Annotated in this window: 56 protein-coding genes, 1 pseudogene and 1 riboswitch (1 of these 58 running past the window's edge); of the genes and pseudogenes, 36 read left to right on the top strand and 21 right to left on the bottom strand. The window is 40.0% G+C overall.

The window, feature by feature from the left end; all coding sequences use genetic code 11:
- From PCY08_RS06075 to PCY08_RS06000, 16 genes are all read left to right on the top strand, one after another.
- Nucleotides 1–331: the 3' portion of a hypothetical protein gene (locus PCY08_RS06075; RefSeq protein ID WP_301559766.1), read on the top strand. It extends 230 nt beyond the left edge of the window; the window shows 331 of its 561 coding nt (coding positions 231–561); its start codon lies beyond the left edge, outside the window; its stop codon occupies nucleotides 329–331.
- Between the two features lie 110 nt (nucleotides 332–441).
- Nucleotides 442–1,227 carry an enoyl-CoA hydratase gene (locus PCY08_RS06070; RefSeq protein WP_301559765.1) on the top strand — a complete coding sequence of 262 codons (786 nt, stop codon included), beginning with the start codon at nucleotides 442–444 and terminating at the stop codon, nucleotides 1,225–1,227.
- Nucleotides 1,228–1,318: 91 nt separating this feature from the next.
- On the top strand, nucleotides 1,319–1,753 hold the full coding sequence (locus PCY08_RS06065) for a MarR family winged helix-turn-helix transcriptional regulator (protein WP_000386343.1): 435 nt from the start codon (nucleotides 1,319–1,321) through the stop codon (nucleotides 1,751–1,753).
- Entirely contained in the window at nucleotides 1,753–2,727 is a 975-nt protein-coding gene (locus PCY08_RS06060; RefSeq protein WP_301559764.1) for a beta-ketoacyl-ACP synthase III, read from the top strand. Before PCY08_RS06065 ends, PCY08_RS06060 begins: the two co-directional genes overlap by 1 nt.
- A gap of 56 nt (nucleotides 2,728–2,783) precedes the next feature.
- Nucleotides 2,784–3,008, top strand: coding sequence for an acyl carrier protein (locus PCY08_RS06055; protein ID WP_000257840.1), 225 nt, complete (start codon nucleotides 2,784–2,786; stop codon nucleotides 3,006–3,008).
- Between the two features lie 116 nt (nucleotides 3,009–3,124).
- Nucleotides 3,125–4,099, top strand: coding sequence for an enoyl-[acyl-carrier-protein] reductase FabK (gene fabK, locus PCY08_RS06050; RefSeq protein WP_301559763.1), 975 nt, complete (start codon nucleotides 3,125–3,127; stop codon nucleotides 4,097–4,099).
- The gene (gene fabD / locus PCY08_RS06045; RefSeq protein ID WP_301559762.1) at nucleotides 4,092–5,012 is read left to right on the top strand and encodes an ACP S-malonyltransferase; all 921 of its coding nucleotides are present in this window, start codon (nucleotides 4,092–4,094) and stop codon (nucleotides 5,010–5,012) included. Before fabK ends, fabD begins: the two co-directional genes overlap by 8 nt.
- 32 nt (nucleotides 5,013–5,044) lie before the next feature.
- Nucleotides 5,045–5,779, top strand: a complete 735-nt coding sequence (gene fabG / locus PCY08_RS06040) for a 3-oxoacyl-[acyl-carrier-protein] reductase (RefSeq protein ID WP_301559761.1) — start codon at nucleotides 5,045–5,047, stop codon at nucleotides 5,777–5,779.
- 22 nt (nucleotides 5,780–5,801) lie between these two features.
- Entirely contained in the window at nucleotides 5,802–7,037 is a 1,236-nt protein-coding gene (fabF, locus tag PCY08_RS06035; RefSeq protein WP_045763683.1) for a beta-ketoacyl-ACP synthase II, read from the top strand.
- Nucleotides 7,038–7,039: 2 nt separating this feature from the next.
- Entirely contained in the window at nucleotides 7,040–7,501 is a 462-nt protein-coding gene (gene accB, locus PCY08_RS06030) for an acetyl-CoA carboxylase biotin carboxyl carrier protein (RefSeq protein ID WP_301559760.1), read from the top strand.
- Nucleotides 7,498–7,920, top strand: a complete 423-nt coding sequence (gene fabZ / locus PCY08_RS06025) for a 3-hydroxyacyl-ACP dehydratase FabZ (protein ID WP_006145014.1) — start codon at nucleotides 7,498–7,500, stop codon at nucleotides 7,918–7,920. Before accB ends, fabZ begins: the two co-directional genes overlap by 4 nt.
- A gap of 11 nt (nucleotides 7,921–7,931) precedes the next feature.
- Entirely contained in the window at nucleotides 7,932–9,299 is a 1,368-nt protein-coding gene (accC, locus tag PCY08_RS06020; protein ID WP_301559759.1) for an acetyl-CoA carboxylase biotin carboxylase subunit, read from the top strand.
- A gap of 185 nt (nucleotides 9,300–9,484) precedes the next feature.
- On the top strand, nucleotides 9,485–10,348 hold the full coding sequence (gene accD, locus PCY08_RS06015) for an acetyl-CoA carboxylase, carboxyltransferase subunit beta (RefSeq protein WP_301559758.1): 864 nt from the start codon (nucleotides 9,485–9,487) through the stop codon (nucleotides 10,346–10,348).
- Nucleotides 10,348–11,115, top strand: coding sequence for an acetyl-CoA carboxylase carboxyl transferase subunit alpha (locus PCY08_RS06010; RefSeq protein WP_223140612.1), 768 nt, complete (start codon nucleotides 10,348–10,350; stop codon nucleotides 11,113–11,115). The genes accD and PCY08_RS06010 overlap by 1 nt, the downstream gene beginning before the upstream one ends.
- Nucleotides 11,116–11,280: 165 nt before the next feature.
- A complete protein-coding gene (locus tag PCY08_RS06005) occupies nucleotides 11,281–11,463 on the top strand; it encodes a hypothetical protein (protein WP_301559757.1) in 183 nt (60 codons plus the stop codon).
- Nucleotides 11,464–11,481: 18 nt separating this feature from the next.
- Entirely contained in the window at nucleotides 11,482–12,207 is a 726-nt protein-coding gene (locus PCY08_RS06000; protein ID WP_301559756.1) for a CPBP family intramembrane glutamic endopeptidase, read from the top strand.
- A 54-nt stretch (nucleotides 12,208–12,261) separates the two neighbouring features.
- Here PCY08_RS06000 and nusB read toward each other — a convergent pair whose 3' ends face one another.
- The 9 genes from nusB to gatC form a co-directional block, all read right to left on the bottom strand.
- Nucleotides 12,262–12,684 carry a transcription antitermination factor NusB gene (nusB, locus tag PCY08_RS05995; protein ID WP_049503062.1) on the bottom strand — a complete coding sequence of 141 codons (423 nt, stop codon included), beginning with the start codon at nucleotides 12,682–12,684 and terminating at the stop codon, nucleotides 12,262–12,264.
- Nucleotides 12,677–13,066: an Asp23/Gls24 family envelope stress response protein gene (locus PCY08_RS05990; protein ID WP_049503061.1), complete on the bottom strand. Its 390-nt coding sequence runs from the start codon at nucleotides 13,064–13,066 to the stop codon at nucleotides 12,677–12,679. The genes nusB and PCY08_RS05990 overlap by 8 nt, the downstream gene beginning before the upstream one ends.
- Nucleotides 13,067–13,094: 28 nt before the next feature.
- Complete coding sequence (gene efp, locus PCY08_RS05985; RefSeq protein ID WP_000568646.1) at nucleotides 13,095–13,655, bottom strand: elongation factor P; 561 nt, start codon at nucleotides 13,653–13,655, stop codon at nucleotides 13,095–13,097.
- A gap of 80 nt (nucleotides 13,656–13,735) precedes the next feature.
- Nucleotides 13,736–14,863: an SPFH domain-containing protein gene (locus tag PCY08_RS05980; RefSeq protein WP_301559755.1), complete on the bottom strand. Its 1,128-nt coding sequence runs from the start codon at nucleotides 14,861–14,863 to the stop codon at nucleotides 13,736–13,738.
- 9 nt (nucleotides 14,864–14,872) lie between these two features.
- Nucleotides 14,873–15,829, bottom strand: a complete 957-nt coding sequence (locus PCY08_RS05975) for a zinc-ribbon domain-containing transport protein (RefSeq protein ID WP_301559754.1) — start codon at nucleotides 15,827–15,829, stop codon at nucleotides 14,873–14,875.
- Between the two features lie 50 nt (nucleotides 15,830–15,879).
- Nucleotides 15,880–16,272, bottom strand: coding sequence for a hypothetical protein (locus PCY08_RS05970; protein WP_045763692.1), 393 nt, complete (start codon nucleotides 16,270–16,272; stop codon nucleotides 15,880–15,882).
- A 52-nt stretch (nucleotides 16,273–16,324) separates the two neighbouring features.
- Nucleotides 16,325–17,770 carry an Asp-tRNA(Asn)/Glu-tRNA(Gln) amidotransferase subunit GatB gene (gene gatB / locus PCY08_RS05965; protein ID WP_301559753.1) on the bottom strand — a complete coding sequence of 482 codons (1,446 nt, stop codon included), beginning with the start codon at nucleotides 17,768–17,770 and terminating at the stop codon, nucleotides 16,325–16,327.
- Nucleotides 17,770–19,236, bottom strand: a complete 1,467-nt coding sequence (gene gatA, locus PCY08_RS05960; protein ID WP_223140616.1) for an Asp-tRNA(Asn)/Glu-tRNA(Gln) amidotransferase subunit GatA — start codon at nucleotides 19,234–19,236, stop codon at nucleotides 17,770–17,772. Before gatA ends, gatB begins: the two co-directional genes overlap by 1 nt.
- Nucleotides 19,236–19,538 (bottom strand): Asp-tRNA(Asn)/Glu-tRNA(Gln) amidotransferase subunit GatC, encoded by a 303-nt coding sequence (gatC, locus tag PCY08_RS05955; protein WP_000705411.1) that lies wholly within the window; start codon nucleotides 19,536–19,538, stop codon nucleotides 19,236–19,238. Before gatC ends, gatA begins: the two co-directional genes overlap by 1 nt.
- Before the next feature lie 212 nt (nucleotides 19,539–19,750).
- Between gatC and PCY08_RS05950 the strand changes: the two are divergent.
- From PCY08_RS05950 to PCY08_RS05940, 3 genes and pseudogenes are all read left to right on the top strand, one after another.
- Nucleotides 19,751–20,425 (top strand): annotated as a pseudogene (locus tag PCY08_RS05950) (TIGR02206 family membrane protein).
- 34 nt (nucleotides 20,426–20,459) lie between these two features.
- Complete coding sequence (locus PCY08_RS05945; protein WP_045763696.1) at nucleotides 20,460–21,152, top strand: TIGR02206 family membrane protein; 693 nt, start codon at nucleotides 20,460–20,462, stop codon at nucleotides 21,150–21,152.
- Between the two features lie 240 nt (nucleotides 21,153–21,392).
- Entirely contained in the window at nucleotides 21,393–22,937 is a 1,545-nt protein-coding gene (locus PCY08_RS05940) for a peptide chain release factor 3 (protein WP_045763697.1), read from the top strand.
- A 635-nt stretch (nucleotides 22,938–23,572) separates the two neighbouring features.
- Here the strand turns inward: PCY08_RS05940 and PCY08_RS05935 are convergent.
- The 9 genes from PCY08_RS05935 to trkA all read right to left on the bottom strand — a co-directional run bounded on the left by PCY08_RS05935 (nucleotide 23,573) and on the right by trkA (nucleotide 34,722).
- Nucleotides 23,573–24,901 carry a dipeptidase gene (locus tag PCY08_RS05935; protein WP_301559752.1) on the bottom strand — a complete coding sequence of 443 codons (1,329 nt, stop codon included), beginning with the start codon at nucleotides 24,899–24,901 and terminating at the stop codon, nucleotides 23,573–23,575.
- Nucleotides 24,902–24,919: 18 nt separating this feature from the next.
- Nucleotides 24,920–26,428: a YfcC family protein gene (locus tag PCY08_RS05930; protein WP_045763699.1), complete on the bottom strand. Its 1,509-nt coding sequence runs from the start codon at nucleotides 26,426–26,428 to the stop codon at nucleotides 24,920–24,922.
- Between the two features lie 93 nt (nucleotides 26,429–26,521).
- The gene (gene arcC, locus PCY08_RS05925; RefSeq protein ID WP_045763700.1) at nucleotides 26,522–27,469 is read right to left on the bottom strand and encodes a carbamate kinase; all 948 of its coding nucleotides are present in this window, start codon (nucleotides 27,467–27,469) and stop codon (nucleotides 26,522–26,524) included.
- Nucleotides 27,470–27,727: 258 nt separating this feature from the next.
- Nucleotides 27,728–28,741 carry an ornithine carbamoyltransferase gene (gene argF, locus PCY08_RS05920; protein WP_198921496.1) on the bottom strand — a complete coding sequence of 338 codons (1,014 nt, stop codon included), beginning with the start codon at nucleotides 28,739–28,741 and terminating at the stop codon, nucleotides 27,728–27,730.
- A 67-nt stretch (nucleotides 28,742–28,808) separates the two neighbouring features.
- Nucleotides 28,809–30,038 (bottom strand): arginine deiminase, encoded by a 1,230-nt coding sequence (gene arcA, locus PCY08_RS05915; RefSeq protein ID WP_301559751.1) that lies wholly within the window; start codon nucleotides 30,036–30,038, stop codon nucleotides 28,809–28,811.
- A gap of 354 nt (nucleotides 30,039–30,392) precedes the next feature.
- The gene (locus PCY08_RS05910; protein WP_301559750.1) at nucleotides 30,393–31,085 is read right to left on the bottom strand and encodes a CPBP family intramembrane glutamic endopeptidase; all 693 of its coding nucleotides are present in this window, start codon (nucleotides 31,083–31,085) and stop codon (nucleotides 30,393–30,395) included.
- Between the two features lie 61 nt (nucleotides 31,086–31,146).
- On the bottom strand, nucleotides 31,147–31,779 hold the full coding sequence (locus PCY08_RS05905; RefSeq protein ID WP_301559749.1) for a hypothetical protein: 633 nt from the start codon (nucleotides 31,777–31,779) through the stop codon (nucleotides 31,147–31,149).
- Between the two features lie 150 nt (nucleotides 31,780–31,929).
- Nucleotides 31,930–33,369 carry a TrkH family potassium uptake protein gene (locus PCY08_RS05900; RefSeq protein ID WP_301559748.1) on the bottom strand — a complete coding sequence of 480 codons (1,440 nt, stop codon included), beginning with the start codon at nucleotides 33,367–33,369 and terminating at the stop codon, nucleotides 31,930–31,932.
- Nucleotides 33,370–33,372: 3 nt separating this feature from the next.
- Nucleotides 33,373–34,722 carry a Trk system potassium transporter TrkA gene (gene trkA, locus PCY08_RS05895; RefSeq protein ID WP_045763705.1) on the bottom strand — a complete coding sequence of 450 codons (1,350 nt, stop codon included), beginning with the start codon at nucleotides 34,720–34,722 and terminating at the stop codon, nucleotides 33,373–33,375.
- Nucleotides 34,723–35,118: 396 nt separating this feature from the next.
- On the opposite strand from trkA, the gene PCY08_RS05890 reads away from it, so the two are divergent.
- The 13 genes from PCY08_RS05890 (at nucleotide 35,119) to PCY08_RS05830 (ending at nucleotide 45,653) form a co-directional block, all read left to right on the top strand.
- On the top strand, nucleotides 35,119–35,622 hold the full coding sequence (locus PCY08_RS05890; protein WP_301559747.1) for a tRNA (cytidine(34)-2'-O)-methyltransferase: 504 nt from the start codon (nucleotides 35,119–35,121) through the stop codon (nucleotides 35,620–35,622).
- A 48-nt stretch (nucleotides 35,623–35,670) separates the two neighbouring features.
- Nucleotides 35,671–35,889: riboswitch (FMN riboswitch) on the top strand.
- A 158-nt stretch (nucleotides 35,890–36,047) separates the two neighbouring features.
- Complete coding sequence (locus tag PCY08_RS05885) at nucleotides 36,048–36,611, top strand: ECF transporter S component (RefSeq protein WP_000185852.1); 564 nt, start codon at nucleotides 36,048–36,050, stop codon at nucleotides 36,609–36,611.
- Entirely contained in the window at nucleotides 36,601–37,251 is a 651-nt protein-coding gene (locus PCY08_RS05880) for a phosphatase PAP2 family protein (RefSeq protein WP_301559746.1), read from the top strand. The genes PCY08_RS05885 and PCY08_RS05880 overlap by 11 nt, the downstream gene beginning before the upstream one ends.
- A gap of 27 nt (nucleotides 37,252–37,278) precedes the next feature.
- Nucleotides 37,279–37,698 (top strand): ParB N-terminal domain-containing protein, encoded by a 420-nt coding sequence (locus tag PCY08_RS05875; protein ID WP_301559745.1) that lies wholly within the window; start codon nucleotides 37,279–37,281, stop codon nucleotides 37,696–37,698.
- Complete coding sequence (locus PCY08_RS05870) at nucleotides 37,673–38,155, top strand: GNAT family N-acetyltransferase (RefSeq protein ID WP_301559804.1); 483 nt, start codon at nucleotides 37,673–37,675, stop codon at nucleotides 38,153–38,155. Before PCY08_RS05875 ends, PCY08_RS05870 begins: the two co-directional genes overlap by 26 nt.
- Before the next feature lie 193 nt (nucleotides 38,156–38,348).
- Complete coding sequence (gene rplK / locus PCY08_RS05865) at nucleotides 38,349–38,774, top strand: 50S ribosomal protein L11 (protein ID WP_001085808.1); 426 nt, start codon at nucleotides 38,349–38,351, stop codon at nucleotides 38,772–38,774.
- Nucleotides 38,775–38,870: 96 nt separating this feature from the next.
- Nucleotides 38,871–39,560 carry a 50S ribosomal protein L1 gene (gene rplA, locus PCY08_RS05860; protein WP_001085672.1) on the top strand — a complete coding sequence of 230 codons (690 nt, stop codon included), beginning with the start codon at nucleotides 38,871–38,873 and terminating at the stop codon, nucleotides 39,558–39,560.
- Between the two features lie 204 nt (nucleotides 39,561–39,764).
- Nucleotides 39,765–41,465: an acetolactate synthase large subunit gene (locus PCY08_RS05855; protein WP_301559744.1), complete on the top strand. Its 1,701-nt coding sequence runs from the start codon at nucleotides 39,765–39,767 to the stop codon at nucleotides 41,463–41,465.
- On the top strand, nucleotides 41,458–41,934 hold the full coding sequence (gene ilvN / locus PCY08_RS05850) for an acetolactate synthase small subunit (RefSeq protein WP_301559743.1): 477 nt from the start codon (nucleotides 41,458–41,460) through the stop codon (nucleotides 41,932–41,934). The genes PCY08_RS05855 and ilvN overlap by 8 nt, the downstream gene beginning before the upstream one ends.
- 65 nt (nucleotides 41,935–41,999) lie before the next feature.
- A complete protein-coding gene (ilvC, locus tag PCY08_RS05845; RefSeq protein ID WP_045763621.1) occupies nucleotides 42,000–43,022 on the top strand; it encodes a ketol-acid reductoisomerase in 1,023 nt (340 codons plus the stop codon).
- A gap of 80 nt (nucleotides 43,023–43,102) precedes the next feature.
- The gene (gene ilvA, locus PCY08_RS05840) at nucleotides 43,103–44,353 is read left to right on the top strand and encodes a threonine ammonia-lyase IlvA (protein ID WP_045763620.1); all 1,251 of its coding nucleotides are present in this window, start codon (nucleotides 43,103–43,105) and stop codon (nucleotides 44,351–44,353) included.
- A gap of 82 nt (nucleotides 44,354–44,435) precedes the next feature.
- Nucleotides 44,436–45,332, top strand: coding sequence for an SPFH domain-containing protein (locus tag PCY08_RS05835; protein ID WP_000243418.1), 897 nt, complete (start codon nucleotides 44,436–44,438; stop codon nucleotides 45,330–45,332).
- A gap of 105 nt (nucleotides 45,333–45,437) precedes the next feature.
- Nucleotides 45,438–45,653, top strand: coding sequence for a hypothetical protein (locus PCY08_RS05830; protein ID WP_001140700.1), 216 nt, complete (start codon nucleotides 45,438–45,440; stop codon nucleotides 45,651–45,653).
- A gap of 466 nt (nucleotides 45,654–46,119) precedes the next feature.
- Here PCY08_RS05830 and PCY08_RS05825 read toward each other — a convergent pair whose 3' ends face one another.
- Together PCY08_RS05825 and PCY08_RS05820 are read right to left on the bottom strand one after the other, a co-directional pair.
- Nucleotides 46,120–46,860: an amino acid ABC transporter ATP-binding protein gene (locus PCY08_RS05825; protein WP_000081949.1), complete on the bottom strand. Its 741-nt coding sequence runs from the start codon at nucleotides 46,858–46,860 to the stop codon at nucleotides 46,120–46,122.
- The gene (locus tag PCY08_RS05820) at nucleotides 46,860–48,425 is read right to left on the bottom strand and encodes an ABC transporter substrate-binding protein/permease (RefSeq protein ID WP_301559742.1); all 1,566 of its coding nucleotides are present in this window, start codon (nucleotides 48,423–48,425) and stop codon (nucleotides 46,860–46,862) included. Before PCY08_RS05820 ends, PCY08_RS05825 begins: the two co-directional genes overlap by 1 nt.
- Nucleotides 48,426–48,554: 129 nt before the next feature.
- Here PCY08_RS05820 and PCY08_RS05815 point away from each other — a divergent pair, with 129 nt between their 5' ends.
- Together PCY08_RS05815 and PCY08_RS05810 are read left to right on the top strand one after the other, a co-directional pair.
- Nucleotides 48,555–50,450 (top strand): DUF2207 domain-containing protein, encoded by a 1,896-nt coding sequence (locus tag PCY08_RS05815; RefSeq protein ID WP_301559741.1) that lies wholly within the window; start codon nucleotides 48,555–48,557, stop codon nucleotides 50,448–50,450.
- A 61-nt stretch (nucleotides 50,451–50,511) separates the two neighbouring features.
- Entirely contained in the window at nucleotides 50,512–51,357 is an 846-nt protein-coding gene (locus PCY08_RS05810; RefSeq protein WP_075227580.1) for an undecaprenyl-diphosphate phosphatase, read from the top strand.
- Between the two features lie 34 nt (nucleotides 51,358–51,391).
- Here PCY08_RS05810 and dinB read toward each other — a convergent pair whose 3' ends face one another.
- A complete protein-coding gene (gene dinB, locus PCY08_RS05805; protein ID WP_301559740.1) occupies nucleotides 51,392–52,453 on the bottom strand; it encodes a DNA polymerase IV in 1,062 nt (353 codons plus the stop codon).
- 236 nt (nucleotides 52,454–52,689) lie between these two features.
- On the opposite strand from dinB, the gene pflB reads away from it, so the two are divergent.
- Together pflB and PCY08_RS05795 are read left to right on the top strand one after the other, a co-directional pair.
- Nucleotides 52,690–55,005: a formate C-acetyltransferase gene (gene pflB / locus PCY08_RS05800; protein ID WP_045763615.1), complete on the top strand. Its 2,316-nt coding sequence runs from the start codon at nucleotides 52,690–52,692 to the stop codon at nucleotides 55,003–55,005.
- Nucleotides 55,006–55,410: 405 nt separating this feature from the next.
- Nucleotides 55,411–57,504 (top strand): AAA family ATPase, encoded by a 2,094-nt coding sequence (locus tag PCY08_RS05795; protein ID WP_045763614.1) that lies wholly within the window; start codon nucleotides 55,411–55,413, stop codon nucleotides 57,502–57,504.
- Nucleotides 57,505–57,671: the final 167 nt, after the last annotated feature.

Genomic DNA, 57,671 nt, shown 5'->3' with positions numbered 1-57,671 from the left:
TATCGTCAATCCTGACTATGAAGCTAGAATCAAGTTTTATTGTCGAACAGATGAAAGTGGACAATTTAGAGGAATCACGAAACTCTTAGCTACAAGTCTGGTCAACAAGGACGGAGACAAGGAAGTTCCTTTTACAGGAAATCTTTTTGCCTACCTTGAAGATCCAAATCGTGTTTTTCACATGGTTTCAGGAGAATTCTACCACAAGGGATCCAACCAAGAACAGCTTTATCAGAGAGAAGGAGGACGAATGCTTGAAGTGATTTATGATTTCATGGATGATACAAGTACTGGTTTTCCTGTATTTTTAGAGACCAAACTAAGATTTTAAAATCGGCCGAGACACTTTCGGTCGATTTTTCTCTTGTCTAATAAGCTGGAAAAAGATATAATTTGAAAACAAAATAATTTAAACATCATTGTAAATTAAAAGGAGTGGTTATGGATCATATTCTCTATCAAGTTCAAGACGATTTAGCGATATTAACTTTAAATCGTCCTGAGGTGGCCAATGGTTTTCATATTCCTATGTGTCAAGAAATTCTAGAAGCATTGGAATTGGCTGAAAAAGATGATTCGATTTCGTTTATTCTTATTAATGCTGCCGGCAAAGTCTTCTCTGTTGGGGGCGATCTAGTAGAAATGAAACGTGCTGTCGATGAGGATGATATTGCCTCCCTTACCCAAATCGCGGAGTTGGTAAATACGATTTCTTATAAGATTAAACAAATCCCTAAACCAGTCATTATGGAGGTGGATGGAGCAGTTGCTGGGGCAGCGGCTAATATGGCTTTGGCAGTTGATTTCTGTATTGCTTCTGACAAAGCTAAATTCATCCAGGCCTTTGTAGGTGTGGGCTTGGCTCCAGATGCGGGAGGTTTATTCTTGCTTACACGATCACTTGGTGCGACTCGGGCAACGCAATTAGCTATGACGGGTGAAGCTTTCACAGCAGAAAAAGCACTGGAAGCTGGAGCAGTCTATCGTCTTTGTGCTAGTGATCAATTAGAAAAGACAAGAGAGCAACTATTGAAGAAGTTGAGACGAGGTTCTTCTAACTCCTATGCTGCTATTAAGAAGTTAGTCTGGGAGAGCGAGTTTAAGCAGTGGCACGAGTATGCACAGCTAGAATTGGAATTGCAAAAATCTCTATCTTATACGGAGGATTTCAAAGAAGGTGTTCGTGCACATTCTGAGAGAAGACGTCCAAAATTTATCGGAAAATAAAAAAATACTTGCACAATTCTTTGAAGTTTGATATACTTTTTTTGTCAAATGTTTTGATAGTTAAACTTTTTTGATAAGGGAGGGAAGAGAATTGGACTACCAACGGATCAATGACTATTTAACATCTATTTTTAATAACGTCCTGGTGATTGAGGAAGTGAGTTTGCGAGGTAGTCGTTTCAAGGACATCTCTATCAAGGAAATGCACACGATTGATGTGATTGGTAAGTTTCCAGATGTGACACCAAGTCAAGTGTCCAAAGAGTTGATGGTAACTCTAGGAACAGTGACAACTAGCTTGAACAACTTGGAACGAAAAGGTTACATCGAACGCTTACGTTCAGATCAGGATCGTCGTGTAGTACATCTTCATTTGACCAAGAAAGGTCGACTCGTACATCGTCTCCATAAACGTTTCCACAAGGCCATGGTCGAAAGAATTATCGAAGGCATGAGTCCAGAGGAAATGGACGTCATGAGTAAAGGTTTGACCAATCTTTATCAATTTTTGGAGGATTTGAAATAATGGCTTTTGCGAAAATAAGCCAGGTTGCTCATTATGTACCAGAGCAGATTGTCACAAATGAGGATTTAGCTCAGGTTATGGATACGAGTGATGAATGGATTTCAAGTCGAACTGGGATTAAGGAACGTCGCATTTCTAAGGCAGAATCAACAGGAGATTTGGCAACGGCAGTTGCAAAACAACTCCTAGAGAAGTCAGGGATTTCTGCTGAAGAGTTGGATTTTATCATTCTAGCTACGATGACACCTGACTCGATGATGCCTTCAACAGCCGCTCGTGTTCAGGCTAAAATCGGCGCTCATAAGGCTTTTGTCTATGACTTAACAGCTGCCTGTAGTGGCTTTATCTTTGCCCTATCAACTGCAGAGAAGTTTATCTCTTCAGGAGCTTATCGTAAGGGTCTAGTTATCGGTAGTGAAACCATGTCAAAAGCTTTAGACTGGTCGGATCGCTCAACTGCTGTCCTATTTGGAGATGGAGCTGGGGGCATCTTGTTAGAAGCAAGCGAAGAGCCACATTTCCTAGCGGAGAGTCTCAATAGCGATGGTTCGCGTAGTGAGTGTTTGACCTTTGGACAGACTGGTTTAACTTCACCATTTTCAAATCAAGAAAAGCCCGATGCTTTCTTGAGAATGGATGGCCGAGCAGTTTTTGATTTTGCGATTCGAGATGTTGCGAAGTCTATAAAAAATACCATAGAAGAGAGTCCTCTGTCGGCAGAAGAACTAGATTATCTCTTGCTTCATCAAGCTAATATCCGCATTCTAGATAAGATGGCTAGAAAGATCGGTGTAGATCGAGACAAGCTTCCTGCCAATATGACCAAGTATGGAAATACCAGTGCGGCAAGTATTCCGATCCTATTTTCAGAGTGTGTAGAGGAAGGGCTCATTCGTTTGGATGGTAGCCAAAAAATTCTCTTGTCAGGCTTCGGTGGAGGTTTGACATGGGGCACGCTTATTGTTACAATTTAGGTAATCATGTGGTGAACACATTGTTATAAAAACTATTTATTTTAAAGGAGTCTATCATGGCAGTATTTGAAAAAGTACAAGAAATTATCGTTGAAGAACTTGGGAAAGACGCATCAGAAGTAACACTTGAATCTACTTTTGATGATTTGGATGCAGATTCATTGGACTTGTTCCAAGTGATCTCAGAAATTGAAGATGCTTTTGATATCCAAATCGAAGCTGAAGATAACTTGAAAACAGTTGGCGACTTGGTTGCTTACGTTGAAGAGCAAACAAAATAATTAAAATAAAAGAAGAAGGAGTAGGGGGAACCCGCTCCCTCTTGTTTAGGTAATAGTTTGACTGTCAAATTATAATGTAGTCGAACTATTACGTAAGCAAGACGTATGGAGGCACTATGAAAACACGTATTACAGAATTATTGAATATTAAATATCCTATCTTCCAAGGTGGAATGGCTTGGGTTGCAGATGGTGACCTTGCTGGAGCTGTTTCAAAAGCAGGTGGTCTCGGTATCATTGGTGGAGGAAATGCTCCTAAAGAAGTGGTTAAGGCTAATATTGATAAGATTAAATCATTAACAGACAAACCTTTTGGTGTCAACATTATGCTTCTGTCTCCATTCGTTGAAGATATTGTCGACCTTGTGATTGAAGAAGGAGTTAAGGTAGTCACAACTGGCGCAGGAAACCCAAGTAAATACATGGAGCGATTCCATGAAGCGGGGATTACCGTTATTCCTGTAGTTCCTAGTGTTGCTTTGGCGAAACGCATGGAAAAAATCGGTGCAGACGCTATCATTGCAGAAGGTATGGAAGCAGGAGGACACATCGGTAAACTAACAACTATGACCCTGGTTCGTCAAGTTGCAGCTGCTGTTTCTATTCCTGTTATCGCTGCAGGAGGTATTGCAGACGGTGAGGGAGCTGCCGCTGGATTTATGCTTGGTGCAGAAGCCGTGCAAGTGGGAACTCGTTTTGTAGTTGCTAAAGAATCAAACGCCCATCCAAACTATAAAGCTAAAATTTTAAAAGCTCGTGATATTGATACAACGATTTCGGCACAACATTTTGGACACGCAGTTCGTGCCATTAAAAACAAATTGACTCGTGATTTCGAGCAAGCTGAAAAAGATGCCTTTAAACAAGAAAATCCAGATTTAGAAATCTTTGAACAAATGGGTGCAGGAGCCTTAGCTAAGGCTGTTGTCCATGGGGATGTGGATGGCGGTTCAGTGATGGCCGGCCAGATTGCAGGTTTGGTATCTAAAGAAGAAACTGTTGAAGAAATCTTAAAAGATATTTACTACGGTGCAGCTGAGAAAATTCAAAAAGAAGCCGCTCGATGGGCAGGAGTTACAAGAAATGACTAAAACAGCCTTTCTATTTGCAGGTCAAGGAGCCCAGTACCTTGGAATGGGACGTGAACTATACGACCAATATGCTATCGTCAAGGAAACAATTGACCAAGCTAGCCAAGTATTAGGCTATGACCTCCGTGACTTGATTGATAATGATGAAACAAAGCTACATCAGACTCGTTACACGCAGCCAGCTATTTTAGCTACATCAGTTGCTATTTACAGACTATTAAAGGAGAAAGGTTACCAGCCTGATATGGTGGCAGGTTTGTCTCTTGGAGAATATTCTGCCCTTGTAGCTAGTGGTGCCTTGGATTTTGAAGATGCAGTAGCTCTAGTTGCTAAACGTGGGTCTTATATGGAAGAAGCAGCACCAGCAGGATCAGGGAAAATGGTAGCTGTGCTTAATACACCAGTTGAAGTGATCGAAAAAGCTTGTCAAGAAGCTTCTCAACTTGGTGTTGTAACTCCAGCTAACTACAATACGCCGAGTCAAATTGTTATTGGTGGGGAGGTAGCTGCAGTAGATCGTGCAGTTGAACTTTTGCAAGAAGCGGGAGCAAAACGTTTGATTCCGCTCAATGTTTCTGGACCTTTCCATACAGCTTTATTGGAATCTGCAAGTCAAAAACTAGCTCAAGCCTTAGAAGATGTTGAGTTTTCTGACTTTGCTTGTCCACTTGTTGGAAATACAGAAGCGAAGGTCATGGAAACAGAACGAATTGCAGAACTCTTAACTCGTCAAGTTAAGGAACCCGTTCGTTTTTATGAGAGTATTGCAGTCATGCAAGAAGCGGGTGTCACTCGTTTTATCGAAGTTGGCCCTGGTAAAGTCTTGTCAGGATTTGTCAAAAAAATTGATAAAACAGCTCAACTTTCTAATGTGGAAGATCAAGCAAGCTTACAAGTACTCTTAGAAAATTAGACTAATGTGGTAGAAGTTCTGAAAGGAGAAAAATGAAACTAGAACAGAAAAATGTCTTTATTACAGGCTCAAGTCGAGGAATTGGTCTTGCCATTGCTCATAAATTTGCTAGCTTGGGAGCTAACGTTGTCTTGAATAGTCGTGGTGAAATCTCCGAGGAGCTTCTAAACGAGTTTAAACCATATGGGGTCAAGGTACTTGCTATTTCTGGTGATGTCTCAGACTTCACAGATGCAAAACGTATGGTAGACCAAGCCATTGAAGAGCTGGGTTCAGTTGATGTCCTCGTTAATAATGCTGGGATTACTCAAGATACTCTCATGCTTAAGATGACGGAAGAAGATTTTGAGAAGGTCTTGAAAGTCAATTTGACAGGGGCTTTCAATATGACACAATCAGTCTTAAAACCGATGATAAAAGCTCGCGAAGGAGCTATCATCAATATGTCTAGTGTTGTTGGTCTGATGGGAAATATTGGTCAAGCCAACTACGCTGCTTCCAAGGCTGGTTTGATTGGATTTACTAAATCAGTAGCACGTGAAGTTGCTAATCGCAATGTTCGCGTCAATGCCATTGCTCCAGGAATGATCGAATCAGATATGACTGCAGTTCTATCTGATAAGGTGAAAGAAGCCATGTTGGCACAAATTCCGATGAAACAATTTGGCCAAGTTGAGCAAGTCGCAGAGGTGACAGCCTTTCTTGCAAGTCAAGATTATCTAACGGGACAAGTCATCGCAATTGATGGTGGACTAACCATGCAATAAGAGTTAAAATAGAGGTATAAAAATGAAACTAAATCGAGTAGTAGTAACAGGTTATGGATTAACATCTCCGATTGGAAACACACCAGAGGAATTTTGGAACAGTCTAAAAAATGGAAAGATTGGAATCGGTGAAATCACTAAGTTTGATCACAGTGCTTTTGACGTTCATAATGCGGCAGAGATCCAGGATTTTCCGTTTGATAAATACTTTGTAAAAAAAGATACCAATCGTTTTGATGACTATTCTTTGTATGCCTTGTATGCAGCTCAAGAAGCAGTGAACAATGCTAATCTTGATGTAGAGACTCTTGATAGAGACCGCTTTGGTGTCATCGTTGCATCAGGTATCGGTGGGATTAAAGAAATCGAAGATCAAGTACTTCGACTTCATGATAAGGGACCAAAACGTGTAAAGCCATTGACACTTCCAAAAGCTTTGCCAAACATGGCGGCAGGGAATGTTGCTATGCGCTTTGGAGCAAATGGTATCTGTAAATCTATCAATACAGCTTGTGCTTCATCAAATGATGCTATCGGGGATGCCTTCCGTTCTATCAAATTTGGTTTCCAAGATATCATGCTGGTTGGTGGTTCAGAATCATCTATTACTCCATTTGCGATTGCTGGTTTCCAAGCCTTAACAGCTCTTTCAACAACAGAGGACCCAACTCGTGCTTCTATTCCATTTGATAAGGATCGTAATGGATTTGTCATGGGTGAAGGATCAGGTATGTTGGTTCTTGAAAGTTTAGAGCATGCTGAAAAACGTGGTGCAACTATCTTAGCTGAAGTTGTTGGTTACGGTAACACTTGTGATGCCTACCATATGACTTCACCACATCCAGAAGGACAAGGTGCTATTAAAGCTATCAAACTTGCCTTGGAGGAAGCTGAAATCACACCAGACCAAGTAGCCTATGTCAATGCTCATGGTACCTCAACTCCTGCTAATGAAAAGGGAGAAAGTGGAGCGATTGTAGCTGTTCTTGGTAAGGAAGTACCTGTATCTTCAACGAAGTCATTTACAGGACACTTGCTAGGTGCAGCTGGTGCAGTTGAAGCAATTGCAACAATTGAAGCCATCCGTAACAACTATGTTCCAATGACAGCTGGAACAACAGAATTATCAGACTACATTGAAGCAAATGTTATTTATGGACAAGGCTTGGAACGTGAAATTCCTTATGCTATCTCAAATACTTTTGGATTTGGTGGGCATAATGCAGTTCTTGCTTTCAAACGTTGGGAGAATAAGTAAAGATGAATTTAAATGAAATCAAAGACTTGATGGCGCAGTTTGACCAGTCGAGCTTGAGAGAATTTTCTTATAAAAATGGAACGGATGAGTTGGTCTTCAGTAAGAATGAAGCAAAACTTGTTGCAGAAGCAAGTCCAGCACCTGCACCTACAGTTGCACCACAAGCTCCAACTTCAACACCAGCTGCAGAAGCAGTTTCAGAATCAAGTGTTACTGAATCTGTAGCTGAAGGAGATCTAGTAGAGAGTCCACTTGTCGGAGTTGCTTACTTGGCTGCTGGACCAGACAAACCTAATTTTGTTTCAGTCGGTGATACTGTTAAAAAAGGTCAAACCTTGGTCATCATCGAAGCCATGAAAGTTATGAACGAAATTCCAGCACCTAAAGATGGTGTTGTAACAGAAATTCTAGTTGAAAATGAAGAAATGGTTGAGTTCGGGAAAGGCTTGGTACGTATCAAATGATTGATATTCAAGGAATTAAAGAAGCTTTGCCTCACCGCTATCCTATGCTCTTAGTGGATCGTGTTTTGGAAGTCAGTGAAGATACAATCGTTGCCATTAAAAATGTGACGATTAACGAACCTTTCTTCAATGGACACTTTCCAGCCTACCCTGTGATGCCAGGTGTCTTGATCATGGAAGCTTTGGCACAAACAGCAGGTGTTTTGGAATTATCAAAACCTGAAAACAAAGGGAAGCTGGTCTTCTACGCTGGTATGGACAAAGTTAAATTTAAAAAACAAGTTGTTCCTGGTGATCAGCTTGTCATGACAGCAACTTTTGTCAAACGTCGTGGCACAATCGCCGTAGTAGAAGCGAAGGCAGAAGTAGATGGTAAGCTTGCAGCAAGCGGTACTCTGACCTTTGCTATTGGAAACTAGGGAGGTTTTCCATGTTTCGTAAGATTTTAATTGCTAATCGTGGTGAAATTGCTGTTCGTATTATTCGTGCGGCACGAGAGTTAGGAATTGCAACAGTCGCTGTCTATTCGACTGCTGACAAGGAAGCTCTCCACACGCTTTTGGCTGATGAGGCTATCTGTATCGGCCCTGGGAAGGCTACAGAATCTTATCTGAACATCAATGCCATCCTATCAGCTGCGGTCTTGACTGAAGCTGAAGCTATTCACCCTGGATTTGGATTTTTAAGTGAAAATTCCAAATTTGCAACCATGTGTGAAGAAGTCGGTATCAAATTTATCGGACCATCAGCTCGTGTAATGGATATCATGGGTGATAAAATTAACGCCCGTGCTCAAATGATTAAGGCTAATGTGCCCGTCATTCCGGGTTCAGATGGAGAAGTTCATACTGCAGAAGAGGCCCTCACTATTGCCGAAAAAATTGGTTATCCAGTTATGCTGAAAGCTTCAGCTGGAGGTGGTGGTAAAGGGATTCGTAAGGTTGAAAAGGCAGAAGACCTTGTGTCAGCCTTTGAAACAGCCTCTAGTGAAGCCAAAGCCAACTTTGGTAATGGAGCGATGTACCTAGAGCGTGTGATCTATCCTGCTCGCCATATTGAAGTACAGATTCTTGCTGACCAGATGGGTCATGTTATTCACCTTGGTGAACGTGACTGTTCGCTGCAACGGAATAACCAAAAGGTTTTAGAAGAAAGTCCTTCGATTGCTATTGGAAAAACCCTTCGTAATGAAATTGGTGCAGCGGCAGTTCGTGCAGCAGAGTCTGTTGGTTACGAGAATGCTGGGACCATTGAATTCCTGCTAGATGAAGCAAGTGGTAAATTCTACTTTATGGAGATGAATACGCGTGTCCAAGTGGAACACCCGGTAACCGAATTTGTATCTGGTGTGGATATTGTCAAGGAACAAATCCGTATCGCAGCAGGTCAACCTTTGACCTTGAAGCAAGAAGATATTGTTCTAAAAGGACATGCTATTGAGTGCCGTATCAATGCGGAAAACCCAGCCTTTAATTTTGCACCAAGTCCAGGTAAGATTACCAATCTTTATCTACCGAGTGGTGGTGTCGGCTTGCGTGTTGACTCTGCAGTTTATCCAGGTTATACCATTCCGCCATACTATGATAGTATGATTGCTAAAATTATTGTTCATGGCGAAAATCGTTTTGATGCTCTCATGAAAATGCAACGAGCTCTTTATGAACTCGAAATTGAAGGGGTTGTCACCAATGCTGATTTCCAACTCGACTTGATTTCAGATCGTCGGGTGATAGCAGGGGACTACGATACTTCATTCTTGATGGAAACTTTCTTACCACACTATCAAGAAAAACAATAATGTAATACTCTTCGAAAATCTCTTCAAACTGCGTCAGCTTCGCCTTGGATTATATATGTGACTGACTTCGTCAGTCTTATCTACAACCTCAAAGCAGTGCTTTGAGCAACCTGCGGCTAGCTTCCTAGTTTGCTCTTTGATTTTCATTGAGTATAAAAATAGTATAAGACTGAAAAGGGGGATGTATGGCTCTATTTAGTAAAAAAGATAAATATATTCGAATCAATCCCAATCGTTCGACTGTAAATCAACCTCAGATCAAGCCAGAGGTTCCAGATGAGCTCTTCTCCCAATGTCCAGGTTGTAAATATACGATTTACCAAAAGGACTTGGGGAGTGAGCGTATATGCCCTCACTGTGGCTATACCTTCCGTATTTCAGCTCAAGAGCGTTTAGCTTTAACCATTGATATGGGTACATTTTTGGAAATGTTTAAAGGGATTGAGACCCAGGATCCTTTGAATTTTCCAGGCTATCGTAAAAAATTGACTTTGATGCGTGAAAAGACAGGTCTTGATGAGGCTGTTGTAACAGGAACAGCTTTGATTAAGGGAGAGAAGGTTGCCCTTGGCATCATGGATTCTAACTTTATTATGGCGTCAATGGGGACAGTTGTTGGTGAGAAAATCACTCGCTTGTTCGAATATGCGACCGCTGAAAAATTACCTGTCGTATTGTTTACAGCTTCTGGCGGAGCACGTATGCAGGAAGGAATCATGAGCTTGATGCAGATGGCCAAAATCTCTGCCGCAGTCAAACGTCATTCCAATGCAGGTCTCTTTTATCTGACAATCCTTACAGACCCGACGACTGGAGGAGTAACAGCTTCCTTCGCTATGGAAGGGGATATCATCTTGGCAGAACCCCAAAGTTTGGTAGGTTTTGCTGGACGCCGTGTGATTGAAAATACAGTAAGAGAAGATTTACCAGAAGATTTCCAGAAAGCAGAGTTTCTTCTAGAGCATGGCTTTGTAGATGCAATTATTAAACGGCGAGAATTGCCAGATACGATTGCTCGATTAGTAAGGTTACATAAGGGGGATTGTTGATGAATATTGCAAAAATCGTCAGAGAAGCACGTGAACAAACCCGCTTAACTGCCTTGGACTTCGCAACAGGAATTTTTGATGATTTTATTGAGCTGCATGGGGACCGCTCCTTCCGTGATGATGGTGCTATTATTGGTGGTATCGGTTGGTTGGGAGACCAAGCAGTGACTGTTGTTGGAATCCAAAAAGGTAAAAGTTTACAAGATAATCTTAACCGTAACTTTGGTCAACCTCATCCTGAAGGTTACCGAAAAGCCCTTCGTTTGATGAAGCAAGCAGAAAAGTTTGGTCGTCCAGTTGTAACCTTTATCAATACTGCGGGTGCCTATCCTGGTGTAGGAGCAGAAGAACGTGGTCAAGGTGAAGCCATTGCACGTAACCTCATGGAAATGAGCGATCTTAAGGTGCCAATTATTGCCATTATTATCGGTGAAGGGGGCTCTGGTGGAGCTCTAGCTCTAGCAGTAGCTGACCGTGTTTGGATGCTAGAAAACTCTATCTATGCAGTTCTCAGTCCCGAAGGCTTTGCTTCTATCTTGTGGAAAGATGGCACGCGTGCCATGGAAGCAGCTGAGTTGATGAAAATCACTTCACATGAACTTTTGGAGATGGAAGTCGTAGATAAGGTTATTTCAGAGAGAGGCCTCTCTGCCAAAGAGCTGCTAGCTCGTGTAAAAAATGAACTTCAAACAGAAATTGAACAATTAAAACAATTACCGTTGGAGAAACTTTTGGAAGAGCGTTATCAACGCTTTAGAAAATATTAAAAAGACAGCTAGAACTAAAAAAGGTTCTAGCTTTTTGGTTTCTCTCAAAAATTCATTTCAGGATTAAAAATTGACAGTTGAGGAAATGGGCAATAAAATAAGATAAAAAAGATGTATACTATAGATGTAAGCTTACAAAAATTTATTTTTAAGGAGGTACTTGAAATGACAGGTACAGATACATTTACAGTTCTTTCAATGGAGGACTTAGAACAAGCCTCAGGTGGTGTTATGGTTTGGTTGGCCGGTGATAGAGATTGGTCTTGGCCCTATGCGTATAGTATTGCAACAGATCAGAAAACTATACTTGCTGATATAACTAGACGTGCTTATGGAGTTGGCTTTTGATACATTAAAGGAGTGAGTATGAAAAAACTAGGGCATTTGGGAGTCTTCATCTTACTGGTATTTTTATCGATTTATCTACCAGAGTTAGGGATTATGCATCTGACTAAGTTTTTAGGATGGGGGATAGATGGTTATTCTATCTTTTTAACAGTTGAAGTAATAGCTCTTTTGCTATTATTTATCTACTGGCTCAAGAAGAAAGAGATGCTCTATATTTTTGAAAAAAAGGGTTCAAAGAAGTCAAGATTCTTTTACCTTGTAGTTGGTCTAGTGGCTACTTATTTTGATCGTCAATTGGTGGATGCTTTTCAGTTACAGTTTCATCACTTAATTGATAACAAGTATATCTTTCAAGACTTTCTTTCAGTCCTATACTCCAATGGGCAACCAACTTTTCTATCAACTGTTCTCAGTTTTAGTTTAACAGTAGTCGTCGGACCTATATTGGAGGAACTGATTCATAGAGGGTATTTTATGAATACCTTCTTTCCAAACTCCAAGTATTATCTGGATGTTATCTTATCAGCCCTTATCTTTGGAATCAGTCATTTGGTGTTTTCCCATCGCGATCCTATCAGTTTGATCATTTATAGTTTAGGCGGTCTCTTCTATGCCCTGGTCTATCGTTGGACAAAGAACTTAAAAATTACCATCCTATGCCATAGTTTTTTCAACTTTCTCACTTATGCCAAGCCCATCTGGATATTTGTTTATAATTATGTCTATTACCACTTTTTTAGATAGTGGAAGGCAAAGAAAAAAGTGTTTGATAATTGTCAAACACTTTTTCTATATTATTTAATCTTCTTCTGTCACAAATTGACTAAGGAGTCCATTGATGAAACGGGCTGACTTTTGATCTGAAAAGCTCTTAGCAAGTTCAATCGCTTCGTTAACAGCTACGAGTTGAGGAGTATCAAATGAAGTGATTTCAAAAACTCCTAGGCGTAGTAAATTCTTTTCTACCAAAGTCAGACGATCGATGGTCCAACCAGTTTTCAAATGTTGAGTGATTTGTTTGTCCAGATCATCCTTTTTAGCTTGGACACCAGAAACGAGCTCTACAAGGAAGTTAGGAAGTTGAACGTCTGTATCTTCGCGATCATGTGTGTAGGCGAAGCGACAAGCAGTTTCTAGATCTGAACCAAATTCAAGACTCATCAAGGCTTGGAAAGCACACTTACGTAGTTCACGTCTAGATTCTAATAATGGACTAGTCATTGAGGAAGTCCTCGTCGAATAAGTCTTTCAATTCTGGTTTTGGTGTTTTATCTGGAACGATACCTGCAACGTGAATGTTGACAGCAGAGATTTCAACATCAGCCATGTTACGGACAGCATCCTTAACAGCTTTCTGGATAGCCATAGCAACCTTAGGAACTTTGACACCGTACTCTAGGTAGAGATAGATATCAGCTGTGAGCTCATCGTTTGCTTCTTTTAGATATACGCCACGACCAAGAGAAAGTTTTGAAAGGGTGTCAGATACTGATTTGTTTGAAAAAGAGTGTACGCCTTCAACTTTCGCAGTTGCAATAGCAATGATTTTTTCAAGTACACGTGGGGCGATGACGATTTCGCCAAGTTGTTCTTCAATTCCCATAGAATGACCTCTTTCTAGTTTCTAGAGATTAGGCGCGAGAAACGTAAGTTCCTTCTGCAGTGTTGATAATCAATTTTTGACCTGCTTCGATGAAGTCTGGAACGTTTACAACAAGACCAGTTTCCATTGTTGCTGGTTTACCAGAACCGGTAACAGTAGCACCTTTAATAGATGGTTGTGTTTCAGCAACTGTCAATTCAACAGTAGTTGGTACAGTCACACCGATTACTTCAGTTCCGTAGAATTGGATTTTTACATCTGAGTTTTCAAGGATGTAAAGCAATTCGTTTTCAACATTCACAACAGGAATTTCGTATTGGTCGTACGTTTCTGTATTCATGAAGTAAGCTGTGTCGTCCATTTTGTACAAGTATTGAGCTGGAACTGTTTCGATGATCGCTTGCTCAAATTTTTCTTCTGGGCGGTAGCTTGTTTCAAAAGTTGAACCAGTACGGACATCACGCAATTTCATACGCATGATAGTGTTTCCTTTACCTGGTTTGTGGTGGCTAGCTTCCAAAACGCGGATCAATTTTCCTTCAGCTGTTTCAAAAGTCATACCAGCCTTTAGTTTACTTGCTTCAATCATGATTTTACCTCTTTAATAAATAGTTTACTCTTTATTGTACCATAAAATGCAATAATTCTCAAATATCAGATGAGCTTGAATTAGTTGACTGGTACGATATTTCCTTCTTCATCTTTGGTTACGAGAACATACTTACCGTCTACCTCGATGTAAAAGTTCTTGCTTGCAGTTTGCCCGTTATTTTGAACAGGGGCTTGAGTTTGGGCTTGTTGGTTGAGTTGACCACCAAGTGTTTGTCCTAGGTTCATTCCCATAATCATGTTCATACCATTGCCATTGCCTTCATTGTTAGCAGCAGCGATGAGAGCTTCATTACGAGCACGACGTTCTTCAATCTCAATCGTATTGTACTTCATAGCGACAAGCTCGCTATCAAGCTTACGGACAATATCTAAGCTTTCTTGATCATAGCTCAAATCTTCAAGCAGGATGTTGGTTGTTTCAATCCCATAAAGTCCAGCCCACACCTTGTTAACTTCTTGTTTAGCTAGCTCATTGAAAGTATCTTGATTGGCATTAAGGCTATAGATATCTACCTTGTTTTCATTGGTAAATTTAGCAATTGCAATGGCAATCTTTGGTGCGATATTTTGTCGGAGTGTTCCTTGAGCTACATTTTGTAATGTAAAGGCTTTATGGTCTTCAATTTGTTGACTGATGGAGCTAACATAGAATAGGACTGGATCAGCAACTTTGATATCAAACAAGCCATAGAAACGGATGTTGAGCAGTTGTTGATAACGTTCACTGAAATATTCTACAGCATTCTGTGTACCGAATTTATTTCCGGCAACGGGTTGCATACGAATAAAGATGATTTCTTGTTGGGTAATGACTTGACCGCCAAAAGAGAAGCGGTTTTTGAAGTTTTCCCAAGTACCCTTTATACCACCTTTTTCAAGGAGCCAGGCATTATCTCCTGAACGCCATTCGTGGCTACCAGCTTCTAAGACATCTCCAAGGAAGGTACCGTTGTTCACTAGAATAGCGACATAGCCTTGAGGCACAATGACGACACTACCATCTGTTAGTAGTCCAGTGTTTTGATTGCTTTGTCTAGATTTACCATCTGGATCTTTTGAAAGAAGTTGGCCTTTAATGGCCAAAGCATCGGCTGTTAGGTTATTTGGAAGTACGATAGCTTCTTTAAATTTGCTATCGTTGAAACTATTAAGCCCTGAAGATAGAGCGGCACGAATAAATCCCATAATTTCCTCCTAATTATAAAGTTCGTCTTCATCCACAACATCGTAGGTATCGAGTACCCATTGGTTTGGACTACGTGTGAGCTCAGCTCCGCAGTATTCACATTGGCTAATAGCTGAGATTTTCAATGGTGCACCACAGTTTGGACAGTGGTCGCTAACAGCTTCATCTTGAACACTGTTTTCGGTTTGGCTACCATGTTTGCGGATGAAGTTCATTTGATAGACTGTAAACAAGTCCTCTTGAGGATCACCTTCGATGACACGTTTGCTTTGGTCTTCAATGACATAGTCTCTGAGTGTAGATGACAAGATAACAACAAGGGTATCGTTACCATCAGGATTTTCATAGAAATCTTTGATGCGGATATTTTCAACATAGACTTTTTCTAAAACATTGGTTGTTTTTGCCCGAATATGATCTTCGAGTTGTGTACTATGTTGGGAATAGAGACTAGTACTTTCGAGAGAGCGAACCAAATTCCAATCCTTTTTAGTCCAGGCTGCCTGCAACTGAATATAGACTTCTTTAACCCATGAAGCGAAGGCATCAGCATCAAAGTTTGGATCGCCATATTTGATACGACTAACAGCTAGTGTGTTGTGTTCTACTCGACGATGGCTAGGTGGATTATATCCAGTTGAACTACCGTAAGACTTGCCAGAAGATGAATTCAGGTCGTTTAGATATTTGATGAACATGTAGAGTAAGAAACCTCCAACACCAAACATGATAAGCATGTTCATACCAGTACCTAAAGAACCACCTGAACTAGAGGAGCTACTTCCAGAGCGATAGCTACTTTTATAAGAGGAGCTGCGACTTGAGCTACTGCGGCTGCTACTTCTTGAACTGCTTCGGCTAGAGCTACCACTTCGCGAATGGCCAACGCCAGCATCAATTGAGTTAAATGGTGTGAAGAATAACAACAATAAACAAGTGGCGAGAAGAGTATATAACTTTTTCATATGTCTCCTAACTATGTGAGTATAAAAATAGTTTTTGCTAAATTTTATGTCTATAAAGAGTTTTGGAGTTTTATAGTTTTATTTTCAATAAACCACCCTATAATCCAACCAAATACGAGTATATAATTCTCGATAGCACCAATTGCATTAACAGGAGAATGATATTCAATAAAATTTAACAAATGATTTGTTCCTATTCCTATACCACCAATAATGAGGGCAAGAAGGGCAATTCGCAGGTAAAACCAATCGTACTTAATATTAACGGCAAGAATAATAATTAAGACAGCTAGATTCCAAATTCCAATTTCTCTTTGCCATCCTGCAGAAATACCGTAACCAGAATGCTCTCCCATATATGATGGAAGAAAGATTTGTAGAATAGAAGCACCCAACATGGCGACAATAACTAAAATAAATAGTACTCGTAAAAATTTGTTCATTTATTCTCCTTATTCTATTTTTTAGTAGAAAAGGCTATTAACAAAAGTATATTTACTCGTTCTCTTTCAACTTAGCCAATTCTTGGGCAAGTAGTTTAAGGGCTACTTGTGGGTTGGCTTGGCCTTTGGTTGCTTTCATAAGGAATCCTGTGAAGGCCTTGTCTGCGTTACGTTTGCCTGACTTGAAGTCGGCAACAGCAGCTTCGTTATCCGCAAAGACTTGATGAATAATTGGAATCAAAACATCAGGATCTGAGATTTGCACCAAACCAGCTTTTTCAACGTATTCACGCGCTCCGCCGCCATTTTTAGCTAGGTGAACAAAGACTTTCTTGGCAATCTTAGATGAAATCGTACCATCTTCGATGATAGCAATCATTTCAACCAAGTTTTCAGGTGTCAATTCGATTTGTTCCAGTGTCTTACCTTCGGCGTTCAAGAATTGAGCGACTTCACCTTGGAGCCAGTTAGAAACTTGTTTAGCATCGCCACCGAGGGCGACAGCTTTTTCAAAGAAATCAGAAGTGACTTTATTGGCAGTCAACTGACTAGCATCGTAGTCTGATAGACCAAGGTCAGATACGTAGCGAGCACGGCGTTCTTTTGGAAACTCTGGCAATTCAGTACGCATTTCCTCAATCCACTCATCTGAGATTTCAAAGAGTGGTAGGTCTGGCTCTGGGAAGTAGCGGTAGTCTGCAGCCCCTTCCTTGACACGCATGAGTATAGTTGCCTTGTTCGCTTCATCATAACGGCGTGTTTCTTGGCGGATTTGACCACCTGAACGAAGGATTTCAGCCTGACGTTGCACTTCGTATTCAAGACCTTTACGAACGTTTGAGAAGGAGTTGAGGTTCTTCAACTCAGTCTTGGTACCAAATTTCTCTTGACCATAAGGACGAAGCGAGATGTTAGCATCCACACGCATAGAACCTTCTTCCATCTTAACATCAGAGATACCAGCATATTGGATCACTTCCTTGAGGGCTGTTAGATAAGCGTAGGCTTCTTCTGGTGAGCGCATGTCGGCTTCAGATACAATCTCAATCAATGGCACGCCTTGACGATTAAGGTCGACATAAGAGAAACCATCTGTACCGTGGGTGTTCTTACCAGCGTCTTCCTCTAGGTGAGCACGCTCGATACCGATTTTCTTAGTTGTACCGTCTTCTAGCTCCACTTCAATCCAGCCGTTATAACCGATTGGCTCATCAAATTGAGAAATTTGATAGGCTTTAGGATTATCTGGATAGAAGTAGTTCTTACGGTCAAAGTGCATCTTCTTATGGATGTCCATGTTGAGGGCAAGAGCTGCCTTGATACCAGCGTCGACAACACCCTTATTGAGAACTGGCAGTACGCCAGGGAAAGACCAGTCAATCACATTTGTGTTGGCATTTTGGTCATTTCCGAAGTGGGCAGAAGTAGGTGAGAAGATTTTTGAATTGGTGTTGAGCTCTACGTGGACTTCAAGTCCAATGACTGTTTCAAAGTTCATTAGTTATCACCTCCAAAAATCACGGGTTGTTGTTTGTGGTAGTCTGTTGTTGCTTCAAAAGCAGCAGCAGCTTGGTAGATAGTCTCTTCTGAGTATTTAGGACCAATCAATTGGAGCCCGACAGGTAGACCTTGAGCAAATCCTGCAGGAATTGAAATTCCTGGTAGACCAGCCAAGTTGACTGGGATGGTCAAGAGGTCAGCCAAGTACATGGCAACTGGATCGTGGTTGAGTGAATCCAAATCAAAGGCCACGCTTGGAGCTGTTGGACCAAGGATGAGATCGTAATCTGCAAAGACTTTTTCAAAATCTTGGATGATGAGGGTACGAACTTGACCAGCCTTCTTGTAGTAGGCATCGTAATAACCTGATGAAAGGCTGAAAGTTCCAAGCATGATACGACGTTTCACTTCATCACCAAATCCTTGGCTGCGAGTATTAACGTAAATCTCGTCCAAGTTTTTAGCATCTTCAGCACGGAAACCATAGCGGATACCGTCAAAACGTTGCAAGTTTGAAGAAGCTTCAGATGAAGCGATGATGTAGTAAACTGCAACCCCGTATTTAGAGTGTGGAAGGCTGACTTCTTCTACAACTGCACCAAGTTTTTCAAAGTGCTTAGCGGCGTTGAGGATAGTTTCTTTAACTTCTGGGTCAATCCCTTCACCAAGGTATTCCTTAGGCAAAGCAATTTTCATGCCCTTGATGTCTTGTCCGATTTTTGAAGTAAAGTCGGCAATGCGGACAGGAGCAGAAGTAGAGTCTTTAGCATCTTGGCTGGCAATAGCATTGAGCAAGAGCGCATTTTCCTTAACAGTTGGAGCGAAAGGTCCAATCTGGTCTAATGAACTACCAAAGGCAATCAGACCAAAACGTGAAACTGTTCCGTAGGTTGGTTTGAGACCGACAATTCCGTTGAAGGCAGCCGGTTGGCGGATAGATCCACCTGTATCAGAACCAAGAGACAAACGGACTTGTCCTGAAGCTACAGAAGCTGCGGAACCACTAGATGATCCACCGGGAACCTTGCTGTGGTCCCAGGCATTTTTAGTTGCACCGTAGTAAGATGTTTCACCAGAACCACCCATGGCAAACTCGTCCATGTTGGTTTTCCCAACAACGATCATGCCCTTAGATTTTGCATTGGCAACAGCTGTCGCATCAAAGATTGGCTCGTAGTTATAAAGCATTTTTGAGGCTGCAGTTGTGAGGATGCCGTCTGTAGAGATATTATCCTTAACTGCTAGCGGAATTCCTGAAAGGACATTGTCAGCGTCAATTCCAGTTTCGTCAATAGCTTTAGCTTGAGCAAGAGCTTGATCTTCAGCGATAGTGACAAAGGCATTGATAGCTTCTTCACGCGCCTTGATATCGTCAAGTGTCGCTTGGGTAAGTTCTGTTGCTGAAATTTCCTTAGAGACAAGGAGATTGTGCAAGTCTTCAATGGTTTTATTGTTAAAAGTCATTAGGCATCTCCTCCATCGTCTAAGATAGCTGGTACCTTGATGTAGTAGTTATCTTTTTCAGGTACGTTTTTAAACAAGCGATCACGGTCTGTTCCTTCTTCAGCCACATCAGGGCGGAGTACGGTCTTGCGGTCGGCCATAGTCGTAGTTGGTGCGACACCAGTTGTGTCAACTTCGCCTAGCAACTCAACCATGTCAACAATTTTAGACAAGGTAGTCGCAAAGGCGGCAGTTTCTTCTTCTGAGAATTTTAATTTTGAAAGATTGGCAACGTGTGTTACCTCTTCTTGCGTAATTTTCATCTTGCATCCTTTCGTGAAATGATGATTATTTATCTGTTCTATTTTACCATATTTTCCTATAAATAAGGTAAGTCAAGTTGAAAAGAAGTAGAAATTGAAAAAAGGATTTTAATTCGATATAATGGTTGAAAATAGAAGCAAGAACAGCATTGGTTTTTAGTCGGCAAACAAGATGGAGACATTTACCGATTCGAATAAGTTAAGGAGAACATATGACAATTTGGGATTTACTTTTTACTAGTAAAAAAACAGTTTCTCCAGACTTGGGGACATGGTACATTTTGTTACCGACTTCTTTGCTAGTCATAGCTGCTCTATCAATTCGCTATGCCTCCTTTAAACCTTATCGAGATTTTTGGTATTGGGGTCAATTGATTCAATTACTGATTATCAACGCTTGGTATATTGCTGTGCGCCTGCCCCTGTCTGAGGCTCTCCCTTTTTACCATAGTCGCATGGCTATGTGGATGATTCTTTTTGCCCCTAATAAGACCTTTTTCAAACAATACTTTGCCTTGGTTGGAGTATTTGGTTCTATTATGGCTTTAGTTTATCCAGTTTTTTATCCGTTTCCTTTCCCTCATGTTTCCTCGGTCAACAATGTTTTCGGACACTGAGCCCTCTTGGCTAACTGCTTGATTTATCTTATTAGATATTATAAAGTTGAAAAAGGAGATGCTTGGAAAATATGTCAGATGACCTTTGGTGTCAATGCAATTATCTTTCTAGCCAACCTCTTGACAGGAGGGAATTATGGCTTTTTGAGTAATCCCCCTGTGATTGGGGATCATAGCGCCTTGGTTAATTATTTGATAGTAACCAGTCTGATGACAGGGATTCTCGTCCTCATCAATCAATTTGTTAAATACAAACATCAGAATAGTTAGCGAACAACTGAATTTATTGTTTTAAGGAGATTTTATGCATCATTTTATTACAAGAACCCAAACCACACCGCCTCCTATTCCCATTTTTTGGTACGGTGTCATGATAGGCCTTCTTGCACTGCCTATCTATGGATCTCTTACTTACTACAAAAATCCCAAATTTGTTCGATTATTTAAGTGGATTCAAATAGCGCAACTGCTAGCTCTTTACACTTGGTATATTGGTTTTGGCATTCCATTTTCAAATAGTCTGCCTCTTTACCATTGTCGTTTAGCCATGTTCGCAGTTATCTTCCTACCAGACAGATGGAAAACCAAGCAGTATTTTGCCCTTATGGGAGCTAGTGGAGCAGTATTTGCCTTGGGTTATCCGGTTTTTGATCCCTATGACTTTCCGCATATTACCAGTTTTTCATTCTTGATTGGACATTATGCTCTCCTGGTAAATTCACTTGTCTATCTCATGAACCACTACGATAAGACCCTGCTTAAAAAGTATCGAATCATCGTCTACACTTTTGTTCTTAATCTTTTTCTAGTTGGAGTCAATCAAGTGACAGGTGGAAACTATGGGCTTTTGAATACCACGCCTTTTATCCCAGATGCTCCTATTTGGATAAAATATCTGTTGGTTTCAATCATTCTATCTTCAGCCTTGGTGCTCTTTGATATCTTGTTTAAGAAACGCTGGCAAAAGAAAATGGCACTAGAATCAACTCTTTCATGATTTAGATTGTAAGCTAAAAGAAGATATAGAATTTGAGTCGACCAATCACAAAATATAAATTACAACATCCATTATTTAAAAGCAAGTCTATTATAGAGACCTGCTTTTTCTTGTGTAGGCGATTGAAAAACTCTCTAAAATCCGATATAATGGAGTGTTGAAAGGAATTTTAGGGTCCAATGTAACAAAGAGCGATTAGAAATTCAAATAATTCAAAAAAAGTAAAAAGAAAGAGAAGTTATGAGTATTCAAGAAGAAATCAAAAAACGTCGTACCTTTGCCATCATCTCCCACCCGGACGCTGGTAAAACGACTATCACTGAGCAATTGCTTTACTTTGGGGGAGAGATTCGTGAGGCAGGTACTGTAAAAGGGAAGAAGACAGGAAACTTTGCTAAGTCTGACTGGATGGATATCGAGAAACAACGTGGGATTTCGGTAACCTCATCTGTCATGCAGTTTGACTACGATGGCAAACGTGTCAATATCCTAGATACACCAGGGCACGAGGACTTCTCAGAAGATACTTACCGTACCTTGATGGCGGTGGATGCGGCTGTCATGGTTGTGGACTCTGCCAAGGGTATCGAGGCCCAGACCAAGAAATTGTTTGAGGTTGTCAAACATCGTGGTATTCCAGTCTTCACTTTTATGAACAAGCTTGACCGTGATGGCCGAGAGCCACTAGACCTCTTGCAAGAATTGGAAGAAGTCTTGGGCATTGCTAGCTATCCGATGAACTGGCCGATTGGGATGGGGAAAGCTTTTGAGGGACTCTATGACCTTTACAATAAACGCTTGGAACTTTACAAAGGGGATGAACGCTTTGCTAGTCTGGAAGATGGGGACAAGCTATTTGCTAGCAACCCATTCTACGAGCAAGTCAAGGATGATATCGAACTCTTGCAAGAAGCTGGAAATGAATTCTCAGAAGAAGCCATCCTTGCGGGTGAATTAACTCCAGTATTCTTCGGTTCAGCTCTTACTAACTTTGGAGTACAGACCTTCCTTGAAACCTTCCTCAAGTTTGCTCCAGAACCACACGGTCACAAGAAAACAGATGGCGAAATTGTGGATCCTTACGACAAGGATTTCTCAGGATTTGTCTTTAAAATCCAAGCCAACATGGACCCTCGTCACCGTGACCGTATTGCCTTTGTCCGTATTGTCTCTGGTGAATTTGAGCGTGGTATGAGTGTTAATCTTCCTCGTACTGGTAAGAGTGCTAAACTATCAAATGTTACTCAGTTTATGGCGGAGAGTCGTGAGAATGTCACTAATGCCGTAGCAGGGGATATTATCGGAGTTTACGATACTGGTACTTATCAGGTGGGAGATACTTTGACAGTTGGGAAAAACAAATTTGAATTTGAACCACTGCCAACCTTTACCCCTGAAATCTTCATGAAAGTTTCTGCTAAGAACGTTATGAAGCAAAAATCCTTCCACAAGGGAATTGAGCAATTGGTTCAAGAAGGAGCTATTCAGCTTTATACCAGCTACCAAACAGGTGAATATATGTTGGGTGCCGTTGGTCAATTGCAGTTTGAAGTCTTCAAACACCGTATGGAAAATGAGTACAATGCAGAAGTCGTTATGAGCCCAATGGGTAAAAAGACCGTTCGCTGGATTAAACCAGAGGATTTGGATGAGCGTATGTCTTCAAGTCGAAACATCTTGGCTAAAGACCGCTTTGACCAACCTGTCTTCCTCTTTGAAAACGACTTTGCCCTCCGCTGGTTTGCGGACAAGTATCCGGATGTAGAGTTAGAAGAGAAGATGTAACTCAGTACCAACAATTGGAACTAAAGTTCCTAATTGTTGGACGCTAGTCGCTATTTTGCGGTCTAGCTAACTGCCTTACTAACTGCGTTTGGCAAATAAAATCGATTTACAAACTCCGTGTCGTAGTTCAGTAAATTTATGTAGTTGTATAACAATCTAAGTAACTAACGCCAAGTTTCTATAGAACTTGGCTAGGCGCTCCACTAGTAAAGTTTTACGAATTTTATCGATTCGTAAAACTTTACGTCGTGATGGGTAGAAAGTGGCCTGACTGCCTCACTAACTCATCGACGAAAAATAATCGTTTTCTCCTCTTTGTGTCGTAATGCTCTGTGTCGTAATCTAATAAACGGCAACCGCTATGGCGGTTTACCTAAACGCTTCATTAGGAAAAGTCCACGAACGGTATCGATTCGTGGGCTTTTCCGTCGTAACAGTTAGAAAGTAGTCTAGCTGCCTGCTATTGCCATACTAACTGCGTGTTGTAGCGGAAAATGAGTACCTTAGTTGGTCCCATACCTCAAATCTATTGAAAAAAGCCAAGAAAAATATCTTCTTGGCTTTTCTTGTAGGCTGGTGTTAACAAAATTCCTAAAACTCCGCCCTGGTGAGGGACGGAGTTTAGGAGGTCTTTTTTAGGTCGCTAATCGGTAAACAGCTTCAGCATAGATATCCATAGCATGATAGAGATCATCTAGGATTGCATATTCATTTGCTTGGTGTTCCGTTTGCTCTCTTCCTGGGAAGAGGGCACCAAAAGCGACACAGTTTGGCATCGTACGTGCAAAGGTTGCACCGCCAGATGATAGAGCGGGACTATTGTCACCAGTTTTTTCTTCATAAACCTGCATGAGTGTAGTGACGAGCATACTATCTCTTGCCACGTAAAGTGGTGCTAGGTAGTCAAATTCTTGGTAGCTAAGTTGGTAAGATTTTGCACACTCTATCAACTGATTGACAAGTTCATCCTTGTCAGTAAGGACTGGGATTCGGATATCAATTCGAATCTCAGAACTTTCGGGAGTAATGGTTAAGGCGGCCACATTAAAGGATAAATGTCCAGAAGGCTGGTCACTGATATCACCAAAGATTCTTTTTCCTTGACCATCTTGACCAACTTCTTTGGTAAGAAATGTCAGTGCAGGATGAGATTGAATGGAATCAAGGATGGTGGCTAATCGAATGACTGCATTAATCCCTTGACTGGCATCCTTGGCATGCTTGGATACACCTAGAACGGTAATGCTCTGGTCATTTTGTTGATAATCGTAGCCGGCAGCTATCAGACCTGTCTGGAGCTGATCCATAAGTGGTCCTTGATAAGTTGCCTTATCAGGAACGACATTGAAGGCACCACCAACATCCAAGGCGAGTTGTTCTGATCCAGGACCATGAAGTTTGACCTGAAGGAGTCCTTTTTCTGCATAGGTTAATGGAAATGAGGAATCTGGAGCAAATCCCATACTGGCTTGTTCTTCAATAGCATTATATCTTGCCATACAACGCCAAAGGGTTTCCTCATCGGTACCAAATATGAAACGAACCCGTTTTTTAAATTGAATTCCTTGGTCAAGTATTCCTTTGACTGCGTAAAGGGCTGCAAGAGAAGGCCCTTTATCATCCTGCGCACCCCGACCATAAACCCGCCCATCTCTGATACTTGCTTCAAATGGAGGAGTTTCCCAGTCTTTCAAATCGCCTGCAGGAACTACATCTAGGTGGCAGAGGATGGCAAGGAGATCACCTTCACCAACTTCTGCATACCCATAATATCCTTGAGGATCCAGATAGGTTTTAAAACCAAGATCTTGACACAAGTCCAGCATTTTTTTCAGGACATCTTGGATGGCTTGACCAAAAGGAGTACCATTTTCACCTTCCTTGAGAACAGATGGATAGGAGATGATGGTTTTCAAACTTTGAAGAAAATCCTCTTTGATTGATTCTGTAATATAGGATTTCATCCGTATCTCCCTTTGTTTCTATAAGAATGGCACTAAGGTACCTAAGATAAGAAGTAGAATACTTGCAACGACAATGACGATGACGAGTTTTCCAACAAATTTCCACCAAGTTCCAAGGCTGACACGACCAAGAGCAAGAGCACCCATAACAATACCTGAAGTAGGAGTTACAAGGTTAAGGACACCAGATGCAGATTGGTAGGCAGTGACGATAAGGCTTGCTTTAACATTGACGAACTCTCCAAGAGGAGCCATGATACCCATAGTTGCACTAGCAAGACCAGATGAAGAAGGAATGAGGAAGGACATAGGTAGGTAGAAGATATAGGTCAATACGATGAAGATTTGAGGAGAAAGACCTTGAAGGCCAACTTCACCCCAGTGTAGGATGGTTGCAGTAATCATACCATCGTTCATGATAACTTGGATACCACGAGCAACCGCACAAATCAAGGCTACTGAAAGCAAATCTGCAGCACCAGTTAGGAAGGTTGAGACAATCTTGCTTTCTTTGAGACCATAGACAACACCGATCAAAATCCCCATAACGGCAAAGAGCATAGCGCCTTCTGGGAAGTACCAGCTACCAAATGGTAGAGCATCTGAACCGATAACTCCTCCAATTACAGGAAGGCCGATTAACCAATTCTTGAAGTCTTCAAATACAGTAACATGCAAATCAACCCAAGGGATGAAACTTGCAATCATAATTATAAAGGTTAATACAAATAAAGCGAGGACATGTTTTTGTTTCTTGCTCAAGGTAGATGGTGCATCATCGTTATCTGAAACATTAAAGTGTTTGATATCTTCTTCGCGTTGAGCGTAAACGAGTGATTTAGTAGGATCTTTTTGAATCTTTTCTGCATAACGATAGACAAAGTAAGTGCTGATACCTGTCATTACGAACCAGAAGATAACACGGAGAATAACCCCATCCATAGAAGAAATTCCCGCAGTATCAGAGGCGATAACAGTAGCAAATGGATTCAATGTAGATGCCAAACAACCAACTTGAGAACCTAGTAAGATGATGGCTACGGCAGTGATACTGTCAAAACCAACTGCCATCATTACAGGAATAAGAAGGGGATAGAAGGCCATGGTTTCTTCTCCCATACCATAGGTAGTTCCTCCAAGTGCGAAGAGGGGCATGAGGATGAGAATCAACATTTTTTCGCGACCCTTGTATTTTTTAACGATGGAGGCAATCCCTACATCGAGTGTACCAGTAGCGTTTACGACACCAAGGAAACCTCCGACCATAAGGATAAAGAAGGCAACGTCGATAGCTGCGCTGGTTGGTTTGTGACCGAGCATGGCACGAATTGGTGCCATAAGGATATCGTAAATCCCTTGAGGATTTGAGTCAACAGTTTGATAGGTACCTGCGATGAGGTTACCTGCTTCATTGGTATCATACTTACCTGCTGGAATGATCCAGGTTAAAAATGCCATAATGGCAATGATGATAATCAAAACAGTGTATGATGAGGGCATTTGAAACCTTTTTTTATTTTCACTCATTTGTTTTTCCTCCTAAACTATGTCACACAGTATAAAAACGAATGATGTGGCAAGAGTGCTGACTAAACTTTCTTGAAAGGTATGACTAAACTATTATTCTTTCACAATGATTGTTCCACTTTCAGATTCAATCAAGGCTCCTAGATTGATAAGAGAAGTGATAACTGCTTTTCCTGCTGGACGATTGGTCACAAAATCAATGGCAGCTTGGATTTTTGGCAGCATACTACCAGGAGCAAATTGCCCCTCTTGGATGTATTCTTGGAGTTGGCTTACAGTTACCCGTTCCAATTTTTCCTGATTTGGTTTGTTATAGTTGATATAGGCATAATCGACACCAGTTAAAATGATGAAGAGATCTGCTTCGACTAGCTCTGCCAAGCATTGCGATGCAAAGTCCTTATCGATGACAGCTTCCACTCCTGAAAAGTAACCGTTTTCATTTTTGGCGATAGGAATACCTCCACCGCCTGCTGCGATGACAATTTGTCCCTTATCTAAGAGTGCGCGTATACTGTCGATTTCTTTGATGTAAATGGGTTTTGGAGAAGCCACTACCTTACGCCAACCACGACCTGCATCTTCTTTAAAGTTAGCCCCAGTTTTTTCGCTTTCCGCTTTAGCCTCTTCTTCTGAGTAGAATGGACCGATTGGTTTGGTTGGATTGAGAAAGGCAGGGTCATCCTTGTCTACGACAACCTGTGTGACAACAGAAACGACAGTTTTATCAAGATGAATATCCTGTAAAGCATTTTCTAGAGCATTCTGGAGCCAAAAACCGATGCTACCCTCTGTCATAGCAACAAGTGAATCGAGAGGAAAGGCGGGATTTTTTTCGGAATTCGCTGCTAGGTGTTGGAGGAGTAGGTTACCAACTTGCGGTCCATTGCCATGGGTGATAATCAATTCATCGCCATTTTGGATGAGTTTCACCAGATGACGTGCTGTTTCTGCCAGAGCAGCTTCTTGAGCTTGAGCAGATGGATCTGTGGACAGAATGGCATTTCCTCCAAGAGCGACAACGATTTTACGATGAGACATGAGCGCTCCTTTCTTTTGGATGAACAAAAACCAATTTTGGTTAAAAGCTTGGATTTGGAAGTTGATAAGAAAGACTTTGTAGGGACGAGTTGAGTTGGAATTTCGAAATGCGGATAACTGGAAGGCAGTTACTTGTTATGAGGTTTTTGCTTGAATGGTGACTATTGGGGAATTTCAACTCAGAGCTCGTAACTTCTACAAAAAGGGACTGGACTAAAACACTAGTCTCAGCCCCTAAGCTGTTTGTTATAGTTGGCATCACACTTTAGGAATATAGAGATTTCCTAGTGTAGCGGCCATAACGGCTTTAATGGTGTGCATACGATTTTCTGCTTGATCAAATTGACGAGCATACTTGCTATGGAAGACCTCATCAGTTACTTCCATTTCTTTTACGCCAAATTTCTCAGCTACTTGTCTGCCATAGATAGTGTTCGTATCATGAAAGGCTGGTAAACAGTGGAGGAAGATTAAGTTTTCATTGCCTGCTTTCTTAACAAGATCCATATTGACTTGGTAAGGTTTTAGCAAAGCGACGCGTTCTGCAAACTTATCTTCTTCGCCCATAGATACCCAAACATCAGTGTAAAGGACATCAGCCCCTTTTACAGCTTCATCAGCATCTTCTGTGATGAGAATGTGAGCCCCACTTTCTTTGGCATATTCCTCAGCCAGTGCAACAACTGCTTGATCTGGGAAGAGTTCTTTTGGTGAAAAGACATGAACGTTCACACCAAGGATCGCTCCTGTTACTAGAAGGCTATTGGCAACATTATTACGACCGTCACCACAGTAAACCAAAGTCAAACCTTCAAGATGTCCGAAATTTTCTAGTACTGTCAAATAGTCTGCAAGCATTTGAGTTGGGTGCCATTTATCCGTCAAGCCGTTCCAAACAGGAACACCAGAGAATTCAGCTAATTCTTCAACCATATCCTGACTAAAACCACGGAATTCAATACCATCAAACATACGTCCTAAAACTTTTGCGGTATCTTCAGTAGTTTCTTTTTTACCTAGTTGAATATCGTTTGCCCCCAGGTATTCTGGATGTGCACCAAGATCGATTGCAGCAGTTGTGAAGGCTGCGCGTGTACGGGTAGAAGTTTTTTCGAACAAAAGAGCAATATTTTTACCAGCTAGATAGCGGTGTTCGATGTTTCGTTTTTTAAGATCCTTCAAGTGAGCTGAAAGTCCAATCAAATATTCGAGCTCTGCACGGGTAAAATCTTTTTCAGCTAGAAAACTTCTTCCTTGAAATACTGAATGTATCATTCTATATATCCTTTTCTAACAAGCATGATTCTGCTAGCAGATGCTAGGCAGAAATAGGAAGAATCTAAATGTCTTCGCGTTCAAACGGCATTGACATACAACGAGGTCCACCACGTCCACGTACCAATTCCCGTCCACGAATCTTAATTAAACGAAGTCCATATTCTTCAAGTTTCTTATTGGTCACAGTGTTGCGTTCATAAACGACTACGACACCTGGTGCAATAGCGAGTGTGTTAGAGCCATCATTCCATTGTTCACGAGCAGCTGCAACAATATTACCATCACCACAAGGAATGAGTGTAACTTTTTCTAAACCAAGGTTTTGAGCAAGGAGCTCTGCCAAATCTCCTTTTTCTTCAACAATCTTGAGTTCTTCATTTTCGTAAGTGACAGAATAGACGTGAAGATTGCCTTGGATTTCTGGGTGGATTGTAAATTTATCATAGTCTACCATGGTGAAGACAGTATCCAAGTGCATGAACTTACGGCTGTTTGAAAATTCAAAAGCCAAAACTTTCTTGAAGCCAACATTCTTTTTGAAGATATTAACCAAAAGTTTTTCGATAGAAGCGGCATCGGTCCGTTGAGAGATTCCAACTGCTAGGACATCTTTTGAAAGAACAAGTTCATCTCCACCTTCAATCCGAGTAGTTTCTTCACGGTTATAGATGAGCTCTACCTTACCACCATAGATTGGGTGATGCTTGAAGATATACTTACCATAAAGTGTTTCGCGATTGCGTGTATCGGCGTACATGTGATTGAGTGATACTGCATTCCCGATAGTCGCAAATGGGTCGCGGGTGAAGTAAAGGTTTGGCATTGGATCGATGGCAAACGGATAGTCAGATTCAACCAAGTCAGTTAATCCTTTGCCTTCTTCAGGGATGTCAGGCAATTCAACTTTTTGAACACCTGCCATTGTTTTCTTGATCAGTTCAAGATTGTCGTCAATATCATGAAGCAGTTTTCGGATGGCATTTTTAGTTTGTCGACCACGAATATTTGCTTCATTGAGATATTCTTCTATGAACTGGTCACGTATTTCAGGAGAAGTTAATGATTCAGCAGCCAATTGTTCAAGATAGAGCACTTCGATTCCCTCGTCACGGAGTGCTTGAGCAAAGGCGTCGTGTTCACTTTGGGCATCTGCTAAAAATGGGATGTCATCAAAGAGCAACCTCTCAAGGTGATCTGGCATCAAGTTTTCTAATTCTTGACCCGGACGGTGCAACATAACTTTTTTCAGTTTTCCAATTTCTGAGAAAACATGAATTGGATGTGAAGACATGTGTTTCCTCCTTTTTTCTCGTGTGTACCAAACTATATTGGTATCGCTTACAAGTTAATAGTATCACAAATTAATATGCATTACAAGGGATATGATAAGGCCAAAAAGGCTTGAAAATGGCTATTTTATAGGATTTCTTACATTTTTTTATAAGAATATTCACAAATATACATGTTAAGTTAACTTATATTTATATTCTATAAAATTTATGCATAAAAATATTTTTAAAATTTTTTTAAAAAATTTTGAGATTGTAGAAAAAGGTGGATTTTCTGAGGTGAAAAGTTTGTTGAAACAAAAAATCCCTTAGACTGGAACGAAACATTCTAGTCTAAGGGAATAGATAGTTGGGTATTACATACCGAAATTTTTCATAAAAATTGTAAAGAGTGCCAGTAAGATGAAGCTGATACTGTTAAGTAGCATATGGACCGAGATAGACATTTCCAAACGTCTAGTACGATAAGCAGTCCAAGTGAGGACAGTAGACATCCAACCATAAATCAAGAAGGAAGGGAGATTAGAAGGCATATGTGCAAGGAGGAAGATTAGCCAACCAATAACATATCCAAACTTTTCATAGCCTTGGAAGAGTTTGGTAGGAATAATCCCGCGACAGATGATTTCTTCACAAATAGGTGCGATTAAAACGATGAGGAAGAAACTGCTAATCAGAGAACTTTCAGAAATAAGGTTGTTAATTACTTGTTGATTAGAAGTTGTTGTTTGTTTCATGAGTTGTAACCAGATTCCACCTACAAGATTTCCAACATAAATAGCTAGGTAGCTAAAGACAATGCGAGGAAGATCGTTAACGGTGAAAAGTTTAGATTTTAAATCCAGCAACTTGCTCTTATGGGCTCCGTATAAAAAGATAGCAAGTACAAGAATCGAAATAAGGGACACAAGAATTGTTGACCAGATTGGATTAAACTGAATTTTAGTTAGTATAGCTAGAGTTAGCATAGGAGTCTGAGATAGAAAGATAGCTACTAACAAAATCCCAAACCAAGCGAGTCGCTTACGAAAATCTTTAAAAAAGTTCATTGATGTATCTCCTAAAAAATTTTTATTAATTATAACATAATTATTGCAAGGATTCTATTTGTTACCATAAGAGGAACGTACAGACGACAAATAGAATATCCCGAATCAAATGACTGTAGAATGATACATCCTGTCTCAAATTTTTGGGGAATAAAAAACTGAGAAATAGAGCACCAAGACCAATATAAAAAGCAATCGATAAAATGGTGATTGGATTACATAAGAAGATTAAAATAGAAATGATGATGATGGAAAATCTCACTTCCTTACTACTGGCATTCTTTTGCAGTCCTTTCCATTTTTTTAAAGGCAGAAAAGTAACAAGGTCAACTCCAAAGAGAAAAAAGAAGGAGGGTAGGATGAGGTCCACGGCTTCTTTTTGAAGTAAGTTGACAGTAACGATAGTATCTGATAGAACCAGCCCAACCCCGCAGAGGTTGACCACAATCATCATACTATAAAATAAAAAGATAAAGCGACTCCTGTCAATCAGTCTATCTCTTTTTAAGTTGTGACTAGATAAATAATGCATAAAGGCACAAGACCCAGATAAGCCCAATAAAGCCAGTAGAAAATAAAAACAGGATTGTTTGAGGGCCAGAGAGGTTCCAGACCAAAAGATACAACTACAAAGTGCCAGTTGGATTAAGGCAAAGAACAAGAGTAGTCGAATTGATTTTATGACTTTTTCCATAAAGTATCCCCTATATTTTTTTCTTATTATAGCTAAAATATAGGAGAGAAAAATCCTTAAATTCCCAATTGTCGATTTTTAGAGCTGTCTTGTCTTTTGAAACTAAAAAATCCCCCTTCAAGGGTTCCTTGAAGAGAGGAGATAGGTGTTCTAACGTTTAGACCAAGTGCGCTTCATAAAGAGCAGTATGATTGGATAGATTTCAAGACGTCCTGCAATCATTGCAAAGGATAGTAGAAGTTTTGAAAATGGACTAAAAATTGAGAAACTTGCAGTTGTTCCTAAAATAGGACCGATATTGTTAAAGCAACTGAAAACAGCACTCGTGACAACCATTAAATTATTGGTATCTAAACTGACGATGAAAATCAAACTGAGTAGAATCATGATATAAACCACAAAGTACTTCAGAATCTTGTGCTGAGTATCCTTATCAATAACCGTTTGATTAACCTGAAGGGTTAAAACACGGTGAGGTGATATGGTAGACAAGACTTGATTTTTAGCAATTTTAGAGAGGATGACTCCGCGAATGACCTTGAGACCACCTGCAGTGGAGCCAGCAGAACCACCGATTGCCATCAGCATTAGCAAGATATATTGAGAGAACAAAGGCCAGTTCGTGATATCTCCATATCCAAAGCCGGTAGTGGTAATGATGTTAGATACTTGGAAGAAGGCCATCTCAAAGCTTTGTGAAACGCCGCTATAGAGGTGGAGTGTGTTAAGCGTGATTAAGCCAGTTGATATGGCTACAATCAAGAGATAGGCTCGGAGTTCTTCATCAAAAAAGAATTCCTTAATACGACGGAGCATGAGATAGTAGTAGAGGTTGAAATTGACACCAAACATTAAAACCCCGATACTTGTCAGATAGGTAATGAGAGAACTGTGATAGTGGGCAATTCCATCATTATAAACAGTAAAGCCACCTGTACCAGCAGTACCCATAGCGATGACAAAACTATCGTAGAGTGGCATCCCAGCAAGGTAATAAATAACCACAAAGAGGGCAAACATAGCCAGGTAGAGGATATAAAGGATTTGAGCTGTATTTTTTAGCTTAGATACAACCTTACCAAATACTGGTCCAGGAACCTCTGCCTTCATAACCTCTAAGTGACTGTTTTTTGCATTGTCCATGATAGCTAGGGCAAAAACCAGCACCCCCATCCCTCCGATAAGGTGAGTAAAACTCCTCCAAAATAGAAGGGAACGGCTTAAGACAGAAACATCATTTAAAATGGTTGCTCCCGTTGTTGTGAAGCCAGAACTAATCTCAAAGAAGGCGTCTATCATCTTGGGAATTTGTCCTGAAAAGACAAAGGGAAGGGCACCAAAGAATGACCAGAGAATCCAACAGAGAGCAACAATTAAGACCCCTTCTTTTGCATAGATTCGCTGTTTTTTAGGCTTACTGATAATTCCCAGAAGACCTAGAACAACAAGGATTCCGATGGTAGAGAAAAGAGCTGTAAAAACTTGACTCGATTCTTGATAATAAATAGCAATGCTAACTGGAACTAAGAGTAGACCAGCCTCGATCAAGAGTAGCTTTGCAAGAAGAAATCGTACCATACTTCTATTCATAGCTTACCTCTCTAACAGATCATAGATCTTGGTGATATTTGATAGTAGTGTGATGACAACTAACTTATCACCGACTTGAAGGCTATCTTCACCAGTTGGGAAAATTGTTTTTCCGTTGCGGATAATAGCAGCAATTAAAATATCTTTTTTGAGTTTCAATTGAGACAAAGGTTTACCAGTCATCTTGTTAGCTTCCTTGATAAGGAATTGAAGAGTCTCAACCTGTCCATTTGCTAGGTGGTGCATCGCTTGAAGATCTGAATATTGGGCATTGGCACGACCATGGATAAAGTGCATAATCGTATCTACAGCAATGGTTTTCGGTGTGATGATACTAGAAAACTCAGGTGCATGGATAATCTCTAAGAGACTAGTTCGATTGACCTTAGTGATGTTTTTCTGAACACCAACACTATCCAAGAACATAGATGTAATAATGTTTTCTTCGTCAACTCCAGTAAGGGTTGCGACAGCATCGTAGTGTTGTGCACTTTCTTCCAGGAGAATATCTTTTGCAGTCCCATCCCCTTGTACAATGTAGAGTTTTGGATATTTTTGACTGAAAAATGCTGCGCGATCTGGATTGAGTTCAATGACCTTGGTATCAATACGGCTATCTTTCAAAATACCAACAAGGTAGTAGGCGATTTTTCCTGCTCCGATAATGAGTAAACTCTTAACGACACGAGATTTGACATAGTTATGAAAAAGCATCATATCGACACGATGACCTGTTACAAAGATACGGTCTTTATCTTCTAAAATAAGGTCGCCACTAGGGATCATCAGTTTATGATCGCGCTCAATAGCACAGACAATCACATTACCAAACTTTTTCCGGAAGTCTGCGATAGACATCTGACAGATATTGCTATCCTTACGGACAACAAATTCCATCAAACTAACCAAGCCACCTGCAAAACGCTCAACAGAAAGAGCATTTGGGAAGTCGATGATGTTAGCAATAGCACGAGCTGCTAGGAGTTCTGGATTGACAATGAGAGAAAATCCGAGAATATTTTTTTCTTTAAAGTAAGGGTTGGAATACTCAGGATTGCGGACACGGACGATGGTTTCTTTAGCCCCCATCTTTTTAGCTAAGACAGCAGAGACCATATTGACCTCGTCATATTGAGTCATAGCAATGAAAATATCGCAGTCTTGAACATTGGCAGCTTCTAGCATGGCAAAGTCAGCCCCGTTACCTGCAATCCCAATTATATCAAAACGGCTTGTCATGTAATTAAGAACTGTTTCGTTCTGTTCAATTAAGACAACATCATGATTGTCAGCGACAAGTGAACGACAAAGGGCAGAACCAACTTTCCCCCCTCCGACAAGAATAATTTTCATAGTTATATAACCTACTTTTTCAATATGTCTCTATCATACCTTTTTTTAGAATAAAATGCACTCGGCAACCGACTCTTTTCATTATATTAGGGTGGAAAATTGTTCCATTGATAATCTTACTTGTTCAAAATTTAAGATATAAATCAGCTGTTTTCGTGTAATTCTAATGAATACAGAAACATTTTTAACTAATGTAAATATGTTTGTAAAAAAATTGAAAAAATCAAGTCATTTCTATTGACAATCAAGCTGAAAGTGATATACTAAAACAGTAGTTTCGCTGATTTACTTCAAACCTGTTGTGAGGTAAGTTAACGATGCCTTAACCACGCTGTTTGCTGAGCTAGACTCCGGGCAGTGTGGCTATTTTTTTGCACTAGTGAGAGGAAACAAGGCATGGCAAATCACATTGTATTATTTGAACCCCAAATTCCACAAAATACGGGTAATATTGCTCGTACCTGCGCAGCAACGAATGCGCCCCTTCATATTATTAAACCGATGGGCTTTCCTATCGATGATCGTAAGATGAAGCGAGCAGGTCTAGATTATTGGGACAAACTTGAGATTCATTTTTATGATAGTTTGGCTGATTTTATGGAAAAAATGGATGGTCAGCTCTACTTGATTTCCAAGTTTGCAGAAAAAGTCTATTCAGATGCAGATTTCACGACAGAAGGAGATCATTATTTTCTTTTTGGGAGAGAAGATAAGGGCTTGCCTGAGGAATTTATGCGTGAGCATCCAGAAAAAGTTCTCCGCATTCCCATGAATGATGAGCATGTTCGTAGTCTCAATGTTTCAAATACAGTTTGTATGATTGTTTATGAGGCACTTCGTCAACAAAACTTTGCGGGTCTCGAACTGGTTCACACTTACGAAACAGATAAGTTGAAATAAACACTTAGATAAAATGCTTGCGCTTGCAAGCTTTTTTTGTTATCATAAAGGGGTCTTCAGGGCAGGGTGAAATTCCCGACCGGCGGTAAATTTGACTAGCTATTTTAGCTTTCTCTTTGTTGTCTTGTCTCGATATACTTTAAGTATTATCTTCGACTGCGACGTCTAGATAAATCTAAAATATCTTAGCCAAATAAGTCCGCGAGCGCAAGCTGATGTGGTGAGATTCCACAACCGACAGTATAGTCTGGATGGGAGAAGACGAAAGAATGGCTTTGTCTATTCTAATTGATTTTTTATAGGTAAATTGCAACCGCTTGCTAAAAAAAGAGTGAGGGGGAACTTTTGGAATATAAAAATAAAGGATAGATAGAGGAATCCTTTCCAACTTCTTCTGATTTTATAGAAAATTGGAGGAACCTGTTATGACAAACACACGTCGACTTTCGACCATTGCAATTTTATCAGCACTTTCATTTGTGTTGATGTACTTTGACTTTCCGCTTTTGCCAGCGGCATCATTTTTGAGGATTGAGTTCAGTATTTTACCGGTCCTTGTGGGCTTGGTAGTCTTGGATTTACCAGCAGCTTTTGGAGTGCTTTTCCTTCGGTCCTTGTTGAAAATCCTTCTGAACAATCAAGGGGTTAGTACCTATATTGGTTTACCGATGAATATTGTTGCCTTGGGAGTCTTTGTACTTGCTTTTGGTTTGATTTGGAAAAAAGAGCGAACAACCATGCGTTTCGTCCTAGCTTCACTAGCTGGTACGCTTGGTTTAACTCTAGCTATGCTAGTTCTAAACTATGTTTATGCTGTTCCTTTGTACGCTAAGTTTGCTAATTTTGATATTGAGAAAATCTTAGGATTGAGCAACTATCTGATGACTATGGTCTTGCCTTTTAATCTGATTGAAGGTATTATATTTGCCATCTCTTTCTGGTTGTTGTTTGTCCTTTTGAAACCAACTTTAAAATACTATGAAAGATAAACAAACATTTATGATGAAGGGCTCTTTTGCCCTTTTACTTTTTATGATTATTGGCTATATTGTCAAATTTTATCCAGAAATGCTGGTCAGTTTTGATCAGCCGATTCAGACTGCCATTAGAGGTGATTTACCTGAGACCTTAACGCTTCTTTTTCGGGCAATTACGCACTTAATTGACATCCCAGTCATTATTAGCTGGGTTTTAATTGTAGCTTTTGTATTTTATCGTAAGCAATGGAAGATGGAAAGTTATCTCATGTTGGGAAATCTAGCTTTAGCTGGAATCTTAATCGTAACTTTTAAAAATATCTACCAACGACCACGGCCAGAAATTCTACACTTGGTAGAAGAAAAAGGTTTTTCTTTTCCAAGCGGACATTCTCTGGCAGTAACGATTATGGTTGGAACTTTGATTGTGATTTTGAGCCAAAGGATTAAGAATACAATCTGGAGAAAAATCGTTCAAATCTTGCTAAGTTTATACATCGTCAGTGTATTGGTATCAAGAATTTATCTGGGAGTTCACTACCCATCAGATGTGATTGCCAGCCTTTGTGTAGGCCTAGGAGTTTTGTTTATGGAGTTTCCTTTCTATGATAAACTGCGTTTTCAATGGCGCTTCAAAGGAAAGCAGAAGTAGGCATTAACCCTTCTTGAGGAGGAAGAAATGGAAGTCAACATAAAAGATCTTCATCCGAGTCAACTATACTTATCAGAAAAGAAATTACAAAATATCCAGATGCTTTATCAATCGGTAGAAAAGCACAATATCAATCCAATCAGTGTTCTTGCATTTGGAGATTATTTGTTGATTACAGATGGGCATCACAGGGCTTATCAGGCTTTATTGATAGGCCAGAATACGATTTCTGCTGAGTGGGATAGAGATGGAGGTGATGAACTATATCATCTCTATGCGCAGGCTTGTGAGAAAAGAAAGATATACTCTGTTCTGGATTTAAAAGATCATATCTTACCTCAAGATGAGTATGAAGCAAAATGGTATAACTGGTGTGATGGTTTTAATCAAGCAGCGGAGCTGGTATTAGGATTAGAAAATGATGACAAAAATCATTCAGATAGATGATTCCTTGCGTCTAGTTCCCTATTTTTTAGCGGATCATCATGATGCAGCTTTGGCCTGGTATCAAGATGTGGATTTGGTGGAACTTGTAGACGGTATTAGAATACCTTATAGTCCGGAAAAATTAAATGCCATGTATTCCTATTTAGAAAGACACGGGGATTTGTTCTGGATTGAGTTTCGAGAAAAGGGAGAGTGGCTTCCAATTGGGGATGTCACCTTATCTCAGGAGAATCTTCCTATTGTGATCGGCAATCCAACTTATCAACATCAGGGACTTGGACGCAAGGTATTGAAGACTTTGATTGATCTAGCTCGTCAAAAGGGTTGGAAACAATTGAAAGTTCAAGAAATCTATACTTTCAACCGTATCTCTAGAAGATGTTTTGAGTCTCTTGGATTTGTGGAAAGTGGTACTACTGAAAATGGAGTGAGTTTTGTACTGACTTTGATTGAATGAATTCACTCCATCGTGGTAGAAGATTCTGAAGATTGATTTCACTAAAAAAGTGTAACAAAAAGAAATATCAAAAATAAAAATTTCTCTTGCATTTTTTTTAAAATAGTGTATAATGGATAGGTATGTATAAAGCATACTTGTGGGAGGTAAAAATCTCTAAATTACCGCCAAAACCACAAAGGAGGATTTAAAAATGGCTAAAAAAGTCGAAAAACTTGTAAAATTGCAAATCCCTGCTGGTAAAGCTACACCAGCTCCACCGGTTGGACCTGCTCTTGGTCAAGCTGGTATCAACATCATGGGATTCACAAAAGAGTTCAACGCTCGTACTGCTGACCAAGCTGGTATGATCATTCCAGTTGTTATCTCAGTATACGAAGACAAATCATTTACTTTCGTTACAAAAACACCACCAGCTGCTGTTCTTTTGAAAAAAGCTGCAGGTGTTGAAAAAGGATCAGGTACACCTAACAAAACTAAGGTTGCTACAGTTACTCGTGCACAAGTACAAGAAATTGCAGAAACTAAAATGCCAGATTTGAACGCTGCAAACATTGAGTCTGCAATGCGTATGATCGAAGGTACTGCTCGTTCTATGGGATTCACTGTTGTTGACTAATCAATAACATCCCTATATAACCCGCAAGACTTCATCATTTCGAGAAGTGACGTGGGAGATGAAAATCGATTGAACCACTTACAAGGAGAATAGAAAATGGCTAAAAAAAGCAAACAACTTCGTGCTGCTCTTGAGAAGATCGACAGCACAAAAGCATACAGCGTAGAAGAAGCTGTAGCTCTTGCAAAAGAAACTAACTTTGCAAAATTTGATGCAACTGTAGAAGTTGCTTACAACTTGAACATTGACGTTAAAAAAGCTGACCAACAAATCCGTGGAGCAATGGTATTGCCAAACGGTACTGGTAAAACAGCTCGCGTTCTTGTATTTGCACGTGGTGCAAAAGCTGAAGAAGCAAAAGCTGCTGGTGCAGACTTCGTTGGTGAAGATGACCTTGTTGCTAAAATCAACGACGGTTGGTTGGACTTCGACGTAGTTATCGCTACACCTGACATGATGGCTCTTGTTGGACGTCTTGGACGTGTCCTTGGACCTCGTAACTTGATGCCAAACCCTAAAACTGGTACTGTAACAATGGATGTTGCTAAAGCAGTTGAAGAGTCTAAAGGTGGTAAAATCACTTACCGTGCAGACCGTGCAGGTATCGTACAAGCGATCATCGGTAAAGTTTCATTTGAAGCTGACAAGTTGGTTGAAAACTTCAAAGCATTCAACGAAACAATCCAAAAAGCTAAACCAGCTACTGCTAAAGGAACTTATGTAACAAGCTTGACAATCACAACTACTCAAGGTGTTGGTATCAAGGTTGACGTTAACTCACTTTAATTAGTAAAGAATCAAAAGGTTGGGACATTTTGTCTCAACCTTTTTCTATTCAAAAAATATAAATACGTATAAACTTTCTAATCTATTTGATATTGTAAAGTATCTAGATAGAAAATTCAGAAAATTTGCTCTTTTCTCTTGAAAATTTTTGAAAAAATGGTATGATAGTAACAAGCTATTTTTAAGAGAAGAGAAAGGGGAACGATGGAGAAAATCATTTTAGACTCACCTAAGACGGGATCGGATCTTGTTTTGGAAACACTTCGCGACTTAGGAATCGACACGATTTTTGGTTATCCTGGTGGAGCAGTACTTCCTTTATATGATGCTATTTATAATTTTAAGGGAATCCGCCATATTCTAGGTCGCCATGAGCAGGGCTGTCTTCACGAAGCTGAAGGTTATGCTAAGTCAACAGGAAAACTGGGTGTTGCAGTCGTCACAAGCGGACCAGGAGCTACAAATGCCATTACAGGGATCGCAGATGCTATGAGCGATAGTGTTCCCCTTTTGGTCTTCACAGGACAAGTTGCAAGAGCGGGAATCGGTAAGGATGCTTTTCAAGAAGCTGATATCGTTGGTATCACCATGCCAATCACTAAGTACAATTATCAGGTTCGAGAAACAGCAGATATTCCACGTATTATTACAGAGGCGGTACATATTGCGACCACAGGTCGTCCGGGACCAGTCGTCATTGACCTACCAAAAGATGTTTCTGCGCTTGAGACAGACTTTATTTACTCTCCAGAGATAGATTTACCAAGTTATCAGCCAACACTTGAGCCAAATGATATGCAAATCAAGAAAATCTTGAAGCAATTGTCTAAGGCTAAAAAACCAGTCTTGCTAGCTGGGGGTGGGATTAGTTACGCTGAGGCTGCGGCAGAGTTAAATGAATTTGCAGAGCGTTATCAAATTCCAGTTGTGACAAGTCTTTTGGGACAGGGAACAATTGCAACTAGCCATCCACTGTTTTTGGGAATGGGCGGAATGCATGGTTCCTTTGCAGCTAACATTGCCATGACAGAAGCAGATTTTATGATTTCTATTGGTTGTCGTTTTGATGACCGTTTGACTGGAAATCCTAAGACCTTTGCTAAGAATGCAAAAGTAGCGCATATTGATATCGATCCTGCAGAGATTGGTAAGATTATCGCAGTTGATATTCCAGTTGTTGGAGATGCGAAAAAGGCTTTGCAACAGTTACTAGCTGAGCCGATCGTTCGTAACAATACTGAAAAGTGGATTGAAAAAGTTACCAAAGATAAGAATCGTGTTCGTTCTTATGATAAGAAAGAACGAGTTGTACAACCCCAAGCAGTTATTGAACGTATCGGTGAGTTGACCAAGGGAGATGCCATTGTCGTAACAGACGTTGGACAACACCAAATGTGGACGGCACAATACTATCCTTACCAAAACGAGCGTCAATTGGTAACATCAGGTGGACTAGGAACTATGGGATTCGGAGTCCCAGCAGCTATTGGTGCTAAGATTGCCAATCCAGATAAAGAAGTTGTTCTCTTTGTCGGTGATGGTGGTTTCCAGATGACCAATCAGGAATTAGCAATCTTAAATATTTACAAGATTCCAATCAAGGTCATCATGCTTAACAACCACTCACTTGGAATGGTTCGCCAGTGGCAAGAAGCCTTCTATGATGGTCGAACGTCTGAATCAGTCTTTGATAGCCTTCCAGACTTCCAATTGATGGCTCAAGCCTATGGGATTAAGAATTATAAATTCGATAATCCTGAAACCTTAGAGAAGGATTTGGAAGTCATCATGGAAGATGTACCAATGTTTATCGAGGTAGATATTTCTAGAAAAGAGCATGTTTTACCGATGGTACCAGCTGGTAAGAGTAATCATGAGATGTTGGGGGTGAAGTTTAATGCGTAGAATGTTAACAGCCAAACTTCAAAACCGTTCAGGTGTTCTCAATCGCTTTACAGGAGTCTTATCGAGACGCCAAGTCAATATCGAAAGCATTTCTGTTGGTGCAACGGAAAATCCAAATGTATCACGAATTACCATTATCATCGATGTTGCCTCACATGATGAAGTGGAGCAAATCATCAAACAACTTAATCGTCAGATTGATGTGATTCGCATTCGTGATATCACGGATCAGCCCCACTTAGAACGAGAAGTAATTCTAATAAAGGTTTCAGCGCCTGCTGAAAAACGTGCAGAAATTTTGGCTATTATCCAACCTTTCCGTGCAACAGTAGTCGATGTAGCTCCAAGCTCCATTACCGTTCAGATGACTGGGAATGCAGAGAAGAGTGAAGCCTTAATTCGAGTGATTCGACCATATGGTATTAAGAATATCGCTCGTACGGGTGCAACTGGATTTACCCGCGACTAAAAATCCAACCTCAATTTGTTAAACTAGCCTAATAGGCAATAAAAATAGAAAAGAGAGAAAAAACTATGGCAGTTCAAATGGAATACGAAAAAGATGTAAAAGTAGCAGCACTTGACGGTAAAAAAATCGCCGTTATCGGTTATGGTTCACAAGGTCATGCTCACGCTCAAAACTTGCGTGATTCAGGTCGTGATGTCATCATCGGTGTACGCCCAGGTAAATCTTTTGACAAAGCAAAAGAAGATGGTTTTGATACATACACAGTAGCAGAAGCAACTAAATTGGCTGATGTTATCATGATCTTGGCTCCAGACGAAATCCAACAAGAATTGTACGAAGCAGAAATTGCACCAAACTTGGAAGCTGGAAATGCTGTTGGGTTTGCACATGGTTTCAACATCCACTTCGAATTCATCAAAGTTCCTGCAGATGTTGACGTCTTCATGTGTGCTCCTAAAGGGCCAGGACACTTGGTACGTCGTACTTACGAAGAAGGATTTGGTGTTCCAGCACTTTACGCTGTCTACCAAGATGCTACAGGAAATGCTAAAGACATCGCTATGGACTGGTGTAAAGGTGTTGGTGCAGCTCGTGTAGGTCTTCTTGAAACAACTTACAAAGAAGAAACTGAAGAAGATTTGTTTGGTGAACAAGCAGTACTTTGTGGTGGTTTGACTGCCCTTATTGAAGCTGGTTTTGAAGTCTTGACAGAAGCTGGTTATGCTCCAGAATTGGCTTACTTTGAAGTTCTTCACGAAATGAAATTGATCGTTGACTTGATCTACGAAGGTGGATTCAAGAAAATGCGTCAATCAATTTCAAACACTGCTGAATATGGTGACTATGTTTCAGGTCCACGTGTAATCACTGAACAAGTCAAAGAAAATATGAAAGCAGTTCTTGCGGACATCCAAAATGGTAAATTTGCCAACGACTTTGTAAATGACTACAAAGCTGGACGTCCAAAATTGACTGCTTACCGTGAACAAGCAGCAAACCTTGAAATTGAAAAAGTTGGTGCAGAATTGCGTAAAGCAATGCCATTTGTCGGTAAAAACGACGATGATGCATTCAAGATCTACAACTAATTTTTAAGAATATAAACAGAAGGCGAGTTGGGGGGAACCTAACTCGTTTTTTATCTTGAAGACTCATCTAGGAGGAGATTATGCTAAGTGCAAAAGATGTGGTGAAAGCCCACAAGGTTTTGAGTGGTGTAGTAGCCAATACGCCACTTGACTACGATCATTATTTATCCGAAAAATACGGAGCGAAAATTTATCTTAAAAAGGAAAATGCTCAACGTGTCCGTTCTTTTAAAATTCGTGGGGCTTATTACGCAATTTCCCAATTGACAAAAGAGGAACGTGAACGTGGTGTAGTGTGTGCTTCAGCGGGAAATCACGCTCAAGGAGTTGCCTACACATGTAATGAGATGAAGATTCCTGCAACAATCTTTATGCCAATTACGACACCTCAACAGAAAATTGGTCAGGTTCGTTTCTTTGGAGGAGATTTTGTTACGATCAAATTAGTAGGGGATACTTTTGATGCTTCAGCCAAGGCTGCTCAAGACTTTACCGTAGCTGAAAATCGTACTTTTATTGATCCCTTTGATGATCCCTATGTTCAAGCTGGTCAGGGGACAGTAGCCTATGAAATTTTAGAAGAAGCTCGTAAAGAATCTATTGAATTTGATACTGTCTTGGTACCTGTTGGAGGCGGAGGTCTCATTTCAGGTGTTTCTACTTATATTAAAGAGACAAATCCTCAGATTGAGGTCATTGGAGTAGAGGCTGAAGGTGCTCGTTCTATGAAGGCTGCCTTTGAAGCTGGAGGACCGGTTAAACTTAAAGAAATTGATAAGTTTGCGGATGGAATTGCAGTGCAAAAGGTAGGACAGTTGACCTATGAAGCAACACGCAAACATGTAGAAACTCTTATCGGAGTAGATGAAGGCTTGATTTCTGAGACCTTAATTGATCTCTACTCTAAACAAGGTATCGTAGCAGAACCTGCGGGTGCTGCTAGTGTTGCAGCTCTAGAAGTATTATCCGATTATATTAAAGGCAAGACTATTTGTTGTATCATTTCTGGAGGGAATAATGACATCAACCGTATGCCAGAGATGGAAGAACGTGCCTTGATTTATGATGGTATCAAGCATTACTTTGTAGTGAATTTCCCACAACGCCCGGGAGCACTTCGAGAGTTTGTAAATGATATCTTAGGACCTCATGATGATATTACTCGTTTTGAATATATCAAACGAGCTAGCAAGGGAACTGGTCCAGTACTAATAGGGATTGCACTTGCTGATAAACATGATTATGCGGGATTGATTCACCGGATGGAAAAATTCGACCCGTCTTATATTAACTTGAATGGGAATGAGACCCTATATAATATGCTTGTTTAATATGCTATGAAATTTTTATCATATTATTTGCCTAACCTATTTACTAGTGCTATAATGTAAGTGAAGAAAGGGGGAGATTCCCATGGTTTTAAAAGTTATACTTGTTCTAATTATTCTAATGCTTATTGTAGGAGCTATATTAATGAGCTCAATCTATGTTGTTCGACAACAATCAGTAGCTATCATTGAACGATTTGGTAAGTATCAAAAATTGAGCAATAGTGGTATTCACCTAAGAGCACCATTTGGAATTGATAAAATTGCAGCTCGTGTACAACTACGTCTCTTGCAAAGTGAAATCGTTGTGGAAACCAAGACTCAAGATAACGTATTTGTGACGATGAATGTTGCGACACAGTACCGAGTAAATGAACAAAATGTTACAGATGCTTACTATAAACTAATGAGACCTGAGGCTCAAATCAAATCTTATATTGAAGACGCATTGCGCTCATCAGTTCCTAAGTTAACTTTGGATGAATTGTTTGAGAAAAAGGATGAAATTGCATTAGAAGTTCAAAAACAAGTAGCGGAAGAAATGTCAACGTATGGGTACATTATCGTCAAAACGCTCATTACCAAAGTAGAGCCGGATGCGGAAGTCAAGCAATCGATGAATGAAATCAATGCTGCTCAACGTAAGAGAGTAGCAGCACAAGAATTGGCCGAAGCAGATAAAATTAAGATCGTAACAGCGGCCGAAGCAGAGGCAGAAAAGGATCGCCTACATGGTGTGGGGATCGCAGAGCAACGAAAAGCAATTGTTGATGGACTTGCTGATTCTATTAAAGAGTTAAAAGGAGCCAATGTTGAATTAACTGAAGAGCAAATCATGTCAATCTTGTTAACTAACCAGTATTTAGATACATTGAATAATTTTGCAGAAAAACAAGGTAATAATACAATTTTCTTACCAGCAAATCCTAACGGAGTTGAAGATATACGAACCCATATATTATCGGCTTTAAAAGCTAAGTAAATGTAATCTTAACGTCTTATTTGATTGGATATATGTTTTTTTATTGACAAATGCCATAAAAACGTATACAATTAAATATCGTAAAGAATAAAATAGGAGAAAAACATGGCTAAGACTAACTTTGAAAAAGTAGAATCAGTTGTTAGCTGGGTTCGTGATAAGAAGATCACTGGTTATCGTATTTCTAAAGAAACGAATGCACGTGAAATGTCTATCATTGCTCTAGCTCAAGGACGTGCAAAAGTTAAAAATATTTCCTTTGAAACAGCCCTTGGATTAATTGATTTCTATGAAAAAAATCATGAAAAATTTGAAGATTAATCTTTGGATACAAGCAGACTCTAATTAGGGTCTGCTTTTATTTATGGAACGGCGAAATAGCCATGCTATGACCTACTAAACAAATCTATCTGTTAGAATGAACTAGGTTGACAGGGAGCTGAGTGATCTCATACTCTTCGAAAATCAAATTCAAACCACGTCAGCTTCGCCTTGCCGTACTCAAGTACAGCCTGCGGCTCGCTTCCTAGTTTGCTCTTTGATTTTCATTGAGTATCACTCATGAAAATCAAATAAAAGATTAGGAATATAGCTACAAGCAATACTTGCTCAGGAAACAGAAGAAGGGATAAAGCTGATTTTTAAAGTATATAAAAAGAGGTCGGGATAAAAAACTCCGACCTTGATTTTTATATTCTTATGTTCATGAGCCTTTGACTCAATGTTGATTGGGGATTGAATAGGAAAACAACTCTTGGTTTAAGAGGTTTATTCAACCACTTTTGTCTTAACCTAAATAGCGTTGTAAAAATTCTCTTGTACGTTCCTCTTTAGGATTTGTAAATAAATCTTCAGGTTTGCCTTCTTCTGCAATCACACCTTTGTCCATAAAGATGACACGGTGTGATACGTCACGAGCAAATTCCATTTCGTGGGTTACAACGATCATTGTCAATCCTTCTTGAGCTAGTTCTTGCATGATTTTTAGAACTTCACCGACCATTTCAGGATCAAGGGCTGAAGTAGGTTCGTCAAAGAGAATGGCATCAGGATTCATTGAAAGTGCACGAGCAATGGCGACTCGTTGCTTTTGACCACCAGAAAGTTGTTTTGGTTTAGCTTGCCAGTAGCGCTCTCCCATTCCAACTTTTTCAAGGTTTTCTTTAGCAATTTTCTCTGCTTCTGATCGTTCACGTTTGAGGACAGTTGTCTGTGCAACAATCGTATTTTCAAGAACGTTGAGATTTTCAAAGAGGTTAAAGGATTGGAAAACCATGCCTAGTTTTTCACGATAGTGAGTGAGGTTATACCCTTTTTCAAGGACGTTTTCACCGTGATAAAGGATCTCACCTTCAGTTGGTGTTTCGAGAAGGTTGATAGAACGTAGGAAAGTTGATTTACCACTACCGGAACTACCGATGATAGAAATCACTTCTCCTTTATGAATAGTGAGAGAGATGTCTTTTAGGACCTCGTTTTGCCCGTAGGATTTTTTGAGGTGTTTGATTTCAAGGATTGGTTGACTCATTATTTCAAATCCTCCGTTTGCATTTGGTTAGCACCTGTTGTATAAGTATCCATATCCATACGTTTTTCGATGAAGCGTAGGATACGCGTTACTGTGAAGGTGAGGACAAAGTAGATAACTGCGATGATGGTAAAGGTTTGGAAGTACTGGTAGGTTTGTGTTGCTACTGTATTTCCTGAGAAGTAAAGTTCTACAACAGAGATAACGTTCAATACAGAAGTATCCTTGATGTTGATGACGAACTCATTACCAGTTGCTGGTAGAATATTTCGAACAACTTGAGGCAAAACAATCTTACGCATGGTCTGGTTATGAGTCATACCAAGTGCAGTTGCTGCTTCAAATTGTCCCTTATCAACAGCTAGGATACCACCACGGACGATTTCAGTCATGTAGGCACCAGTGTTGATCGAAACGATAAAGATAGCAGCTAGCGTACGGTCTAGGTTGATCCCGAAAGCTTGAGCAGTTCCATAGTAGATAACCATAGATTGTACAATCATAGGAGTTCCACGGAAAATTTCGATATAGATATTGAGAATCCAACCGATTAGTTTTTGAATGCCGAAAATAAATTGATTTTCTGATAGAGGTGCCGTACGGAAGACCCCGATAGCAAGACCGATAGCGAGACCAACGATAGTACCGATAATTGAAATGAGAAGGGTAATACCAGCACCACGCAAGAGTTGCTGCCAGTTTTCAGTCAGAATTTTAGCGACTTGGCCAAAGAAATTACTGTTGCTTTCTTCTGTCGTTGTAGATTCTGCAGGTTGCTCTTTGATCATACGATCCATGAGAGCAACTTGTTCATCCTTAGAAATGGTTTCGATACTAGCATTGATTTGGCTAATACGTTCGTCGTCTTTACGAAGACCGATAGCGATAGAGGTATCCTCTTCTCCAGTTTTAAAACCAGGTTCAGGCTGAATCATTTTGAACTTTGCATTTGCTGACTCAGCAGTTAGGGCTTCTGGTCGTTCAGAAACATAGGCATCAATGACACCAGCTTCAAGAGCTTGACGCATTTGTGCGAAATCACCCATGGCAGTTTCTTTTTTAGCGCCTGGAATTTGAGAAATCAAGTCGTAAAGGTAAACACCTTGTTGAGAAGTGATTTTTGCTCCGCTAAAGTCCTCTAGTGATTTGGCGTTTGCATAGGCAGAATCCTTTTTGACCAAAAGTACTGGTTCGCTAGTATAGTAGCTGCTTGAAAATGCAATTTCTTGTTTGCGTTCAGCAGTTGGGCTCATACCTGCAATGATCATATCAATCTTACCAGAAGTAAGGGCTGGAACAAGTCCTTCCCACTTGGTTTTAACAACCAAGGGCTCTTTACCTAGGTCCTTAGCAATCTTTTTAGCTATTTGGACGTCGTAACCATTAGCATATTGGTTGGTTCCATCGATTTTGACAGCACCGTTACTGTCATCATCTTGAGTCCAGTTAAAGGGTGCGTAGGCTGCCTCCATACCGATGCGTAAATATTCATCGGCTTGGACCTGGCTAACTAGTCCTAAAGTAAGGGCTAGGCTAGCAAGGATAGTTAAGCATAATTTTTTCATGATTTCTCCTATTTCTAGTCTAAAATTGCTTCTCTCTATTGTATCGAAAAAGCGGAACTTTTTCAATCTTAGTAAACCCTTACTTGTAAAAAATGATATAATAGTGAAAAACTTGAAAGGGAGTATACGATGAAAAAAAGATGGCTATTTACTTTGGTGTTTGCCTGTTTGCTATTGCTACCTCGCCTGGTTTTTGCTGTAGACTTTGATATTCTATCTTATAAGGGAGATTTGAATATTCATGCAGATAATACAGCAGTTTTCCAACAAACAATCACCTATCGTTTTAAAGATGATTTTAATGGTCAATCGGTTGGACTAGGAAAAGCAGGGAAAATGCCAGAAGGCTTTGAGATTGATGATGATCCAACTGTTCTAGTATCAAAGAATGGAGAAATTATAGAAGATGCACTTTCCTACACAAAGAAAAATGAGAAAGGCTATCAAGTAATCATTTTAAATCCTGGAAAAGCTGGAGACACTGTACGTGTAACCATTACCTGGCAATTGAAAAACCTTCTTTTCTTGTATCAGGATATTGCTGAGCTGAATTGGCAACCACTGACAGATAGTTCAGGAGACATCAAAGACTTAGAATTTCGAGTAACTTCAGATAGTCCGGCAGAGAAATTCTTTTTTCATACAGGCAAACTCCTCAACGATGGAAGTGTCGAAAAAGTAAACGATATTTATCGGGTGAAGATGAAAAATCTTCCTAGAAAACGTCAAGTTGAGCTACATGCCTATTGGCCCAGGGAGGATTTCTCGGTAGCTCCAAGCCAAGGACTGGAAGAAGAGCGTTTAAAAGATTTCAAAAAAATTGAGATAGAAATAAAAGCTAACAAAGTGCAAGCCAGTCTCATGATAAAGTGGATTTTTCCAATAATCTTTATTGTGTTATTGATGATGACTATCATGTATTATCGAGCATTTCGTAAACATACGACGCTCAAAAAGGTATATTCCAAGGATCATCGACTTTACGAACCGCCAATGGATCTACCTCCAATGGTTTTGGCGGAGGCTATTTACTCTACCTCCCTAGAGGAAATCAGTCCCTTGAATAAGAAGAAGTTTGGCAAATTCTCTTTTGAACGATTGCTTCAGGCGACTTTGCTAGACTTAGTTGATCGAGGGCATTTATCCATTTTTCAGGGTGAGGAGGAACCGTGTTTGAAAATCAATAGTGAAAAAGGCTTGTCGAATTTTGAAAAAGAATGTTTGCGGATGACTCTCTCAACTAGTAAAGAACTGGCTCTTTCAGACCTTTTCCCAGAGTATCAAGTTTCTTCAGGACTATTCCATGGAGCTAAGGAAGCTGATGAGCAGCATATTCGAGAATTCGGCTTGCATCTCAAGCGTTCCTTCGAGAGACGGCTTGAACGCATGCAAAGTTGTGTTCGAGACAAGGTAAAAATTCTACGTCTTCCAAGCTATTATCGTCCTTTGACTGATAAAGAAAATAGTTTTGTGAATGGGATGAAAGTCTGTTCAGCTATAACAGGTTTATTTGGCCTTCTTATTTTCTATTATAGTCTGCGAACACGTGGTTATTTTTCACTTCCTTTACTTTCCCTAGGATTAATAGGGTTACTTGCCAGTGCCTTAGTTCATTTTGTGACTCGAGGTCCATCTCGTGATGGAGTCTTAAATGAAGAGGGGGCAGAAGCCTATTACCTTTGGACAAGTTTTGAAAATATGCTTCGAGAGATTGCTCATCTTGATAAGGCTGAACTAGAGAGCATTGTACTGTGGAACCGTCTTTTGGTCTATGCAACTCTGTATGGATACGCAAAGAAAGTGAATAAAATCATGAAGCTCCACAATATTCAACTTGAAAATGAAACTATGAATCTTTATGTATCTTGTGGATGGGATAAACAGTTTCATACATCTGCTGCTCACATTAATCAATACACTTCGGTCGCAAATACAGCAAGTACTTTCTCTGTATCATCCGGAAGCGGTAGCTCTGGTGGAGGTTTTTCAGGCGGTGGCGGTGGTGGAAGTATTGGTGCTTTCTAAAGAAAACTCAACACAGCCTTTAAAAGTATGATATAATGGAGGGTAGAAAAAGGAGTAATCTATGTATTTTTTTGAAATTTTAAAATCGATCTTTTTTGGGATTGTTGAAGGAATTACGGAATGGTTGCCGATTTCAAGTACTGGTCACCTGATCCTAGCGGAAGAATTTGTCCAATATAAAGACCAAAGTGAAGCCTTTATGTCTATGTTTAACGTGGTTATTCAACTTGGTGCAATCTTAGCCGTTATGGTTATCTACTTTAACAAACTTAATCCTTTCAAACCAGGGAAAGATAAAGTTCAAGTTCGTAGAACTTGGCAATTATGGTCGAAAGTATTTGTTGCGACTTTACCTCTTCTCCTTGTCTTTAAGTTTGATGATTGGTTTGATACCCATTTCCACAATATGGTTTCAGTAGCCATTATGTTGATTGTTTATGGGGTTGCCTTTATCTATCTTGAAAAACGTAACAAAGCGCAAGCGATTGAGCCAACAGTCACAGAGCTAGACAAGTTGCCTTATAAAACAGCCCTCTATATCGGACTTTTCCAAGTCTTGGCTCTTTTACCTGGGACTAGCCGTTCGGGCGCCACTATCGTTGGTGGTTTGTTAAATGGAACTAGTCGTTCGGTGGTAACTGAGTTTACCTTCTACCTAGGAATTCCTGTTATGTTTGGAGCTAGTGCCTTGAAGATTTTTAAATTCATCAAGGCAGGAGAAGTTTTGAGTTTTGGTCAATTCTTCTTACTCTTAGTAGCCATGGTAGTCGCTTTTGCAGTCAGCATGGTTGCTATTCGTTTCTTGACCAGCTATGTTAAAAAACATGACTTTACGATGTTTGGTAAATACCGCATTGTTCTTGGTAGTGTCTTGCTACTTTATAGCTTTGTACGATTATTTGTATAAGAAAAAAACCTTGAGGGAAGATTCCTTCAAGGTTTTAAAATCCAGTCACAGTGACACCCAATAAGCGAACGTCTTTATCTTTATCTGTCAGAGATTCGTAAAGTTGGATAGCCATTTGTGAAATAGTTTCAGCATCTTGGATCTTTTGAGATAAGCTTTTCCGCTTAGTCATTGTAGAAAAGTCAGCATAGCGGATTTTTAAAATAACAATCTTTCCAGATTTTTCATGTTTTTGAAGACTCAGGGCAACTCTTTCCGAAAGGAGAGTTAGCTCTTTTTTGATATCCTCTTCTAGATTGAGAATTTTACTATAAGTTTTTTCTTTTCCAATAGATTTACGAATGCGATTGGATTTGACGGGAGAATTATCAATGCCACGAGCTTTGCGATACAGGTCAAAACCGAGTCGACCAAAACGATCAATGAGACTAATTTCAGAAATTTTTAAAAGATCAGCACCTGTAAATACCCCCATTTGATGCAATTTCTCAACTGTTTTCTTACCTACACCGTGGAATTTAGCGATATCCATTTGTTTGAGAAAATCTTCAGCTTCATCAGGGAGAATAACTGTCAGGCCTCGAGGTTTTTGGTAATCGCTGGCTATTTTAGCTAAAAACTTATTATAAGACACACCAGCAGAAGCAGTCAAATGAAGTTCTTGCCAAATATCTTGTTGAATTAGTCGAGCGATTTTAACAGCGGACTTGATACCGAGTTTATTTTCAGTCACGTCTAGATAAGCTTCATCGATACTCATAGGCTCGATCTTATCCGTATAACGTTTGAAAATAGCTCGAATCTGTTGACCGACCGTAGTATATTTTTCGTAGTTTCCAGAAATGAAAACGGCTTGCGGGCAACGTTCATAGGCTTCTTTAGAACTCATAGCTGAGTGGATGCCAAAGACTCGCGCTTCATAGCTACAGGTAGAAACAACTCCTCGACCACCAGTTTTTCTAGGATCACTACCAATCACAACTGGCTTCCCTTTAAGTTTGGGATTGTCTCGAATTTCAACAGCAGCAAAAAAGGCATCCATGTCAATATGGATGATTTTACGAGATAAATCATTCATTAGTGGAAAAATTAACATGGAAAAACCTCTCAGTACTAGTTTGTTTAATTTTATTATACTCTTTTTCTGAAAAAATGAAAATCAAATAACCTCTTTCAAAAATATAATACAGTTCGCGGGATATTTTGGACTGTATTAGAAAAGAAAGTATTAAAAAAGTGAGTTTTTAGTTGTTGAAATCGTTTACTGTGTGTTATACTGAATACATGAATGTAACAGATGACTGTTACTAGAAAGAAAAAAGAGGAATTAACATGGTTGTTAAGACAGTTGTTGAAGCACAGGACATTTTTGACAAAGCTTGGGAAGGCTTTAAAGGTGTTGACTGGAAAGAAAAAGCAAGTGTATCACGCTTTGTACAAGCAAACTACACTCCTTATGATGGAGATGAAAGCTTCCTTGCAGGACCAACAGAACGTTCACTCCACATCAAAAAAATCGTAGAAGAAACTAAAGCACACTATGAAGCTACTCGTTTCCCATACGATAACCGTCCAACTTCTATCGCAGGAATTGATGCTGGATACATTGATAAAGAAAATGAATTGATTTATGGTATTCAAAATGATGAACTCTTCAAATTGAACTTCATGCCAAAAGGTGGTATCCGTATGGCTGAAACTACTTTAAAAGAAAATGGTTTTGAACCAGACCCAGCAGTTCATGAAATCTTTACAAAATATGTGACAACTGTAAATGATGGTATCTTCCGTGCCTACACTACAAATATTCGTCGTGCTCGTCACGCTCACACAGTAACTGGTCTTCCAGATGCATATTCACGTGGACGTATCATCGGGGTTTATGCTCGTTTGGCTCTTTATGGTGCTGATTATTTGATGGCTGAAAAAGTAAGTGACTGGAATGCTATCACTGAAATCGATGAAGAATCTATCCGCCTTCGTGAAGAAATCAACCTTCAATATCAAGCATTAAAACAAGTTGTTGAATTAGGTGACCTTTATGGTGTAGATGTACGTCGTCCAGCATTTGACACAAAAGAAGCTATCCAATGGACTAACATTGCATTCATGGCAGTTTGTCGTGTTATCAATGGTGCCGCTACATCTCTAGGACGTGTACCAATCGTGTTGGACATCTACGCAGAACGTGACTTGGCTCGCGGTACTTATACAGAATCTGAAATTCAAGAATTTGTTGATGATTTCGTAATGAAACTTCGTACAGTTAAATTTGCTCGTACAAAAGCTTACGACGAATTGTACTCAGGTGACCCAACCTTCATCACAACTTCTATGGCTGGTATGGGTAACGACGGTCGTCACCGTGTTACTAAGATGGACTACCGTTTCTTGAACACTCTTGACAATATCGGTAACTCTCCAGAACCAAACTTGACAGTACTTTGGACTGACAAATTACCTTATAGCTTCCGTCGTTACTGTATGCACATGAGCCACAAACACTCTTCAATCCAATACGAAGGTGTAACAACAATGGCTAAAGATGGATATGGTGAAATGAGCTGTATCTCATGTTGTGTATCTCCACTTGACCCAGAAAACGAAGAACAACGTCACAACATCCAGTACTTCGGTGCTCGCGTTAACGTTCTTAAAGCTCTTCTTACTGGTTTGAACGGTGGTTACGACGATGTTCATAAAGACTACAAAGTATTTGACATCGAACCAATCCGTGATGAAGTTCTTGAATTCGAATCAGTTAAAGCTAACTTTGAAAAATCTCTTGACTGGTTGACAGACACGTACGTAGATGCTTTGAACATCATCCACTACATGACTGATAAGTACAACTACGAAGCTGTTCAAATGGCCTTCTTGCCAACTAAACAACGTGCTAACATGGGATTCGGTATCTGTGGATTCGCTAACACTGTTGACACATTGTCAGCTATCAAATACGCTACAGTTAAACCAATCCGTGATGAAAATGGCTACATCTACGATTACGAAACAATCGGTGAATACCCACGTTGGGGTGAAGATGACCCACGCTCAAACGAATTGGCAGAATGGTTGATCGAAGCTTATACAACTCGTCTACGTAGCCACAAACTATACAAAGATGCAGAAGCTACAGTATCACTTTTGACAATCACATCTAACGTTGCTTACTCTAAACAAACTGGTAACTCACCAGTCCACAAAGGTGTATACCTCAACGAAGATGGTTCTGTGAACTTGTCTAAACTTGAATTCTTCTCACCAGGTGCTAATCCATCTAACAAAGCTAAAGGTGGATGGTTGCAAAACTTGAACTCACTTGCTAGCCTTGACTTTGGTTATGCAGCTGATGGTATCTCATTGACAACTCAAGTTTCACCACGTGCCCTTGGTAAGACTCGTGACGAACAAGTTGATAACTTGGTAACAATTCTTGATGGTTACTTTGAAAATGGTGGTCAACACTGTAACTTGAACGTTATGGACTTGAACGATGTTTATGATAAAATCATGGCAGGTGAAGATGTTATCGTTCGTATCTCTGGATACTGTGTAAATACTAAATACCTCACTCCAGAACAAAAAACTGAATTGACACAACGTGTCTTCCACGAAGTTCTTTCAATGGACGATGCTTTGAGCTAAGATTCATAAATAATAAATTAAAAACCAGTCACTTTGACTGGTTTTTTTGCTATAAAAAAATATTTTAAAAAATTTGGTCAAATTTGGTCAAATATCTTGACTATTACTGACCAAAGTGATAAACTAAGAACATAAGGATAAGGAAATCCTTAGAAAATCTTGATTTTAAGGTGATTATGTATTTCATCTTAAGATCAAAGTATGGGTAAAACCTAGAAAAGAGGTGCAACCTATGTTTAACATTAGTATTTTTAGAAGTCCAATCAGAAATTCTGTATTGGAAAAAGAAAAACCTGAAATTATACGTAGAGTAGCAAATTGCTAGTCTAAAATTTTTAAAACAAAGGTCAGAGAAAGTCAAAGTAATTTGACTAACTAATTTTGAAATTAAACGAGGTATAAAATATGAATAACAACTTTAACAATATGGATGATTTATTTAACCAATTGATGGGCGGTATGCGTGGATATAGTTCTGAAAATCGTCGTTACTTGATTAACGGTCGTGAGGTAACTCCGGAAGAGTTCGCGATTTACCGTCAAACTGGTCAACTTCCTAGTGAAGGAAGTGACCAAGCTCAATATGTTCAAGGTAAAGCTATGAAACAAGATGGTATTCTTGCGAAACTTGGACGTAACTTAACAGCTGAAGCGCGTGAAGGTAAGCTGGATCCGGTTATTGGACGTAATAAGGAAATTCAAGAAACATCTGAAATCCTTTCTCGTCGTACAAAGAATAACCCAGTTCTTGTCGGTGATGCTGGTGTTGGTAAAACTGCTGTAGTAGAAGGCCTTGCACAAGCTATTGTGAATGGTGACGTTCCAGCAGCAATCAAGAACAAAGAAATCATTTCTATTGATATTTCTGGACTTGAAGCTGGTACTCAATATCGTGGTAGCTTTGAAGAAAATATTCAGAACTTGGTAAAAGAAGTTAAAGAAGCTGGAAATATTATCCTCTTCTTCGATGAAATCCACCAAATCCTTGGTGCAGGTAGCACAGGGGATGGTCAAGGATCTAAAGGTCTTGCTGATATCTTGAAACCAGCTCTTTCACGTGGTGAATTGACAGTAATTGGCGCGACAACTCAAGATGAGTATCGCAACACTATTTTGAAAAATGCTGCTCTTGCTCGTCGTTTCAACGAAGTAAAAGTTAATGCACCATCTGCTGAAGATACTTTCAAGATTCTCCAAGGGATCCGTGATCTTTATCAACAACACCACAATGTTATTTTGCCAGATGAAGTTTTGAAAGCGGCTGTTGATTACTCTGTTCAATACATTCCACAACGTAGCTTGCCAGATAAGGCTATCGACCTTGTCGATGTGACAGCTGCTCACTTGGCAGCACAACACCCAGTGACAGATGTACATGCTGTGGAACATGAAATTGAAGAAGAAAAAGCTAAACAAGAAGCTGCAGCTGCTAAAGAAGATTACGAAGCAGCCCTTAATGCAAAAATTCGTATCGAAGAACTTGAAAAACAAATTGCCAACCATACTGAAGATCACAAGGTGACAGCGACTGTCAATGACGTAGCTGAGTCTGTAGAACGTATGACAGGTATTCCTGTTTCACAAATGGGTGCGACTGATATCGAACGTTTGAAAGACATGGGTCACCGTTTGCAAACTAAGGTTATCGGTCAAGATAAAGCCGTTGAAGCAGTGGCACGTGCTATCCGTCGTAACCGTGCAGGTTTTGATGAAGGAAATCGCCCAATCGGTAGCTTCCTCTTTGTAGGACCTACTGGCGTTGGTAAGACTGAGTTGGCTAAACAATTAGCTCTTGATATGTTCGGAACGAAAGATGCTATCATCCGTTTGGATATGTCTGAATACAGCGACCGTACAGCCGTTTCTAAATTGATTGGTACAACAGCTGGTTATGTTGGTTACGATGACAATAACAATACCTTGACTGAACGTGTTCGCCGTAATCCTTACTCAATTGTCCTTCTCGACGAAATTGAAAAGGCTGACCCTCAAGTGATTACTCTTCTTCTTCAAGTCTTGGATGATGGTCGTTTGACAGACGGTCAAGGTAATACTGTAAACTTCAAGAACACTGTTATTATCGCAACTTCAAACGCTGGTTTTGGTTATGAAGCAAACTTGACAGAAGATGCAGACAAACCAGAATTGATGGATCGTTTGAAACCTTACTTCCGTCCAGAATTCTTGAACCGTTTCAACGCTGTGATTGAATTCTCACACTTGAGTAAGGAAGATCTTTCTAAGATTGTTGATTTGATGTTGATTGATGTCAATAAGACACTTGCTAAGAAAGAAATCGACTTGGCAGTGAGCGATGCAGCTAAAGAATACATGACTGAAGAAGGTTATGATGAAGTCATGGGTGTTCGTCCACTACGTCGAGTAGTTGAACAACAAATTCGTGACAAAGTAACAGACTTCCACTTAGATAATTTGGATGCTAAACACCTTGAAGCCGACATGGAAGATGGTGTCTTGGTCATTCGTGAAAAAGCCTAAATCAAAGTTTTGCGAATCAAAAAAGGAACCAGCTGAAAAGCCAATGTCATTAAGTTAGTAATCTAACTATTTGAATAGGAGATAGGATTGAGATCATCAAAGTGATTCTCTATCCTATCTTCTATTTTTTTTGCATAACAAATAAAGGTTTTTTCACCCTATTTTTT

The sequence above is a fragment of the Streptococcus sp. SO4 genome (assembly GCF_030440055.1).
In the GTDB taxonomy this organism is placed as follows: Bacteria; Bacillota; Bacilli; order Lactobacillales; family Streptococcaceae; genus Streptococcus; species Streptococcus nidrosiense.
This window is presented reverse-complemented; position numbering and strand designations above follow the sequence as displayed.

Excerpts from the sequence above, each read along its gene's own strand:
- PCY08_RS05990 (WP_049503061.1), bottom strand. The coding sequence starts at position 13,066 with ATGGGAATTGAAGAACAACTTGGCGAAATCGTCATCGCCCCACGTGTA.
- efp (WP_000568646.1), bottom strand. The coding sequence starts at position 13,655 with ATGATTGAAGCAAGTAAACTAAAGGCTGGTATGACTTTTGAAACAGCT.
- PCY08_RS05835 (WP_000243418.1), top strand. The coding sequence starts at position 44,436 with ATGGTTTTAAAAGTTATACTTGTTCTAATTATTCTAATGCTTATTGTA.
- gatC (WP_000705411.1), bottom strand. The coding sequence starts at position 19,538 with ATGAAAATTACGCAAGAAGAGGTAACACACGTTGCCAATCTTTCAAAA.
- rplA (WP_001085672.1), top strand. The coding sequence starts at position 38,871 with ATGGCTAAAAAAAGCAAACAACTTCGTGCTGCTCTTGAGAAGATCGAC.
- fabD (WP_301559762.1), top strand. The coding sequence starts at position 4,092 with ATGACTAAAACAGCCTTTCTATTTGCAGGTCAAGGAGCCCAGTACCTT.
- PCY08_RS05815 (WP_301559741.1), top strand. The coding sequence starts at position 48,555 with ATGAAAAAAAGATGGCTATTTACTTTGGTGTTTGCCTGTTTGCTATTG.
- ilvA (WP_045763620.1), top strand. The coding sequence starts at position 43,103 with ATGCTAAGTGCAAAAGATGTGGTGAAAGCCCACAAGGTTTTGAGTGGT.
- gatB (WP_301559753.1), bottom strand. The coding sequence starts at position 17,770 with ATGAACTTTGAAACAGTCATTGGACTTGAAGTCCACGTAGAGCTCAAC.
- PCY08_RS05975 (WP_301559754.1), bottom strand. The coding sequence starts at position 15,829 with ATGAAAAAGTTATATACTCTTCTCGCCACTTGTTTATTGTTGTTATTC.
- ilvN (WP_301559743.1), top strand. The coding sequence starts at position 41,458 with ATGCGTAGAATGTTAACAGCCAAACTTCAAAACCGTTCAGGTGTTCTC.
- PCY08_RS05855 (WP_301559744.1), top strand. The coding sequence starts at position 39,765 with ATGGAGAAAATCATTTTAGACTCACCTAAGACGGGATCGGATCTTGTT.
- nusB (WP_049503062.1), bottom strand. The coding sequence starts at position 12,684 with ATGACTAGTCCATTATTAGAATCTAGACGTGAACTACGTAAGTGTGCT.
- arcA (WP_301559751.1), bottom strand. The coding sequence starts at position 30,038 with ATGTCTTCACATCCAATTCATGTTTTCTCAGAAATTGGAAAACTGAAA.
- pflB (WP_045763615.1), top strand. The coding sequence starts at position 52,690 with ATGGTTGTTAAGACAGTTGTTGAAGCACAGGACATTTTTGACAAAGCT.
- PCY08_RS05930 (WP_045763699.1), bottom strand. The coding sequence starts at position 26,428 with ATGAGTGAAAATAAAAAAAGGTTTCAAATGCCCTCATCATACACTGTT.
- PCY08_RS05795 (WP_045763614.1), top strand. The coding sequence starts at position 55,411 with ATGAATAACAACTTTAACAATATGGATGATTTATTTAACCAATTGATG.
- PCY08_RS06000 (WP_301559756.1), top strand. The coding sequence starts at position 11,482 with ATGAAAAAACTAGGGCATTTGGGAGTCTTCATCTTACTGGTATTTTTA.
- PCY08_RS05820 (WP_301559742.1), bottom strand. The coding sequence starts at position 48,425 with ATGAAAAAATTATGCTTAACTATCCTTGCTAGCCTAGCCCTTACTTTA.
- PCY08_RS06055 (WP_000257840.1), top strand. The coding sequence starts at position 2,784 with ATGGCAGTATTTGAAAAAGTACAAGAAATTATCGTTGAAGAACTTGGG.
- PCY08_RS05885 (WP_000185852.1), top strand. The coding sequence starts at position 36,048 with ATGACAAACACACGTCGACTTTCGACCATTGCAATTTTATCAGCACTT.
- PCY08_RS05945 (WP_045763696.1), top strand. The coding sequence starts at position 20,460 with ATGCATCATTTTATTACAAGAACCCAAACCACACCGCCTCCTATTCCC.
- fabF (WP_045763683.1), top strand. The coding sequence starts at position 5,802 with ATGAAACTAAATCGAGTAGTAGTAACAGGTTATGGATTAACATCTCCG.
- PCY08_RS06010 (WP_223140612.1), top strand. The coding sequence starts at position 10,348 with ATGAATATTGCAAAAATCGTCAGAGAAGCACGTGAACAAACCCGCTTA.
- PCY08_RS06070 (WP_301559765.1), top strand. The coding sequence starts at position 442 with ATGGATCATATTCTCTATCAAGTTCAAGACGATTTAGCGATATTAACT.
- fabK (WP_301559763.1), top strand. The coding sequence starts at position 3,125 with ATGAAAACACGTATTACAGAATTATTGAATATTAAATATCCTATCTTC.
- fabZ (WP_006145014.1), top strand. The coding sequence starts at position 7,498 with ATGATTGATATTCAAGGAATTAAAGAAGCTTTGCCTCACCGCTATCCT.
- PCY08_RS05940 (WP_045763697.1), top strand. The coding sequence starts at position 21,393 with ATGAGTATTCAAGAAGAAATCAAAAAACGTCGTACCTTTGCCATCATC.
- PCY08_RS05970 (WP_045763692.1), bottom strand. The coding sequence starts at position 16,272 with ATGAACAAATTTTTACGAGTACTATTTATTTTAGTTATTGTCGCCATG.
- ilvC (WP_045763621.1), top strand. The coding sequence starts at position 42,000 with ATGGCAGTTCAAATGGAATACGAAAAAGATGTAAAAGTAGCAGCACTT.
- arcC (WP_045763700.1), bottom strand. The coding sequence starts at position 27,469 with ATGTCTCATCGTAAAATCGTTGTCGCTCTTGGAGGAAATGCCATTCTG.
- PCY08_RS05880 (WP_301559746.1), top strand. The coding sequence starts at position 36,601 with ATGAAAGATAAACAAACATTTATGATGAAGGGCTCTTTTGCCCTTTTA.
- PCY08_RS05890 (WP_301559747.1), top strand. The coding sequence starts at position 35,119 with ATGGCAAATCACATTGTATTATTTGAACCCCAAATTCCACAAAATACG.
- PCY08_RS05980 (WP_301559755.1), bottom strand. The coding sequence starts at position 14,863 with ATGGGATTTATTCGTGCCGCTCTATCTTCAGGGCTTAATAGTTTCAAC.
- PCY08_RS05870 (WP_301559804.1), top strand. The coding sequence starts at position 37,673 with ATGACAAAAATCATTCAGATAGATGATTCCTTGCGTCTAGTTCCCTAT.
- PCY08_RS05935 (WP_301559752.1), bottom strand. The coding sequence starts at position 24,901 with ATGAAATCCTATATTACAGAATCAATCAAAGAGGATTTTCTTCAAAGT.
- PCY08_RS06060 (WP_301559764.1), top strand. The coding sequence starts at position 1,753 with ATGGCTTTTGCGAAAATAAGCCAGGTTGCTCATTATGTACCAGAGCAG.
- PCY08_RS05830 (WP_001140700.1), top strand. The coding sequence starts at position 45,438 with ATGGCTAAGACTAACTTTGAAAAAGTAGAATCAGTTGTTAGCTGGGTT.
- PCY08_RS05905 (WP_301559749.1), bottom strand. The coding sequence starts at position 31,779 with ATGGAAAAAGTCATAAAATCAATTCGACTACTCTTGTTCTTTGCCTTA.
- accD (WP_301559758.1), top strand. The coding sequence starts at position 9,485 with ATGGCTCTATTTAGTAAAAAAGATAAATATATTCGAATCAATCCCAAT.
- rplK (WP_001085808.1), top strand. The coding sequence starts at position 38,349 with ATGGCTAAAAAAGTCGAAAAACTTGTAAAATTGCAAATCCCTGCTGGT.
- PCY08_RS05910 (WP_301559750.1), bottom strand. The coding sequence starts at position 31,085 with ATGAACTTTTTTAAAGATTTTCGTAAGCGACTCGCTTGGTTTGGGATT.
- gatA (WP_223140616.1), bottom strand. The coding sequence starts at position 19,236 with ATGACTTTTAACAATAAAACCATTGAAGACTTGCACAATCTCCTTGTC.
- PCY08_RS05900 (WP_301559748.1), bottom strand. The coding sequence starts at position 33,369 with ATGAATAGAAGTATGGTACGATTTCTTCTTGCAAAGCTACTCTTGATC.
- PCY08_RS05810 (WP_075227580.1), top strand. The coding sequence starts at position 50,512 with ATGTATTTTTTTGAAATTTTAAAATCGATCTTTTTTGGGATTGTTGAA.
- PCY08_RS06005 (WP_301559757.1), top strand. The coding sequence starts at position 11,281 with ATGACAGGTACAGATACATTTACAGTTCTTTCAATGGAGGACTTAGAA.
- fabG (WP_301559761.1), top strand. The coding sequence starts at position 5,045 with ATGAAACTAGAACAGAAAAATGTCTTTATTACAGGCTCAAGTCGAGGA.
- accB (WP_301559760.1), top strand. The coding sequence starts at position 7,040 with ATGAATTTAAATGAAATCAAAGACTTGATGGCGCAGTTTGACCAGTCG.
- dinB (WP_301559740.1), bottom strand. The coding sequence starts at position 52,453 with ATGTTAATTTTTCCACTAATGAATGATTTATCTCGTAAAATCATCCAT.
- trkA (WP_045763705.1), bottom strand. The coding sequence starts at position 34,722 with ATGAAAATTATTCTTGTCGGAGGGGGGAAAGTTGGTTCTGCCCTTTGT.
- PCY08_RS05825 (WP_000081949.1), bottom strand. The coding sequence starts at position 46,860 with ATGAGTCAACCAATCCTTGAAATCAAACACCTCAAAAAATCCTACGGG.
- accC (WP_301559759.1), top strand. The coding sequence starts at position 7,932 with ATGTTTCGTAAGATTTTAATTGCTAATCGTGGTGAAATTGCTGTTCGT.
- PCY08_RS05875 (WP_301559745.1), top strand. The coding sequence starts at position 37,279 with ATGGAAGTCAACATAAAAGATCTTCATCCGAGTCAACTATACTTATCA.